58 protein-coding genes and 1 pseudogene (1 of these 59 running past the window's edge) are annotated in these 57,671 nt (G+C 35.6%); 44 read left to right on the top strand and 15 right to left on the bottom strand.

Going from position 1 to position 57,671, the window contains the following annotated elements; genetic code table 11:
* The 11 genes and pseudogenes from ACP5Q2_RS07275 to ACP5Q2_RS07225 all read right to left on the bottom strand — a co-directional run.
* Positions 1-552: pseudogene (locus tag ACP5Q2_RS07275) on the bottom strand (PD-(D/E)XK nuclease domain-containing protein) (its annotated part extends 102 nt beyond the left edge of the window); the annotation flags it as partial.
* A gap of 189 nt (positions 553-741) precedes the next feature.
* Positions 742-969, bottom strand: coding sequence for a NifU family protein (locus ACP5Q2_RS07270; protein WP_013451798.1), 228 nt, complete (start codon positions 967-969; stop codon positions 742-744).
* Between the two features lie 15 nt (positions 970-984).
* Positions 985-1,425: a Fe-S cluster assembly scaffold protein NifU gene (gene nifU, locus ACP5Q2_RS07265; RefSeq protein ID WP_013451797.1), complete on the bottom strand. Its 441-nt coding sequence runs from the start codon at positions 1,423-1,425 to the stop codon at positions 985-987.
* A 19-nt stretch (positions 1,426-1,444) separates the two neighbouring features.
* Entirely contained in the window at positions 1,445-2,626 is a 1,182-nt protein-coding gene (locus ACP5Q2_RS07260; protein WP_428098709.1) for a cysteine desulfurase family protein, read from the bottom strand.
* Between the two features lie 81 nt (positions 2,627-2,707).
* On the bottom strand, positions 2,708-3,580 hold the full coding sequence (locus ACP5Q2_RS07255) for a helix-turn-helix domain-containing protein (RefSeq protein ID WP_428098707.1): 873 nt from the start codon (positions 3,578-3,580) through the stop codon (positions 2,708-2,710).
* Positions 3,577-4,317 (bottom strand): tetratricopeptide repeat protein, encoded by a 741-nt coding sequence (locus ACP5Q2_RS07250; RefSeq protein ID WP_428098704.1) that lies wholly within the window; start codon positions 4,315-4,317, stop codon positions 3,577-3,579. The genes ACP5Q2_RS07255 and ACP5Q2_RS07250 overlap by 4 nt, the downstream gene beginning before the upstream one ends.
* On the bottom strand, positions 4,301-5,071 hold the full coding sequence (locus tag ACP5Q2_RS07245; RefSeq protein ID WP_428098701.1) for a type III pantothenate kinase: 771 nt from the start codon (positions 5,069-5,071) through the stop codon (positions 4,301-4,303). The genes ACP5Q2_RS07250 and ACP5Q2_RS07245 overlap by 17 nt, the downstream gene beginning before the upstream one ends.
* The gene (locus ACP5Q2_RS07240) at positions 5,068-5,814 is read right to left on the bottom strand and encodes a biotin--[acetyl-CoA-carboxylase] ligase (protein ID WP_424605862.1); all 747 of its coding nucleotides are present in this window, start codon (positions 5,812-5,814) and stop codon (positions 5,068-5,070) included. Before ACP5Q2_RS07240 ends, ACP5Q2_RS07245 begins: the two co-directional genes overlap by 4 nt.
* On the bottom strand, positions 5,807-6,160 hold the full coding sequence (locus tag ACP5Q2_RS07235) for a response regulator (RefSeq protein WP_424605861.1): 354 nt from the start codon (positions 6,158-6,160) through the stop codon (positions 5,807-5,809). Before ACP5Q2_RS07235 ends, ACP5Q2_RS07240 begins: the two co-directional genes overlap by 8 nt.
* 12 nt (positions 6,161-6,172) lie before the next feature.
* Positions 6,173-7,549, bottom strand: a complete 1,377-nt coding sequence (locus ACP5Q2_RS07230; protein WP_424605860.1) for an HD-GYP domain-containing protein — start codon at positions 7,547-7,549, stop codon at positions 6,173-6,175.
* A gap of 31 nt (positions 7,550-7,580) precedes the next feature.
* Entirely contained in the window at positions 7,581-8,225 is a 645-nt protein-coding gene (locus ACP5Q2_RS07225) for a lactate utilization protein (protein WP_424605859.1), read from the bottom strand.
* Positions 8,226-8,356: 131 nt separating this feature from the next.
* Here ACP5Q2_RS07225 and hfq point away from each other — a divergent pair, with 131 nt between their 5' ends.
* The 30 genes from hfq to ACP5Q2_RS07075 all read left to right on the top strand — a co-directional run bounded on the left by hfq (position 8,357) and on the right by ACP5Q2_RS07075 (position 35,958).
* Positions 8,357-8,584, top strand: a complete 228-nt coding sequence (gene hfq, locus ACP5Q2_RS07220) for an RNA chaperone Hfq (RefSeq protein WP_013451788.1) — start codon at positions 8,357-8,359, stop codon at positions 8,582-8,584.
* Complete coding sequence (locus ACP5Q2_RS07215) at positions 8,585-9,112, top strand: DUF4416 family protein (RefSeq protein ID WP_424605858.1); 528 nt, start codon at positions 8,585-8,587, stop codon at positions 9,110-9,112.
* A complete protein-coding gene (locus ACP5Q2_RS07210) occupies positions 9,109-10,320 on the top strand; it encodes a diguanylate cyclase (RefSeq protein ID WP_428098695.1) in 1,212 nt (403 codons plus the stop codon). Before ACP5Q2_RS07215 ends, ACP5Q2_RS07210 begins: the two co-directional genes overlap by 4 nt.
* Positions 10,313-11,443, top strand: a complete 1,131-nt coding sequence (locus ACP5Q2_RS07205; RefSeq protein ID WP_424605856.1) for a hypothetical protein — start codon at positions 10,313-10,315, stop codon at positions 11,441-11,443. Before ACP5Q2_RS07210 ends, ACP5Q2_RS07205 begins: the two co-directional genes overlap by 8 nt.
* Position 11,444: 1 nt before the next feature.
* A complete protein-coding gene (locus tag ACP5Q2_RS07200; RefSeq protein WP_428098692.1) occupies positions 11,445-11,750 on the top strand; it encodes an FtsB family cell division protein in 306 nt (101 codons plus the stop codon).
* Positions 11,704-13,056 (top strand): exodeoxyribonuclease VII large subunit, encoded by a 1,353-nt coding sequence (gene xseA / locus ACP5Q2_RS07195; protein ID WP_428098689.1) that lies wholly within the window; start codon positions 11,704-11,706, stop codon positions 13,054-13,056. Before ACP5Q2_RS07200 ends, xseA begins: the two co-directional genes overlap by 47 nt.
* Positions 13,049-13,522 (top strand): transcription elongation factor GreA, encoded by a 474-nt coding sequence (greA, locus tag ACP5Q2_RS07190; RefSeq protein WP_424605853.1) that lies wholly within the window; start codon positions 13,049-13,051, stop codon positions 13,520-13,522. Before xseA ends, greA begins: the two co-directional genes overlap by 8 nt.
* Before the next feature lies 1 nt (position 13,523).
* Positions 13,524-14,864: a sigma-54-dependent transcriptional regulator gene (locus ACP5Q2_RS07185; RefSeq protein ID WP_428098686.1), complete on the top strand. Its 1,341-nt coding sequence runs from the start codon at positions 13,524-13,526 to the stop codon at positions 14,862-14,864.
* Positions 14,865-14,876: 12 nt separating this feature from the next.
* A complete protein-coding gene (gene pgsA, locus ACP5Q2_RS07180) occupies positions 14,877-15,452 on the top strand; it encodes a CDP-diacylglycerol--glycerol-3-phosphate 3-phosphatidyltransferase (RefSeq protein ID WP_428098684.1) in 576 nt (191 codons plus the stop codon).
* Positions 15,452-16,048 carry a glycerol-3-phosphate acyltransferase gene (gene plsY / locus ACP5Q2_RS07175; RefSeq protein ID WP_428098681.1) on the top strand — a complete coding sequence of 199 codons (597 nt, stop codon included), beginning with the start codon at positions 15,452-15,454 and terminating at the stop codon, positions 16,046-16,048. The genes pgsA and plsY overlap by 1 nt, the downstream gene beginning before the upstream one ends.
* Positions 16,041-17,198: a bifunctional diaminohydroxyphosphoribosylaminopyrimidine deaminase/5-amino-6-(5-phosphoribosylamino)uracil reductase RibD gene (gene ribD / locus ACP5Q2_RS07170; RefSeq protein ID WP_424605849.1), complete on the top strand. Its 1,158-nt coding sequence runs from the start codon at positions 16,041-16,043 to the stop codon at positions 17,196-17,198. Before plsY ends, ribD begins: the two co-directional genes overlap by 8 nt.
* Complete coding sequence (locus tag ACP5Q2_RS07165; protein ID WP_424605848.1) at positions 17,183-17,818, top strand: riboflavin synthase; 636 nt, start codon at positions 17,183-17,185, stop codon at positions 17,816-17,818. The genes ribD and ACP5Q2_RS07165 overlap by 16 nt, the downstream gene beginning before the upstream one ends.
* Positions 17,819-17,863: 45 nt before the next feature.
* On the top strand, positions 17,864-19,093 hold the full coding sequence (locus ACP5Q2_RS07160; RefSeq protein WP_424605847.1) for a bifunctional 3,4-dihydroxy-2-butanone-4-phosphate synthase/GTP cyclohydrolase II: 1,230 nt from the start codon (positions 17,864-17,866) through the stop codon (positions 19,091-19,093).
* Between the two features lie 12 nt (positions 19,094-19,105).
* On the top strand, positions 19,106-19,579 hold the full coding sequence (ribH, locus tag ACP5Q2_RS07155; RefSeq protein WP_424605846.1) for a 6,7-dimethyl-8-ribityllumazine synthase: 474 nt from the start codon (positions 19,106-19,108) through the stop codon (positions 19,577-19,579).
* A complete protein-coding gene (locus ACP5Q2_RS07150) occupies positions 19,579-20,004 on the top strand; it encodes a transcription antitermination protein NusB (RefSeq protein ID WP_428098678.1) in 426 nt (141 codons plus the stop codon). Before ribH ends, ACP5Q2_RS07150 begins: the two co-directional genes overlap by 1 nt.
* The gene (locus tag ACP5Q2_RS07145) at positions 19,997-20,389 is read left to right on the top strand and encodes a hypothetical protein (protein ID WP_428098820.1); all 393 of its coding nucleotides are present in this window, start codon (positions 19,997-19,999) and stop codon (positions 20,387-20,389) included. The genes ACP5Q2_RS07150 and ACP5Q2_RS07145 overlap by 8 nt, the downstream gene beginning before the upstream one ends.
* A complete protein-coding gene (locus ACP5Q2_RS07140) occupies positions 20,386-20,637 on the top strand; it encodes a DUF4911 domain-containing protein (protein WP_428098675.1) in 252 nt (83 codons plus the stop codon). The genes ACP5Q2_RS07145 and ACP5Q2_RS07140 overlap by 4 nt, the downstream gene beginning before the upstream one ends.
* 6 nt (positions 20,638-20,643) lie before the next feature.
* Positions 20,644-21,579, top strand: coding sequence for a 3'-5' exoribonuclease YhaM family protein (locus ACP5Q2_RS07135; protein ID WP_428098672.1), 936 nt, complete (start codon positions 20,644-20,646; stop codon positions 21,577-21,579).
* Positions 21,572-22,804, top strand: coding sequence for a uracil-xanthine permease family protein (locus ACP5Q2_RS07130; RefSeq protein ID WP_428098669.1), 1,233 nt, complete (start codon positions 21,572-21,574; stop codon positions 22,802-22,804). Before ACP5Q2_RS07135 ends, ACP5Q2_RS07130 begins: the two co-directional genes overlap by 8 nt.
* A gap of 2 nt (positions 22,805-22,806) precedes the next feature.
* Complete coding sequence (upp, locus tag ACP5Q2_RS07125) at positions 22,807-23,442, top strand: uracil phosphoribosyltransferase (protein WP_424605840.1); 636 nt, start codon at positions 22,807-22,809, stop codon at positions 23,440-23,442.
* Positions 23,417-24,097 (top strand): DUF502 domain-containing protein, encoded by a 681-nt coding sequence (locus ACP5Q2_RS07120; RefSeq protein WP_428098665.1) that lies wholly within the window; start codon positions 23,417-23,419, stop codon positions 24,095-24,097. Before upp ends, ACP5Q2_RS07120 begins: the two co-directional genes overlap by 26 nt.
* Positions 24,090-24,881, top strand: coding sequence for a shikimate dehydrogenase (gene aroE / locus ACP5Q2_RS07115; protein ID WP_428098663.1), 792 nt, complete (start codon positions 24,090-24,092; stop codon positions 24,879-24,881). The genes ACP5Q2_RS07120 and aroE overlap by 8 nt, the downstream gene beginning before the upstream one ends.
* A 9-nt stretch (positions 24,882-24,890) precedes the next feature.
* Positions 24,891-26,591, top strand: a complete 1,701-nt coding sequence (gene pilB / locus ACP5Q2_RS07110; RefSeq protein ID WP_428098660.1) for a type IV-A pilus assembly ATPase PilB — start codon at positions 24,891-24,893, stop codon at positions 26,589-26,591.
* An 18-nt stretch (positions 26,592-26,609) separates the two neighbouring features.
* Positions 26,610-27,722: a type IV pilus twitching motility protein PilT gene (locus tag ACP5Q2_RS07105; RefSeq protein WP_428098657.1), complete on the top strand. Its 1,113-nt coding sequence runs from the start codon at positions 26,610-26,612 to the stop codon at positions 27,720-27,722.
* Positions 27,723-27,747: 25 nt separating this feature from the next.
* The gene (locus ACP5Q2_RS07100) at positions 27,748-28,959 is read left to right on the top strand and encodes a type II secretion system F family protein (protein WP_428098654.1); all 1,212 of its coding nucleotides are present in this window, start codon (positions 27,748-27,750) and stop codon (positions 28,957-28,959) included.
* Entirely contained in the window at positions 28,956-30,443 is a 1,488-nt protein-coding gene (locus tag ACP5Q2_RS07095) for a histidine kinase dimerization/phospho-acceptor domain-containing protein (RefSeq protein ID WP_428098651.1), read from the top strand. Before ACP5Q2_RS07100 ends, ACP5Q2_RS07095 begins: the two co-directional genes overlap by 4 nt.
* A gap of 15 nt (positions 30,444-30,458) precedes the next feature.
* Positions 30,459-32,477: an alpha-amylase/4-alpha-glucanotransferase domain-containing protein gene (locus ACP5Q2_RS07090; RefSeq protein ID WP_428098648.1), complete on the top strand. Its 2,019-nt coding sequence runs from the start codon at positions 30,459-30,461 to the stop codon at positions 32,475-32,477.
* 14 nt (positions 32,478-32,491) lie between these two features.
* Entirely contained in the window at positions 32,492-33,514 is a 1,023-nt protein-coding gene (locus ACP5Q2_RS07085) for a galactose-1-phosphate uridylyltransferase (RefSeq protein WP_428098646.1), read from the top strand.
* A gap of 129 nt (positions 33,515-33,643) precedes the next feature.
* A complete protein-coding gene (locus tag ACP5Q2_RS07080; protein WP_428098642.1) occupies positions 33,644-34,384 on the top strand; it encodes a DUF4912 domain-containing protein in 741 nt (246 codons plus the stop codon).
* 2 nt (positions 34,385-34,386) lie between these two features.
* Positions 34,387-35,958, top strand: coding sequence for a glycoside hydrolase family 57 protein (locus ACP5Q2_RS07075; RefSeq protein WP_428098639.1), 1,572 nt, complete (start codon positions 34,387-34,389; stop codon positions 35,956-35,958).
* Here the strand turns inward: ACP5Q2_RS07075 and trhA are convergent, their stop codons facing one another.
* Entirely contained in the window at positions 35,959-36,594 is a 636-nt protein-coding gene (gene trhA / locus ACP5Q2_RS07070; RefSeq protein WP_424605829.1) for a PAQR family membrane homeostasis protein TrhA, read from the bottom strand.
* 230 nt (positions 36,595-36,824) lie between these two features.
* Between trhA and ACP5Q2_RS07065 the strand changes: the two genes are divergently transcribed.
* Genes ACP5Q2_RS07065 through ACP5Q2_RS07020 form a run of 10 tightly spaced genes read left to right on the top strand, consistent with a single transcriptional unit; the run spans position 36,825 to position 47,455 of the window.
* Positions 36,825-38,234 (top strand): HD domain-containing phosphohydrolase, encoded by a 1,410-nt coding sequence (locus ACP5Q2_RS07065; protein WP_428098635.1) that lies wholly within the window; start codon positions 36,825-36,827, stop codon positions 38,232-38,234.
* Positions 38,231-39,238 carry an aminofutalosine synthase MqnE gene (gene mqnE, locus ACP5Q2_RS07060; protein WP_424605827.1) on the top strand — a complete coding sequence of 336 codons (1,008 nt, stop codon included), beginning with the start codon at positions 38,231-38,233 and terminating at the stop codon, positions 39,236-39,238. The genes ACP5Q2_RS07065 and mqnE overlap by 4 nt, the downstream gene beginning before the upstream one ends.
* Entirely contained in the window at positions 39,219-40,019 is an 801-nt protein-coding gene (locus ACP5Q2_RS07055; protein ID WP_424605826.1) for a hypothetical protein, read from the top strand. The genes mqnE and ACP5Q2_RS07055 overlap by 20 nt, the downstream gene beginning before the upstream one ends.
* On the top strand, positions 40,001-40,798 hold the full coding sequence (amrB, locus tag ACP5Q2_RS07050; RefSeq protein ID WP_428098632.1) for an MEMO1 family protein: 798 nt from the start codon (positions 40,001-40,003) through the stop codon (positions 40,796-40,798). The genes ACP5Q2_RS07055 and amrB overlap by 19 nt, the downstream gene beginning before the upstream one ends.
* 43 nt (positions 40,799-40,841) lie before the next feature.
* Positions 40,842-41,699, top strand: a complete 858-nt coding sequence (gene galU / locus ACP5Q2_RS07045) for a UTP--glucose-1-phosphate uridylyltransferase (protein ID WP_428098630.1) — start codon at positions 40,842-40,844, stop codon at positions 41,697-41,699.
* 7 nt (positions 41,700-41,706) lie between these two features.
* Positions 41,707-42,141 (top strand): Hsp20/alpha crystallin family protein, encoded by a 435-nt coding sequence (locus ACP5Q2_RS07040; RefSeq protein WP_428098627.1) that lies wholly within the window; start codon positions 41,707-41,709, stop codon positions 42,139-42,141.
* Positions 42,141-44,483 (top strand): endopeptidase La, encoded by a 2,343-nt coding sequence (lon, locus tag ACP5Q2_RS07035; protein ID WP_424605822.1) that lies wholly within the window; start codon positions 42,141-42,143, stop codon positions 44,481-44,483. The genes ACP5Q2_RS07040 and lon overlap by 1 nt, the downstream gene beginning before the upstream one ends.
* Positions 44,480-44,911 carry a DUF2062 domain-containing protein gene (locus ACP5Q2_RS07030; RefSeq protein WP_428098624.1) on the top strand — a complete coding sequence of 144 codons (432 nt, stop codon included), beginning with the start codon at positions 44,480-44,482 and terminating at the stop codon, positions 44,909-44,911. The genes lon and ACP5Q2_RS07030 overlap by 4 nt, the downstream gene beginning before the upstream one ends.
* A gap of 3 nt (positions 44,912-44,914) precedes the next feature.
* Positions 44,915-45,796 carry a P-loop NTPase gene (locus ACP5Q2_RS07025; RefSeq protein ID WP_424605820.1) on the top strand — a complete coding sequence of 294 codons (882 nt, stop codon included), beginning with the start codon at positions 44,915-44,917 and terminating at the stop codon, positions 45,794-45,796.
* Between the two features lie 9 nt (positions 45,797-45,805).
* The gene (locus ACP5Q2_RS07020; RefSeq protein ID WP_428098621.1) at positions 45,806-47,455 is read left to right on the top strand and encodes a protein phosphatase CheZ; all 1,650 of its coding nucleotides are present in this window, start codon (positions 45,806-45,808) and stop codon (positions 47,453-47,455) included.
* A gap of 330 nt (positions 47,456-47,785) precedes the next feature.
* On the opposite strand, the gene ACP5Q2_RS07015 is transcribed toward ACP5Q2_RS07020, so the two are convergent.
* The 3 genes from ACP5Q2_RS07015 to ACP5Q2_RS07005 are packed head-to-tail and all read right to left on the bottom strand — an operon-like array spanning position 47,786 to position 50,404.
* On the bottom strand, positions 47,786-48,784 hold the full coding sequence (locus ACP5Q2_RS07015) for a GGDEF domain-containing protein (RefSeq protein ID WP_428098618.1): 999 nt from the start codon (positions 48,782-48,784) through the stop codon (positions 47,786-47,788).
* A 46-nt stretch (positions 48,785-48,830) separates the two neighbouring features.
* Complete coding sequence (locus ACP5Q2_RS07010) at positions 48,831-49,346, bottom strand: hypothetical protein (RefSeq protein WP_428098616.1); 516 nt, start codon at positions 49,344-49,346, stop codon at positions 48,831-48,833.
* A 2-nt stretch (positions 49,347-49,348) separates the two neighbouring features.
* Positions 49,349-50,404 (bottom strand): EAL domain-containing protein, encoded by a 1,056-nt coding sequence (locus tag ACP5Q2_RS07005; protein ID WP_428098614.1) that lies wholly within the window; start codon positions 50,402-50,404, stop codon positions 49,349-49,351.
* 153 nt (positions 50,405-50,557) lie between these two features.
* Between ACP5Q2_RS07005 and ACP5Q2_RS07000 the strand changes: the two genes are divergently transcribed.
* From ACP5Q2_RS07000 to ACP5Q2_RS06985, 4 genes are read left to right on the top strand one after another with little or no spacing between them, the layout of a single operon-like run.
* The gene (locus ACP5Q2_RS07000; protein WP_428098611.1) at positions 50,558-52,330 is read left to right on the top strand and encodes an EAL domain-containing protein; all 1,773 of its coding nucleotides are present in this window, start codon (positions 50,558-50,560) and stop codon (positions 52,328-52,330) included.
* A 15-nt stretch (positions 52,331-52,345) separates the two neighbouring features.
* A complete protein-coding gene (locus tag ACP5Q2_RS06995) occupies positions 52,346-53,707 on the top strand; it encodes a PhoH family protein (RefSeq protein ID WP_428098609.1) in 1,362 nt (453 codons plus the stop codon).
* Positions 53,708-53,759: 52 nt separating this feature from the next.
* A complete protein-coding gene (locus ACP5Q2_RS06990) occupies positions 53,760-56,093 on the top strand; it encodes a glycosyltransferase (protein ID WP_428098606.1) in 2,334 nt (777 codons plus the stop codon).
* Positions 56,094-56,095: 2 nt separating this feature from the next.
* Positions 56,096-57,277 (top strand): radical SAM protein, encoded by a 1,182-nt coding sequence (locus ACP5Q2_RS06985; protein ID WP_428098604.1) that lies wholly within the window; start codon positions 56,096-56,098, stop codon positions 57,275-57,277.
* Positions 57,278-57,671: the final 394 nt, after the last annotated feature.

Here is a 57,671-nt window from a genome sequence, read left to right as displayed (position 1 = left end):
GGCGTAGTTTTTCTGTTTTATCTGTGATAATGCTTCACCTTTCTCACCATCCACTTTAAATTCTATAACGTATATCTTATCTGACACAAATACCGTTAAATCAACCCTACCCTTATTCGTCACATCCTCACCGATTAAATCCACACCAAGGGATGCAAGATAGGAATATACCACACTGGCATAAAAACCTTCGTATAGCTTTAGGTCGTTGTTTGTATAATTGGTGTATGGAATTGAAGCAAATAAAGTCGTCAAAGTATCCTTTAATTCTTCAGGTTTACCGTAATAAAGCGATTTAATCAGTGGATCTTTTATCTTTGTATCCGTCCTAAAAAGATAATTTATGATATAATCATTCAAAGATATCTGCACCTCAATATTGGGTATTTTTAGCTTATACTCTATTGTTTGAAGCAGTTCATTTTGAATCATCTTTTCAATGGTTAAATACCCTGACTGATACAAAAGCACTTCTAAATCTATATTCTCTACGTCAAAGCTGGATAATATCTTATCATCTAGGGTAAGATTTGTGAGGTTTGGTAGAAAATAGTTTCCTTTGTTTTGGTCAGGATGTAGGGTTTGTCGTCATATCGAAAAATTAAATTGTATAATAGGAATGGGATTTGGCATAAAAGAATCGTTATACTTAAATTGAATTTAAAAATTTAAGCTTCAGTCAGAGATTAATTCTTATATCTGACTGAAGCTGATGTTGATTTGTTGCAATATGATATAAATTTAAAAAGAAACTACCTCTTTTATCTCAGGTATTTCATCTTTTAGTCTCATTTCGATTCCATGTTTTAATGTCATTGTACTAAATGGGCAGCTGCCACAAGCACCTGTGAGCTGAACTTTTACTACCCCGTCATCGGTAACTCCCAGAAGCTCCACATCGCCACCATCAGCCTGTAAAGCTGGACGAACTTTTTTTAGAACTTCTTCAACTCTTTCTTTTAAGGTCATTATATCCTCCTTGGTTTAACTTTTTACTCTATTTTTTATTTTTGCCTTCATCTCATCTACTATCGAAGGATCTTTACCAATCCTTTTGTAGTAATCTTTTAGAGCAGCTTCAATTGCTTCTTCAGCCATAACTGAACAGTGAATCTTGGCGGGTGGTAAACCATCCAGAGCTTCCACAATTGCGTTGTTTGTAAGCTCCAATACCTCTTCGACTGTTTTACCCTTTAAAAGCTCGGTAGCCATCGAGCTCGAAGCTATTGCTGCTCCACAACCAAACGTTTTAAATTTAACATCCTGAATTACGCCGTTGTCATCGATTTTGAAAAAGAGCTTCATCACATCTCCGCAGGCAGGGTTTCCCACTTCTCCTACACCGTTTGCATCCTCAATCTCACCCATGTTTCTTGGGTTCATAAAGTGATCCATAACTTTGTCGCTGTATGGTCCTTTTGCCATATTATCCTCCAAATTGACTTTATTTTTTATAGTATGGTGACATTTCACACAATCTATTTACAATTTCCGGTGTCACCTTTATTACTTCATCAATTTCTGATTCTGTGGTGTATTTAGACATTGAAAATGTAATGGAACCAGCACAGATATCATTTGGTACTCCTATTGCAGTCAATACATGGGAAGCTGCTAAATCTTCTTCATCTTCTGCCAGAATATTTGATGAGCATGCGGATCCACTTGCAGCACATATCCCCTTTAATGCATACCATAGTAAAATAGATTCCCCTTCAATGTACTCAATCCAGAAGCTTACATGGCCAGGTAGCCTGTCCTTTTCATCCCCTGTTATGTGTAGAAAACTAAACATACCTTTTAGAGCATTAATGAGTTTATCCCTTAAGTATTTCATGTTCTTTGAATATTGAACCATTTCAAGCTTTGCAATTTTAGCTGCTTCCCCAAGCCCCACTATGCCGGGGACATTTTCAGATCCACTTCTGAATCCATTTTCCTGGTAGCCACCATCAAATAAAGGGCTAATATGGACCCCTTTTTTAATATAAAGGGCTGCTACTCCTCTTGGTCCGTAGAAATTTTGGGCGGAAAGGCTCAAAAGGTCACAGTTAAATTTTTTTACATCCACATCTATATGCCCGGTGGAAGCTATAGCATCCACATGAAAAAGAACACCTTTTTCTTTGCATACTTCACCAATTTCCTGAATGTTTTGTATTACACCTATCTCTGGATTTGCATGCATTATTGAAACTATAAGAGTATCGTCATTGATGGCTTTTTTCAAATCTTCGAGATTTATCTTGCCGTTGTTATCCACTTTTAATTTAGTGGTTTTATAACCCTGGTTGGAGAGCTTTGCTGTGACATTCTGAATGGAAAAATGCTCGATCTCGGAGATTACAATATGTTTTTTCCCTTCATACTTGAAGCTATTAGCCACACCTTTGATTGCAAGATTGTTTGATTCGGTACCACAGGAAGTAAAAATTATTTCATCAGGCTCTGCATTTATCAAGTTTGCCACATTTTCTCTTGCTTCATTTATAGCCTGAAAAGATTCTCTACCCAAAGGGTAAAAGTGAGCGCTCGGATTACCATACTTCTCTGTAAGAAAAGGTAACATCTTTTCTACTACTCTTGGATCAGGCTTTGTACCTGCCACGTTATCAAGATAAATCATTAGTAACTCCACTATTTTAATTTATACCTTTTTTGTCTTATTAATATACACTGTATTTGTCAAAATTCAAGGTTAAATTTGCTACTTTTTTGTATATGTTAGTTTGTCATTATTCAACGTAAAATAAAGATTTTTAATAGATTCTCTTGGTTTACCCAAACCTCCAATAGTTTGATTATTGTAACTTATCGATATGGCTGATGCGTCACCTATGTCTATGATAAAAAAATCTTTGAACGAAAACTCTCTTGTATATCCCGGTTTCGCTATGAAATCCAGCTCTGTTTTGTTATCTATTTTCACATTTACCCAACAGGTATTGTAAAATGATAGTTTTACCTGTTTTAAAACTGTTTTGTTGTCTGCTGAGTTATCTTTTGGTGATGCTGAGTTGTCATACAATTGCTGAAGTATTGCTTTGTTGTCCAATTGGGGATTATTTAAATCTATGTTGTCAGTTGTTTTAGGAGAGTTTTTATCTGAATTATCATTTATGGGTGATACTGATAAGTTTTCAGATGATGATTTTACTGCAGATTCATTATTAACTATTTTAGTTTTTTTTATCGAATAGATATATATAATTGCAATTAGTATAAAAATTATCGATATGGTGGAATATATATATACTCTTTTCTTAATTTGCGACTTGGATACTTCTTTATTTACTTCATCAAATATCTGGGTATTTTCATTTTTTATATTAGGGTTGAATATCGATTTTGGGCATTCCTGGGAGAATAGTTCCATCATCTCCTGTTCGTTTAGGGCCAGATATTTTATGTAGTTTTTCACGAAACCGTAGCAATGGACATAGGAGGGCAAAGATCTGAAGTCACCATTTTCAATTGCCTGTAAATATTTTTGGTTGATTCTTAGCTCTTTTGAGACAGTTTGAATATCTTTGCCGAGTTCTTCCCTGCGATTTTTAAGGATACTACCAAGGTTGCTCATCTTAAGCCTATTTCCTTTAATAGTTCTATAGAATCTTTTGCTTCTTTTGAATTTGGTTCACTCGTAATTATCTCTTTTAACAATGTAATGGCTTTGTCGTTGATATTCTGTAGATAGTATATCCGAGCAAGCTGGTATTTGCCCTGATTGAATGCTGGGTTTATATCCAGTGCCTGTTGTAATATTGTTTCTGCATCTTTGTATCTTTTTTGTTGAATATACAGGTTTGATAGAGTCATATATGTATTAAGAATTCTTGGGTTTGCCTGGATAGATTTTTTGTAGTTAAATTCCGCTTCAGAAAGATTTTCCATTTGCTGATAAGCAGATGCTATGTTAAAGTAAATCACTTCAGGGGTGGGATATTTTGGATCATCAGCAATTTTTTTCCATATATTGATCGCTTTTAAAGTCTCATTTTTTGTGGCATAAATAGTAGCAAGAAGATTGAGATATTCTAACTCGTTAGGTTTTAAAGACAATGCCTGCTTTATATACCTCTCTGCATCTAAAATTCTATTCTTTTTGATATAAAATGTGGCAATTGCGTAATAGATTCTGTCATCATCTGGATTGATGGCGAGTGCTTTTTCAAATTCCACAATGGAAAGGTAATCTGTATCAGAATTAAGATAAGCAAGCCCCATTTTATAATGGGATTCGGCAAGCTCTACATCCTTTGTGGAACAACCGTAAACTAGATATAACAATATCAAGACACTAAGAATTTTTTTCATAGATCACCTTTAGACCATTTAGTGTAAGATTGGGGTCGTATCTTTTAAGATATTTTGATTCCCCCATAAACACAGATCCCAAACCACCTGTGGCGATTATGCAGGGTTCTAATTCTTTAAATTTCTCATTTATGATTTTTTCTATTATTCCATCCACAAGTGATAGGTATCCGAAAAAGATTCCGGATTTTATTGAACTTATGGTGTTGGTGCCTATCACTTTGTCGCACTTTTCTATCTCCACCTCAGGTAATTTGGCAGTTTTTTGATGTAAAATGGTGGCAGATAATTTTACCCCTGGACATATAACCCCACCAATATATTCACCAGCTTCATTAATTACGTCAAAGGTAGTTGCGGTACCAAAATCTACTATGATGGCGGGGTACCTGTAATACTTCAGAACAGCTGCAGCATTTACGATTCTATCGGAGCCCACTTCTTTGGGGTTTTCCAGCTTGATGGGGACACCTGTTTTGATTCCGGGGCCTACCACTAAGGCCTCCCTTGATAGATATTTTTTGGATAATTTTGTAAAAGTATAAACAAGCTGAGGAACAACTGATGAGATAATCACACCTCTTATATTTGAAGGCTCGATGTTGCTATTTTTAAGAAGAAGCATGATTATGGCTGCATATTCATCTGTGGTTTTTTGATAATCAGTGGCTAGCCTTGAGTTGAATATAATCTCGTTTTTATCAAATACACCAATTACTATATTTGTGTTGCCTATGTCTACGGCAAAAATCATAGATATATGTCCCCTAAAACTATTTTTCTTTCATTACCATAGTGATCTATAGCCACAAGCTCACCGCTTTCAGTGATCCCTTTTTCAATGAACTCCATTTTTTTTCCATCAAGATGTATCTTTATTCTTTTACCAAAGTTCATACTATATTTACACCATTTTTCAATAATATCAATACGTTTTTTTAATAAATCTGTATAATTGTTTTCAAAATTATTTAATATTTTAAGTAATATCTCTTCAATTGTATAATGTTGACCTGTGATGATAGCAAGTGAAGTGGCTACATCTTTTATATCATCGCTAAAATCTGACTGATTGACATTTATGCCAATACCTAAAACGATTTTTTCAAGGGTATTTCCTGAAAATTTTGTTTCTATTAGTATTCCACCTAATTTTTTATGATTAGAGACGATGTCATTCGGCCATTTTAGATATACATCTGCATAATTTCTCAATGCATCACATATTGCATACCCTGTGGTGATATTTAAAGGTAAAAGCTGCTCTATAGGTATCGGAGGTAAGACGATACTAAAATAGAGATTACCTTCATTTGATACCCATTTTCTGCCACTTCTTCCTTTACCTGCGTGCTGTTTTTCTGCAATGATTAAAGAATAATGAGGGTAAGTGGCTCTCATTGCTTCGTTGTTTGTGGAATCCAATTCATGAAAAATGAAACAATGTTTTAAGATGGTTTTATTGGCTAAATAGTCTGATGTTTCCTTGCTAAGCATTAAGCATCAACTCTACCTGATTTATTAAATTATCAATATCGGAAGATTTTGTGATTTTTACAGTGTTACCATAGCCAGGAAGATCTGGTAGATCATCTGGATTGGCAGTATATATTATTATGGGAACCTCTTGATTTGTTTTCCTTATAGTTTTTAACACTTCAATCCCATTTACTTTTGGCATTCGAATATCAAGTATCACAATATCAACATATTCTTCATCAAACGATATAAGTGCTTCATCTCCATCAACGGCAGTGATAACATTGTAACCTTTTTCCCATAATTCATCCCTTAGTAGCAGTCTTATGTTTGCATCATCATCAACGATCAGGACAGTTTTCAAAATAATCCTCCATTACTCATAAATTCTTTTATCAATGAAAAAGTTTATAATGTTTATATCAAGTTTGTTTTCCTCACCCTCTTTTTTGATTATGCTTAATGCAGTTTCAACAGGGAGAGCCTTTTTGTAGGGTCTATCTTTTGCCGTAAGGGCATCATATATATCCGCAATGGCCATTATCCTTCCATATGGATGAATTTCATCCCCTTTAAGCCCAAATGGATAACCAGAACCATCCAACTTTTCATGGTGCATACAGGCAATCTTTGGAACATCTTTCAGCTCTTTGGTCCATGGGATTGCAGAAAGGTAGACATAGGTATATAAAACATGTTTTTCCATCTCCTTTCTTTCTTCTTCCGTTAGTGATCCTCTTTTGACAATAAGTGCATTGTATTCGTCGTTATCCAATATTGGAATCTTTTGGCCAGCCGATTCTTCGATATTAAGATGCAGCAGATTGTTGAGCATGTTTGAGATGTCTTCCTCCAAAACCGTCGGCTCATTAGCTTTTTTGATCTTTTCAAATAGATTTTGAGGATCTTCACCAATAAAACCGGCTTTGTGGGCGTAAAGGATTTTGTATTTTATTTTTTCTAGTTTATCTTCAGAGACCTTTTTAGCCTTTTGTAATATATATTCTTTTACCCCTATTTTGCCAAAATCGTGGAGTAAGCAGGCATACTTCAGCATTGTATATTGATCTTTTGTTAAAGTAAAATCGGGGAAGATATCTTTATGTTTTGACATTTCGGATGCTATTTTCAATGTAAGGTTTGTAACCCTTTCGGTATGACCTCTTGTGATGGGATCCCTTGCTTCTATAGCCTGTATGCTTGCTTTTATAAAACCTTCCCACATATTTTCTATTTCGCTGTACAACAGAGAATTTTCAAGTGAAACACCTATTATTCCTGATAATGAGTGGCAGATAATCTCATCCTGTTTGGTGAAATAGTATGGTTCGGTTTTTTTATTTATGAGTTGAACAACCCCTATTAAGTCATTTTTACGATTCAAGAGTGGGATTGTAATCATAGATCTGGTACGATAACCTGAAAATCTGTCAAAGTCTCTATTGAATCTATATGGCTCGGAATCACTTATTTCGTAAGCATCTTTTATATTTAATATCTTTTTATTTACTCCAACATATCCTGCAATACTCTTCTCATCAAGGGGCATAGCAAATTCTTTAAATGGTAAATCTATCGAATCGTTCTGTGTGTATTTGAATATGAGGGTATTGTCCGCATCATTATACAGAAAGATACTACCGGCATCAGCATGCAATATATCCCTTAATTTTTTCAGGGAAATATCCATGAACAGATTTAGATCTTTTATCCCAAAAAGTTCATAAACAATTTCTACAAATTTCTGTTCCATCATGTACCTATTTTATTATAGCATAAAAAAATCAAAAACCAAGATTTTCTCCAATCAATATGATCTCAATATTGGAAGGGATCGGTCTTTTTTCTATGATAGATATTACTCTACAGATTCTCTGGGGGGAATTACAATCGGTACAGTATCCAAGTGTTGCACATGGCGTATTAACCCCCAGCCTTCTGGCATTCATTGGGGAGGCTATTCTTTTTATTCTGTTTATTCCATCATCCACGTTTTTTACTATCTTATTAATACCTGCTACTATAACAGTTTTTTTAGGACCAAAAAGCATCGCATTTACTCTATTTCCTACACCGTCTATATTCACAAGTTTTCCATCTTCTGTTATGGCATTTGAGGATGTAATAAAAAGATCCGAAGTTTGCTGCTTTTTTCTTATCTCATGCTTCTCTTCCGGAGTGATATCCGGTAGGTTGTGATTTAAAATGATCTTATTTTTCATGACCTCTCTTTCCAATAGTTTGAGATCTTTGATGATGGTCATTGATCCACCGATACCTATGACGTTGTATTCGCTTATAATGGTGTCGATATATGTCAGAGCAGTGTTTGAGTTTTCATAGTATGATGCCCTGAACCCATTCTTTAAAAGGCTGTCTATTGTTTTTTCTGCTAATGTGGTATTGTGCCATTTTTTTATCTCCAGCATCATTTCCTCCTAACCTGTATAATATTATAGTATTACATTTTGTACTGATCGTCAAAAGAAATTTTCTCTTGAAATGGTAAATTTTATGAATTATAATGTAAAACAATTCAAAGAAAAAATAGAGGGGTAATATGAGTAAAAAGCTGAATATCCAGGATGTATTTTTGAATTTTGTCAGAAAGAAGAGGATTCCAGTGACCATTTATCTTATAAATGGTGTTAAAATGGAAGGGGTGGTGAAAGGTTTTGATAATTTCGTGGTAGTTTTAAAAGATGATTCCCAAAAAATGATTTATAAGCATGCCATTTCTACAATTTCACCAAACGAGGAAATTGCCGACATCACAACTCTTGAATAGATGGTTTACGGTGGAGGGGTTAGAAGACCCCAAAATGTCATACTCTTTAACGCTGTAATGTTTAATCCTGATGAGCTCGGAGACCCACTGCCGATCCTTGAGAAATATTTTGGAGAGGTTTTCCTCAAGACCTCTCTTTTTGCATTTGAACACACTGATTATTATAATAAAGAATTTGGATCTAATTTATATAAATGTTTCGTGGCACATAGGAAGATCATTCAGCCGGATAGGATTGTGGAAATGAAACTGAAGGCTGTTGAAATTGAGGATATGTACAAAAAAGATGGAAAGAGGAGGCTCAATTTAGATCCAGGTTATGTGGCAATTGAAAAGGTTGTGGCGGCAAGTACCAAGAATTTTACCCATCGGATATATATTGGAAGAGGAATCTATGGAGATCTTCAGTTATCCCGAAGAGGGGATAGATATGAACCGCATCCGTGGACGTTTTTTGACTATAAACTTGATGAAGTTATAATTTTTTTTGATACAGTTAGAAAGAATCTTATGGAAGGTGTTTTATGAATATTAAAAATATTGCAAACTCTGTCGGATCTATCGTTATAGAGGGCTTAAAAGAGATAAGAGGGAAAAGGGTTCCCCTTACCGCCACAACATTGGCAAACTATCTCAAAGAGAATGAGGAGTTTTATAAGATTTTTGAAGGGATTCAGAGTACAGAAGTAATACAGGAATTAAGGTACTTTTTGATCGAAAAGGCCTCTTTCTTTGCTTCTGTTTTAAACGTACAGGATTTTATTCAAATAAAAGATAGTCTGGAAAAGGATCCGGAAGGTGAACATTTAAAAAATGATATAATAACTATTATCTCCCTTGTGGCTGAATATCTTGATAAGGCAATAAACGTACAGAGTAGACTAAAGAGTATTATTGATGAGATAGTAATCAGATTTGATAAGACCTCAAATACGTTAAATAGTATACTTGAAGAAAACAGCAATATTCTTAAAAAGGATATCGAAGAAGATAAAAAGATTGCAAATGAGTTGACGGGTGTTAACCATTTAATAATAAATGAATCTTCAATAGAAGCTCTCAAATCAATGGTGTTAAGCAAGGTGGATGAACTATCAAAAGAGATTTCAAAAAAGATTGATAACAAACACACAGCTTTAAAACATCTAGAGCAGGAAAAAAAGCATGTAAATAAGGAACTTTCTGAATACAAGTTAAAAGAGCAGGAATTGGCCAAGATAAAAAAAGAATTGGAAAAGTATAAAATGGAATCTGTAACAGATCCCTTGACGGGGCTTTTCAATAGAAAGTTTATGATTAAAAAGATTGAAGAGGAGATAGAACGGGGAAAAAGGTATGGATCGAAGTTTTCCATCATCTTTTTAGATATTGATAATTTCAAAAGAATAAATGACGTTTATGGCCACATTGTAGGGGATTTTGTTTTAAAATACCTTGCAAATATAATCAAGTCGGAGCTTAGGAAAGTAGATTATGCTTTTAGATACGGTGGGGAAGAGATGGTGATACTTCTTTCGGAGACAAATCTTGAAAATGCTCTAAAATTTTCAGAGAGATTGTTGGAGATCGTAAGGAATACCATTTTTAAATATAAAACTGAAGATCTTAAAATTACTGTTAGTATTGGTGTGGCTGAATTTAAACCGGGTGAAACTATCGAGCAATTGATAGAAAGGGCGGATATGGCAATGCTCAAGGCAAAACAGGCAGGAAAAGATAGGGTGGTAAGTGGATAGTTTTATTAAATTATTGTCAAAAGACCATCTTACAGATGTCGAGATACAATCAGTTTTACCTTTATTAAAAACAGATTTACGGGATCCTGTTTTAATAGATCAGCTTTTAAAGCATAATATCTTGAATATTATTACGAAAGAACTTTTATTAAAGAAAAGTAGTGAAGAGCAGGTGAAGCTACTTTTATCTGGTTCGGTACCGATTGTTCCAAAGGATATACCTTTGGTGGTTTTTCTGGTGATAAAGTCTTACCCTCAGCTTTTTAAAGAGCTATTCCAGTATTTGATAAAACTTGATGACACGACAAAAAAGAATATCGTAAATAATATCTTATTTGAAGGGGAATATCTATATTTTTTATGCAAACTACTTAAAAATGATCCTATGTTTGTTTCAGAAATAATCGCCAGGTCCAAAGTAGACAGGAATCTGCTGGAGATTTTATCTTCATCCACCGAGCCGGAAGTACTTTTTAGAGTATCAAACTTACGTCCTATACTGGAAAAAGATCACCATCTTATCAAAGCCCTTCTATACAATCCATACACTCCCGATGAATCTGTGGTTTTTCTGAAACAGATTTTGGTGGATATGTCATTAGAAAAACCTGAACAGGAAGTTAAAGAAGAAAAATTTATTGATGAAAAGGGATCTGAAGTAGAGCTTTCCGAAGATGACCTTCCAAAAGAGATAAAAAGAGAGGTGGAAGAAAACCTTTACCAAAAAATATCAAAGATGACAATCCCCCAAAAGATAAAATTAGCTTTGAAGGGGAACAAAAGTGCCAGAATGTATTTGATAAGAGATCCAAATAAGCAGATATCCACATCGGTGCTTTCAAATCCTAAAATAACAGAGGATGAGATCTCTTTTATTGTAAAGAATAAGTCCACCCCAGAGCATATAATCAGAGAGATTGGGAAAAACAATACCTGGATAAACAACTATTCCATTGCTAAGGATATGGTATTTAATCCTAAAACACCTCTGGACATTTCCATGAATCTTTTAGGAAGGCTGTCCATATCCGATATTGAAAAGCTAACTAAATCCAGGGATGTTCCAACTGCATTAAAAAACCAGGCGTTGAGAATATTTCAGGCAAAAATAGGTAAAAAGTGAAATGAGGCATATAATCTTTTTGATTTTGATTGTTGGACTTGTCTTTTATCTTGTTTTTAGTACCAATGGACTTATCCAATACCAGGAACTGATAAAGATCAAGGAGAAGTATAGAAGGGAGTCTATGGAATATGACAAGAGGATCTCCAGGCTTCAGGAGGAGATAGAGCTTTTGAAGAAGGATAGAGACTACCTTGAAATGGTAATTAAGAAAGAGCTGAACTACAAAAAAATGGATGAAGATTTATACATTATATTAAATGGCGATGAAAATTCTAACGGTATCAGAGATAACAAAACTAATTAAAAATCTCATTGAAAATAGTTTCAATGAGGTTATTTCGGTACAGGGGGAGATCTCTAATCTCTCCACATCCCCTTCTGGGCACCTCTATTTTACTTTGAAGGATAGCGGTGCTCAGATAAAGGTTGCTCTCTTTAGAAAATACCTGGTGTTAAACAGAGGTTATAGTCCTAAAAATGGTGATCTTGTCGTGGTGACGGGGGATATAACGGTCTATGAACAGGATGGAGTCTATCAGATTATAGCCAAGAAGATTGAATACAGCGCTGTGGGTTTATTTTATAAAAAATTTGAAGAGACAAAACTTAAGCTGGAGCGGGAGGGGCTATTTGATAGTTTAAGAAAAAAACAGATCCCACTGTTTATCAAGAAGATTGCTGTCCTCACATCACCTTCGGGGGCTGCAATAAAAGACTTTTTGAAGATCTTAAAAGACAATGGGGTATGTCTAAAGATAGATTTATGGCCTGTACAGGTGCAGGGTATTTCTGCCATCAATGAGATTGTGGAAAGTATAAAAAAGGTCTCCTCTTATGCTGATTATGATCTAATGATTCTTATGAGGGGTGGTGGATCCCTTGAGGATCTCGCCATATTTAACGAAGAGGTTATCGCAAGGGCATTGGTGGATTGCCCAATACCTACAATTACGGCGATTGGACATGAGAGGGATGTAACCATTGTAGATTTTGTGGCTGATTTTAGATCACCTACCCCTACAGCAGCTGCAGGTGTAATTGTGGAAAGGTATAGGCAGATCACCGATCTGTTGTTTGATGCGGAAAAATATATTATCAAGGAAATGGAGAATAGACTATACAGAAGTTCCCAGAGGGTTGATAACCTTGCTTTGAAACTTGATAAAAATTCCCCTTTGTCAAAAATCAAAAGGGTTCATACATTTTTGGCTTTATGCGTTGAGACTTTGAAAAATAATATTAATTTAAAAATTAACGAATTAAATGGTAAACTAGACTATATAAAAGCTATGTTAAAAAAGAACACTCCACAGGTAAAGCTTAATCTTGTAAAAAAAGATATATTTAATCTGGAAGAGAGGATGAAAAAGGATTTTAACAAGAGATTATCTTCTTCTTTGGACAGAATTGTTATGTTTGAATCGGTATTGAAAAATATTGATCCGGAAAATTTGCTTAAGAAGGGTTATTGTATTGCTTTTCGGGATAAATCTGTTATTACCGATGTCAGGCAGATATCGCTGGAAGATAACCTTGAAATTAAGATGAAAAACGGATATATTCATACTCTTGTGGTTGGTAAAAAAAATTTGGAGGAACGGAATGGATAGAATACCTATAACACCTGAAGGTTTTGAAAAGCTAAAAAAGGAGCTTGAAAGACTTAAAACTGTGGAAAGGAAAGAGGTCATAGAGGCCATAAAGGAAGCAAGGGCTCATGGTGATTTGAGTGAAAATGCTGAATATGATGCGGCAAAGGAGAGACAGGGTCTCATTGAGGCCAAGATTGCGGAGCTTGAATCGAAGATCGGTAGATTTGAGGTGATAGATCCTTCTAATTTTTCTGGTGATAAAGTGGTTTTTGGTGTTTATGTGGAGATAGAGAATGTGGAAACGGGGGAGAAAAAGAGGTATCGTATTGTGGGCCCTGACGAAGCAGATATTTCAAAAGGTTATATTTCTGTTATATCCCCAATTGCAAAGGCTCTTATGGGTAAAAGTATAGGTGATACAGTACTCGTGAGAGCTCCAGGGGGAGATAAGGAGTACGAGATACTTGATATATCATTAACTTAATATGCCATCAATATTAATTTTAGATGATGAAAAATCGCTGAGGGAGATTCTTGAGATCCTTTTTACAAATGAGGGTTTTTCCGTTTTTTTAGCCAGAAATATTGCGGAAGCAAAAAAAATCATTGATAATTATAAGATAGATATAATACTGTCCGATCTTGTTGTTGGTAAGGAGAATGGTCTTGATTTTATAAGGTATACTTACGAAAATTATCCTGGGATCCCTTCCTTGCTCATTACTGCTTATGCGAGTCCTGATACCGCAATGGAGTCTATAAAATTGGGTGTTGTGGACTATATCTCCAAGCCTTTTGATAATGATGAATTGGTTAAGATGGTAAAAAGTATTATATGTAAAGAGTGTGATAAAAAATATCCTGATGAACTGAATAAGATAATAGGTAAAAGTAGATTCGTAGATGAATTAAAAGATAGAATAATCGATATTGCTGCGGGGGATTCCTCTGTATTGATAACTGGTGAGTCTGGTACCGGAAAGGAACTGGTGGCAAGGGCTATCCATGAATTAAGCGGTCGAAAAAATAAACCTTTTATTCCAATAAATTGTGGTGCAATTCCCAGCGAAATTATAGAGTCTGAACTTTTTGGGTATAAAAAAGGGGCTTTTACCGGGGCATATGCAGATAAAAAAGGGTTATTTGAGATGGCCTCGGGTGGTACTGTGTTTTTAGATGAGATAACAGAGCTTCCTTTTAACCTTCAGGTAAAGCTACTGAGAGTTCTTCAGGAGCGGAAGATTATGAGGGTGGGCTCTACAGATGAGTTTGATGTGGATATAAGGGTAATTTCCGCCACGAATAAAGAGTTGGAAAAAGAGGTTGACGAGGGGAGATTTAGAAGTGATCTGTACTATAGAATAAATGTAGTTAGAATAGAATTGATCCCTCTTCGGGAGAGAGTGGAGGATATAGAACCTCTTGCAAAATTTTTTTTGAAAAAGTTTTCGGATCATATGGGGAAGAATATAAAAGAGATCTCTTATCCTGTAATGGAGCTTTTAAAATCTTACGATTTTAAAGGGAATGTAAGAGAATTACAGAACATCATAGAAAGGGGGGTTGCTCTGGAGAAATCTGATAAGCTACTTCCGGCAAGTATTCTGGGGTATTTTTCAAAAAAGATTGCCGATGATGACGATATTTTGCCAGAGCTTAAGCCGGATTCCCCTATACAACTTGAAAAGGTACTTGAAACTATCGAAAAAAAGTATATAACATCAGCATTAAATCTTACCGGGAATAATCAAAGCAGGGCCGCAAAGCTTTTAGGTATAAGCTTGAGGATTTTAAGGTATAAGGTTGAAAAATATCGTTTGTTATAAGGATGCTTTTTTATGATGTTTGATAAAAGTTTCATGAATCTTCCCAATCAGCTCACAATCCTCAGGGTACTGATAATACCTTTTTTTCTAATTTTTCTCTATATGGATACGGACACCACAAATATTATAGCCACCGTCCTGTTTGTGATAGCATCCATAACAGACTATATAGATGGATATCTGGCAAGAAAATACCAGATTATCACTGATTTTGGAAAGATATTGGATCCTGTGGCGGATAAGATACTTGTGGCTTCAAGTATGATAGTCCTTGTGGAGCTAAATAGGTTGGCTGGTTGGATAGTGATTTTAATGTTATCAAGAGATTTTGTGATAGGAGCTTTGAGAAATTTTGCAGCAAGTAAGGGGGTGGTGATTGCTGCTGGTTTTTCGGGTAAGCTTAAAACAGTTTTACAGATGGTGGCCATTGGTTGTTTGATATTCAAACGTCCTCTTTTTAATCTTGATACATTTTTTATAGGTAAGATACTTATCTATATTGCCCTTTTTGTATCCCTGTATTCGTGTGTTGTTTACTATTTAGACTTTTTTAATAAAAAAGAGGGGTATAAAGAAAAAGAAGTATGATGAAAAATATAATTCTTGCAATTTTTATGTATATTATAGGATCCATCCCCTTTTCCTTTATTCTCGTGAAGGTGGTAAAAGACATTGATATAAGGACTGTGGGTAGTAGAAACGTTGGGGCCACTAATGCCGGTAGGGTTCTTGGATTCTGGGGTTTTTTGGTGGCTTTTTTACTGGACATGGCAAAAAGCTTTGTGCCGCTTTTTATCTTGAAACATTTTTATCTTTATCCTCCCGAAACGTTGTTGATTTTGGGCATAGTGGCTATATTAGGGCATACTTTTACGATATTTTTAAATTTCAAAGGGGGTAAAGGTGTGGCCACCGCCGTCGGAGTATACCTTGCCGTTTGCCCCATCAGTCTTGGGATAGCTTTCGTTGCTTTTATACTTGTTGCTCTTATATTTAGAATGGTGTCTCTGAGCTCCATCATTGCAGCTGTTGTGTTGCTTATATCTGTGTTTTATTTAGAAAATTCCACGTTTCTTAAAATAGCTACATTTTTTGTGGTGGTTTTTGTAATCTATAAACATAAAGATAACATAAAAAGGATATTAAACGGTACAGAAAAAAAGATAGGAGAGAAAATTGGTTAATCCTCTGTTAATTATGGATGAAGCTATACAGCTGGCTTTGATGGGTAAGGGGTATAATTATACAAATCCCATTGTGGGGGCCGTTGTCGTAAAAAATGGGAGAGTTATCGGTAGAGGTTATCACACCGGTTTTGGAATGCCGCATGCGGAGATAGAAGCTTTAAAAGATTGTGAGGAGTCCCCTGAAGGTGGCGATCTTTACGTTACTCTTGAGCCCTGCTCCACTACTGGCAAGACCCCGCCATGCACGGAAGCAATCATAAAAAGTGGTATAAAAAGGGTTTTCATAGGGGTGGTGGATCCAAATCCTAATCACAGCGGTAATGCTATAAAGATCTTAAACGATGCTGGTATAGAAGTGTTTTTGGGATTCAATGAATATGTCTGTGCAGAGATTATAGAAGACTTTACAAAATTTATCCTGAAAAGGCAGCCTTACTTCACATTAAAAGCCGCTTCTTCAATAGATGGTATGATAGCCACATCCACCGGAGATTCAAAATGGATTTCAGGTGAATCCTCAAGGGTATACGTACATTACCTCAGATCTGTCAGTGATGCTATTATTATTGGTATCAATACAGTTAAAAATGATGACCCTTTACTAAACGTGCGTAATTTCAACAGGGAAAAGGAGCCTTTAAAGATAATACTTGATTCTAAACTATCGATTTCTCCAGAATCAAAAGTAGTGAGAGATTTTGGAAAGTATCTCATTGTTGCCACCACTGTAAGCGATGATGCTAAAATGGATCTTTTGAAAAGTTATGGTGTAAGGGTGCTTATATGTAAAGAAAAGAATGGTCTTGTGGATCTGATGGATCTCTCTGATAAATTGGTAGCATTGAATCTACTTAACATATTTGTGGAAGGTGGCGGTAAAGTTTTTGCTTCATTTATCAAAGAGGGTTTGGTGGACAGGTTTTACCACTTCATCTCCCCAAAAGTTATCGGTGGCGATGGTGTGCCACTTTTTGGTGACCTAAACTGTGTAAAAATAGAAGATGCTTATAAATGTAAGCTAACTGATACCAAAAGGTTTGAAGAAGATATTTTACATGTATATAAATTTAACGATTATACAGATCATGTGCTTCAGTTGACAGAAAAATTTAGAAATAGGTGTAAATACGGATGTTCACAGGGATAATCGAAGAGGTAGGTACGGTTAGCAGGGTAATCAGGAAGGGAGAAAATGCTGAGTTGCAAATTAATTGTAGCTTAATACTTGACGATGTGCGGGTGGGTGATTCTATTGCGGTGGATGGTGTATGTCTTACTGTTACTAAAAATAATGAAAATAACTTTATCGCTGATGTTTCCTATGAAACCATCTCTAAAACAACACTTTCCAGTATTAAAAATAATGATAAGGTCAATTTAGAGAGGGCTCTTACTTTAAATAGCAGGCTTGGAGGGCATCTTGTATTGGGGCATGTTGATTGTGTGGGAATCGTAAAACAGATCAGATTTAGAGGGGAGAGCATCGAGCTTAGCATAGGGGGATTCGATCCCATAAAACAGTATATTGCTAAAAAAGGTTCAATTGCGGTAAATGGTATAAGTTTGACGGTGTCAGATCTTGGGGAGGACTATTTTACCGTTGCGGTTATTCCACATACGTTTGAGGTTACAACGCTTAAGTATAAAAAGCCTGGAGATGGTATAAATCTTGAAGTGGATGTTATTGCAAGATATGTAGAAAGATTATTGCAAAATAGGGAAAATAATAATAGATTAGAAAAGATGCTTGTGGATTATGATTGGTAATAAAAAATCTATATGGAAAATTATGAATTTAAAATGGGAGAAAATATGGAAAGTGATGTAAAAATAGGTATAGAAGAGGCGATTGAAGAGCTTAGAAAAGGTAAGATGATCATTTTAGTGGATGATGAAGATAGGGAGAATGAAGGTGACCTTGTAATTGCAGCCGATTTTGTAACGCCTGAGGCCATAAATTTTATGGCAAAGTATGGAAGAGGTCTTATCTGTCTTAGTCTCACAGCCAAAAGGTGTGATGAACTTGGGCTTAACCTTATGGTGAACGAAATGGGTAATACCGCAAGATTTGGCACTGCATTTACAGTTTCCATAGAAGCAAAAGAGGGGGTAACCACCGGGATATCTGCCCATGATAGGGCAAAGACGATAAAAGTAGCCATAGATCCCAAAACTAAGCCTTCAGATCTTGCAAGACCAGGACATGTATTCCCACTGAGGGCAAGGGATGGTGGGGTGCTTGTGAGGGCTGGGCAAACTGAGGGTTCTGTTGACCTATGCCGGATGGCGGGGCTTACCCCAGCAGCGGTGATATGTGAAATTATGAAAGATGATGGTACGATGGCACGTATGCCCGATCTGGAAATTTTTGCCAGGGAACACGGCATAAAGATAGTGACAATTGCGGATCTTATTGCCTACAGATTAAAAACGGAAACAGTAGTGGAGGAGTCTGCCGTTGCGAATCTTCCTACTATCTTTGGTAAGTTTATTATAAAAGGGTTTAAAAATGTTATAGATGGGCAGGAAGCAGTGGCTCTTATTAAAGGTGATATTCAAAAAGATGAACCTGTACTTGTCAGGGTTCACTCCCAGTGTTTGACAGGTGATGTGTTTGGTTCATTGAGGTGCGATTGCAGGTCTCAGCTACATTGCTCTTTGCAGATGATAGAGAAGGCAGGTAAGGGAATTTTGCTTTACATGTTTCAGGAAGGTAGAGGAATTGGCATTTTAAATAAGATTAAAGCTTATCATCTACAGGATGAGGGGTTTGATACAGTGGAAGCCAATCTACACCTGGGGTTTAAGGATGATTTGAGGGACTACGGTTTTGGTGCCCAGATACTCAGGTTTTTAGGGATTAATAAAATGAGATTGATTACAAACAATCCCCGAAAGATCAAGGCTCTGTCGGGATACGGTATAGATATAGTGGAAAGGGTTCCTATAGTATGTGAAGTAACTCCAGAAAATATAAGATATCTTGAAACAAAAGAGGAGAAGCTCGGACACAAGTTGAATATAAAAAAGGTCAAAAAATAATAGGGGTGATCTATGACGGTTAAGGTGTTTGAAGGTAAATATGATGGCAGAGGGTTAAGATTTGCCATAGTGGCATCAAGGTTCAACGACTTTATAGTAAAGAGTCTTGTGGCAGGGGCTGTGGACGCACTTGTGAGACATAATGTGGAGGAAAAAGATATAGAGGTGTTTAAAACACCTGGTGCTTTTGAGATACCACTTATATGCAAAAAGCTTGCAAAATCGAAAAAATATGATGCTGTTATTGCACTTGGGGCTGTTATAAGGGGTTCTACTCCGCATTTTGATTATGTGGCTGCTGAGGTTTCAAAGGGTGTAGCCAAAGCTGGATATGACACGGAAGTGCCTGTCATCTTTGGTGTGCTCACTACCGATACAATAGAGCAGGCTGTTGAAAGAGCTGGTACCAAAGCCGGGAATAAAGGGGCAGAGGCCGCAATGGGGGCACTCGAACTTGTAAATCTTATAAAGGAACAGAATATTTAATGGGTAGTAAGAGACTAACAAAGATAAGAAAATATGCTTTAAATCTTTATTATATGCACCTTCAGAGTGGAGAGATGCTTGAAACTATTGTGGACGGTCTTGTTAAGTATAACGGATTTAATAGAGAGATTCTATTTGAAAGTGTTGGTTTATTAAAAAAAGCTATAGAAAAAACTGTTTTTTCAGATGAGCTTATTGAGAAGTATTTAAAACATGGTTGGAATCTAAATAGATTGCCTATGATGGATCTTCTGATTTTAAGATTGGCTATATTCGAGCTATTTGAAACTGATGACCCTATAAAGGTCATTGATGACTATGTAACCCTTGCAAATAAATACTCTGGACAGAATAGTCCCGGCTATATAAATGGTATTCTTGAAAAAATAAAAAACGATTTTGGTTTGCATACAAAAAATGGTTAAACATATCACGGTGTCATATCCAAGTGTGGAAAAAGATAGAGGGCTGGATATATTTCCAATTTTTTTAGATTTTGATTTCATCAATAGATTACCCAGAGGTGTAACCGCCAGGATAGATTTATTAAACCTTGGGAAAATTTTCGATACTATCAAACAGGTGGATCGTTTGCAAGAGATAGTATACTTTTTGAAGGATGGGTTATGTTTTGAAAGAGGTTTTTTTTTGATGGATTTTAAAAGTTTTTCGGAGAATTTTGAAAGATATATCAGGTTACTGGCAAATTTTGAACAAGATTGTTTTTATTTCGAAAAGAATCTATTTTTGGACTGCAAAATTGTGGCTGAAAAATTGAATAAAATTATTTTTGTGACGGAATTTGTATGACAGAATCGAGTGTAAAAATTAAATTTATTGCAAATCGAGATCAAATTCTATATATAAATAGTATACTGGACTCATATGATGGGATCGGTATAATGAGAACTATAGACCGTGAAAAGGGGCATGTTGCTATCTATTCGACGGAAAGTCAGCATGAAAAGGTGCTCCTTTTGCTAAAGGCCCTAAAAAAAGAGGGGATATATATCAAAGATATCTCTGTTGAAAGGAGTGAAGATGTGGATAGTTGGTGATGAAGTATGGATATGAATCTTAATAAAAAATATATGATTATGGAGATAGCAAAAAGTAACACTAAGGATAATAGGCCTTTCATAAAGGTTGTTCTTATAGATAAAGATGGTGTTCAGATACAGGGGATAATGTTTGATAGCAATAAGCTTAAATTTGATCCCCAGAAGGGTGATGTTGTTGATGTAAGTGGTACTATTCAGAGCTACAATGGTCAGTTTCAGATAAAAATTAATAACATGTCAAAGATGCCGGAGGAGGAATCGAAAGATTTTTTACCAAAGGGGGATTTTGATGAGAATCAGTTGTACGATGAGTTTGTAAGCTTTGTGGAGAGTAATCTGCAAGATAGATTTATAAAAGCCCTCTTTAGAGAGTTTAAAAATGATCAGGATGTCACCACAAAATTTAAAAAAATGCCTGCGGCAAAAAATGTACATCATGCTTACATAGGTGGTTTGCTGGAGCACACCTATTCTGTTGTTAGGCTTGCTGTTATCATGAGCAATTATTATAAAGTAAACAGAGATCTTTTGATGGCAGGGGCTATTTTCCATGATATAGGAAAAGTGTATGAACTGGATATATCAAAAGGTTTTGATTATACGGATAGTGGGAAACTTATAGGTCATTTGCTTCTGGGTATTGAGCTTGTAAATAGCTATTGTGCAAAGATTGATAATTTTCCAGAATTATACAGACACGTAATAAATCATATGATTGCCAGTCACCATGGCCTTTTAGAGTATGGATCCCCTAAAAAACCAAAAACTTTGGAGGCTATTATACTTCACCACATAGACGATATGGATGCAAAAGTTAATACTTTTAAGTCTATATTCATAAAAGATAATATAACAGCTGGTGGCTGGAGCAATTACGATAGGTTGCTTGAAAGGCAGCTATTTAATCATAATATAATGATGGAGGATTCTGATGCATAATTCAATTGGGATAAATAGGATACTGTTGGGTGTCCAATTTTTATTCGTGGCATTTGGTGCCCTTGTTCTGGTGCCACTACTTACAGGTCTTGATCCTTCTATAGCACTTTTCACAGCCGGTGCCGGCACTTTACTTTTCCAGTTTATTACTAAATCTAAAGTTCCTGTATTTCTGGCAAGCTCATTTGCCTTTATTGCTCCTATTCAATATTCAATGAAAAATTTTGGTGTGGGTGAGACATTTGGGGGGCTTGTCGCTTCAGGACTTGCATATCTTCTATTTTCCTTTTTGGTATATAAAGGTGGTGTACGTGCTATAGAAAGATATCTACCTCCGGTGGTTACTGGGCCGGTAATTATGGTTATAGGATTAAATCTCGCACCAGTAGCAATAAAAATGGCAAAAAGCTTTGACGGATCAGGCAACTTTAATGGCAAAGCCATGATAATATCAACAGTTTCTCTTGTCACAGCCATAATAGTGGTAATGTATGGTAGACGGCTTTTGAGTCTGATCCCTATTTTAATGGGTATAATAGTGGGGTATCTTTTTTCTTTGATTATGGGTGTTGTGGATTTAAGCCCAATTGCCAATGCAAAATGGTTTGTTGTGCCATGGCTTGAGGCAATAAAAAATGGTAGTTATGCGTTACCTGTATTTGATCTAAATGCAATTCTTTTTATCTTACCTGTTGCTATTGCACCAGCGATAGAGCATGTGGGGGATATTCTGGCCATCTCTTCTGTAACGGGGAAAAACTATTTAGAAGATCCCGGGTTGCATAAAACATTATTGGGGGATGGATTGGCCACATCTTTTGCGAGTTTACTGGGTGGTCCCCCCAACACCACATATTCTGAGGTAACAGGTGCAGTGGCATTGACGAAAGCCACAGATGTTGTTTATATGAGAATTGCTTCGTTTACTGCTATATTATTGGCTTTTATGGGTAAATTAAACGCAGTATTAAAAACGATTCCTGTGCCAGTTATGGGTGGTATTCTTATATTGCTTTTTGGTATGATTGCTGCAATCGGTGTTGGTACCCTTGTGAGAAATAAAGTGGATATGGCTAAGGCAAGAAATCTTGTGATAGTATCGGTGGTACTGGTTATAGGGATAGGGAATCTCGTTTTGAGTGTGGGTCCTATAACACTTGGTGGAATTGGTCTTGCAGGTCTGGTTGGTGTAATCTTAAATTTCGTACTACCAGAAGGGAGATAACAATGAGACTTGATAATTTTATGCTTGTAAAACATCCATTGATAAGTCATAAATTAACCTTTATTAGAGATGAAAAGACCTCTAAGAAAGAGTTTAAAGAGCTGGTGGATGAAGTGGCGATGCTTATGGCATATGAAATTACGAGGGATTTCCCTCTAGAAGAGGTGACCATTAAAACACCTATTTGTGAAACAAAATCTTACATCCTCTCAGGGAAAAAGGTTGCGCTTGTGCCGATATTGAGGGCTGGGCTTGGAATGGTAGATGGGATTTTAAAACTGATACCATCCGCAAGGGTTGGGCATATAGGGCTTTACAGAGACGAAAAGACTCTGAAGCCGGTGAGCTACTATTTTAAAATTCCTTCCGACACGGACAATCGTGAATTTATTTTGATAGATCCTATGCTTGCCACTGGTGGTTCTGCTTCTGCAGCGGTGGATATGTTAAAAAAAGCAGGGGCAAAAAGTATTAAATTTATGTGTTTAATCGCTGCTCCGGAAGGGGTGGAAAAGCTTTGTTCTGCTCATCATGATGTTAAAGTTTATGCTGCAGCACTTGATGAAAAACTGAATGAAAAAGGGTATATAGTGCCTGGATTGGGGGATGCAGGTGATAGACTCTTCGGAACAAAATAAAAAACAATCCAGTTTTGTTCTGAAATTAAGGAATACTTTTCTGACAGGGCTTTTTGCCCTTTTACCTTTAGTAGTTACTTACTATTTTTTAGCATTCCTGTTGAACAGTATGACCGGTTTTCTCCTACCCTATTTTGATATAATCGATAAAGAATTAGGGTGGGATACGCCAATCTTTCTGAAAAAGATCCTATCTTTTTTTGTTATGATTACTATTGTTCTTATTGCTGGATTATTTACAAAAAATTATTTTGGTAAAAGAGTTATACTAAAACTTGAGAGGCTGGTGGAGAAAATTCCGCTGGTTAAAACAAGCTACAATGCCACTAAACAGATAATAACAACCTTTCAATCCACAAAAACAGATACCTTTAAAAAAGTCGTGCTCGTGGAGTATCCAAGAAAAGGGGTCTATTCAGTTGGATTTGTAACAAATAATAAAAGTATATTACAGGATGGTCATGAAGATAAATATTATACTATCTTTATTGTAACCACCCCAAATCCCACATCTGGTTTTGTTATTATTGTTCCCAAAGATGAGGTGATCATTCTTGATATTACTGTGCAGTCAGCATTTAAGTTTATAATATCTGCTGGGGTGCTATTACCTTCAAAAAAAGGGGAAGAACTGGAAAACAGCAAAGATGTATAAGAACTTTGGACTGATTGGAAAACCTATTTCCCATAGCATCTCTCCTAAAATCCATAATATCTTTCTATATCTCAATAGGTTAAATGGTGGCTACTGTTGCTTTGAGGTGGAGGATTCACAGCTTGCTGATATAATAGATCTTTTTAAAAAGATGCATTTTGCAGGTTTCAACGTTACTTTACCCTACAAAGAGATAATCATCGATTTTTTAGATGACCTGGACAGTGATGCTGAAAAGATTGGAGCCGTTAATACGGTAAAAATCAAGGATGGTAAATTAATTGGCTATAACACAGACATATTTGGGATTAGAGAGACATTTAAATTTTATAATGTTGGACTAGGTGGAAAGGTTATAGTCGTATTAGGTGCAGGGGGAGCTGTTAGAGGATTACTATACGAATTAAAAAATCATGATTATGAGAAGTTGATTATTGTTAATAGAACTGTAGAAAAAGGGTTTTTAATAGCTGAAGAATTCGGTATAAAAAAATATACTGTAATGGATATAAAATCTTTTGATTATTCAAAAAAATATGATATAATTATCAATGGGAGTAGTGCTGGCATATCTGGTGGGGCTGTTTTGTGGGATTTAAAAGCAGATGTGGCTTTTGATATGCAGTACGATTTAGATAAAAAAACTATTTTTTTGGAAAAAGTGGATTGTAAAAAGGGTTTTGATGGAATATTGATGCTTGTGGGGCAGGCTTATAAGGCATTTTGTATCTGGAATGATTTTGATTTTGCGATAGATTATAATGAAGTTATTAAGATGCTTTAGGAGTTTTTGATGATATCTACAAAGATAGGAGCAATATTATTAAGTGAAAACTTAATTACAGAAGAACAGCTTGCTAAAGCCATCGAAGTTCAGAAGAAGGAAGGGGGGCGTTTAGGATCGATACTTGTAAAACTTGGTTTCGTTGACGAAGGAAAGATTGCTGAGTTTTTAAGCCAACAATATGGTGTGCCTTATGTCGATCTGAAGTCCAAACAGATAGACCCTAAAATCCTTTCTCTGATACCTAAGGATCTCTGTAGAAAATATATGGTGGTACCTTTTGATAGGGCTGGTAATGTATTAAGCGTAGCCATAGCAGATCCCTCCAATGCTTATGCCCTTGAGGATCTTAGATTTATTACGGGCTATACGATAAAACCTTACGTTGCAGTGGAGTCGAGTATCAATGCTATTCTTGAAACCGAATCATCCACAGACCTTGCTGTGAGTAACATTATTGAAGAATCATTCGAACTGGATGAACTTGAGATAGAAGAAGTATCAGAAAAAGAGATTTCTGTTGATGCTTTAAGGAAAGAGGTGAATGATACCCCAATTGTTAAATTTGTCAATTATATCCTTCATGAAGCCATAAAACGAGGTGCATCAGATATACATGTGGAGCCTTATGAGAAAGATTTTAGAATAAGATTGAGGGTTGATGGGGTATTATACGACCTTGTCAAACCACCAAGAAATATAAAAGATGCTGTAATTTCGAGGCTTAAGATACTTGCAGAATTAGATATTGCAGAAAAGAGGCTTCCACAGGATGGTAGGATAAAGTTGAAGCTACCGAATAAATCGGTAGACATGAGGGTTTCTACGTTACCTGTTCTTTTTGGTGAAAAAGTAGTTCTCCGTATCCTGGATAAAAGTAATCTCCAGCTTGATCTGGAAAAGTTAGGATTTGAGCCCAGTTCACTTGAAAGATTTATCAATGGTATAGAATCCCCCTATGGTATGGTTTTGGTTACAGGACCCACCGGTAGTGGTAAGTCTACGACGCTATATTCCGCATTGAGCAGACTTAATAAAGTTGATGTGAACATAATGACTGCTGAAGATCCGGTGGAGTATAATATATTTGGTATCAATCAGGTTCAGATAAAGGATGAGATAGGTCTTAATTTTGCATCTGCCTTAAGATCTTTTTTGAGGCAGGACCCAGATATAATCATGGTGGGGGAGATAAGGGATTACGAAACTGCCGAAATTGCAATAAAGGCGGCTTTGACGGGACACCTCGTATTATCCACTTTGCATACAAATGATGCCCCGAGCACAATAAACAGACTTCTTAATATGGGTATAGAGCCTTTTCTTGTGGCTTCCTCCACAGTGGTTATTCTTGCCCAGAGACTTGCCAGGAAGATCTGCTCTAAATGTGCAGAGAAGGTAAAAATACCTGCTGAGGCGCTATTAAGTGTGGGTTTTAGAAAGGATGAGCTTGATAGCTTTGTCCCAATGAAAGGGAAAGGCTGTGATGCCTGCGGTGGAACAGGCTACAAAGGTAGATTGGCTTTGTATGAGGTCATGACTGTGAGTGAAGGGATAAGGGAGCTAATTCTGAGAGGTGCAAATGCCAATGAACTAAAAAAGGCTGCAGTAGAAGAAGGTATGATAACTCTTAGAAGAAGTGGGCTGGAGAAGATTAAGAAAGGTATTACAACCCTTGAAGAGGTTGTAAGAGTTACTTTTGCGGATTAAAAATAAAGGGGGTTAAATATGCCTGAGATGCCTGAAAATCAAGAAACCAGTAAGTATTCCCTGCAGGAGTTGTTGCAAAAAATGATAGAGCTTGATGCCACAGACCTACATCTTACGGTGGGAACTACACCGGTTTATAGGATACACGGAGACCTGGTAAGATTTGGTACAGAGATACTTTTACCAAATGATACCAAAAAGATATGTTATGGTATTATGACTGAGGCGCAGAAAAAAAGGTTTGAAGAGGATCAGGAGTTGGATTGTTCCTTCGGTATAAAAGGGGTTAGTCGATTCAGGGCAAACTTTTTTATGCAAAGGGGTGCTGTGGCGGCTGCGATAAGAAGAATTCCATATCGTGTAATGACTTTTGAAGAGCTTGGATTACCACCTGTTCTTAAAACCCTTTGTGAAAAACCCAGAGGTTTGGTTCTTGTAACAGGTCCCACCGGAAGTGGTAAGTCTACTACCCTTGCAGCTATGATAGACAAAATAAATTCTGAACAAAAAGTACACATAATCACAATAGAAGACCCCATAGAGTATTTGCATCAGCATAAAGAGGCGATGGTAAACCAGAGGGAGGTAAATGCTGACACCAAGTCGTTTGCCAAGGCGTTGAAATATATATTAAGACAGGACCCTGATGTCGTATTAATAGGAGAGATGAGGGATCTTGAGACTATAGAGGCTGCTCTTACAGTTGCAGAAACCGGACACCTCACTTTTGGTACACTTCATACAAACAGTGCTATCCAGACTATAAATAGGATTATAGATGTATTCCCACCACACCAACAGTCACAGGTGAGAGCACAGCTCTCTTTTGTTTTAGAGGGGGTTGTATGCCAACAGTTACTCCAACGAGCTGATGGTAAAGGTAGGGTGATGGTATGTGAGGTTTTAATTCCCAATCCAGGTATTAGAAACCTTATAAGAGAAGATAAATTGCATCAGATCTATTCTATGATGCAATCCGGTCAGTCGGAGCATGGTATGATCACAATGAGTCAATCACTGTTTAATGCCTATGCCAAAGGTTTAATTACTTACGATGAGGCTATAAATAGAGCGGTATATCCGGAAGAAGTTAAACAGATGATAGATAGGTCTGGTATCAGAAGGAGATAATAAAAAGCTACTGCTGGAGGTAGTTGTGGCAAAGTTTAATTATGTGGCAGTTGACGCAACTGGTAACGAAATTAAGGGGGAAATTGAGGGGAAAAATAAAGAAGATGTCATAAAAGCCCTCAAGATGAGGAGAATGACGGTAAAAGAGGTCAAAAGGGATTGGAAAAGTCTTGAGATCTCTTTTGGTGATAAAATAAAAGATGAAGATATTGTTATTATTACCCGACAGCTTTCCACCATGATCAGTGCTGGGCTTCCAATTATGAAGGCCCTTGATATTATTGCAAGTCAGGCCAGTAAAAAATGTGTACGGGAGATGTTTGAAGACATTAAAAGTCAGATTGAGCAGGGGGCACCTTTCAGCAGAGGTCTTGAAAAATACAGAAGTGTTTTTGGTGACCTATACATAAACATGGTAAGGGCAGGAGAAGCAGGAGGATTACTCGATAATGTTCTGGATAGGTTAGCCGGGTATATGGAAAAGGCAATATCCTTGAAGAGAAAAGTAAAAGCAGCAATGATGTATCCTTCTATTGTTTTAACGGTGGCTGTTGTAGTTGTATGGGGGCTTATGGTATTTATTATTCCAAAATTTAAAGAGATGTATGAGGGTTTTGGCGGCACACTTCCAGCTCTAACGCAATTTACCATAAATTTGAGTAATTTTTTGTCAAGCTGGTATGGTGGGGGATTGATTCTGGCTTTCATAGTTATTTCCGTCATTACCATCAGAATCCTTTATAAAAAGAGCGAAAAAGGTAGATACATGATAGATCAATTTCTTTTAAAGATTCCCAAATTCGGTGACCTTTTAAAAAAGGTTGCCATATCAAAATTCTCCAGAACGTTAGGTACTCTTTTGAATAGTGGTGTGCCGATACTTGAAGCGCTTGATATTGTGGCAAAGACAAGTGGCAATAAGGTTATTGAAAAACATCTTATCAAAAGTAAGACAGATATAGAATCTGGAAAAAATATAGTTTATCCTCTTGAAAAAGCTGGTGTTTTCCCTCCTATGGTTACTCAGATGATCTCTGTGGGTGAGGAGACGGGGGCTCTGGATCAAATGTTAACTAAGATAGCAGATTTTTATGATGATGAGGTTGATAGGGCAGTTGAGGGGCTTACAAAATTAGTGGAGCCTATGCTGATGTTATTTGTTGGGGGGGCAGTGGGTTTTGTTATAATTGCCATGTATCTGCCGATATTTAAGATGGGTAGCGTTGTTGGTGGATGATAGATCAGAAAACAAATTATGTTATCATCTCCATCAGACTCTTTATATATGTATTAACATTCTTTTTTAGTAATGTATTAGCAGATATTTTCCGAAGTGAAATAAATACCATTTTATTTATAAATATCGGTTTGATGGTGGTATTTTTTTCACTGATGGTGGTTTTTTTAAGCAAAGTTATAAGTCCAAAGGTGTCCTTTTACATTCAAGCTATTTTTGATTTGATAATTACTTCTTATCTTATTTTGAATACCGGTTATCTGGATAGCCCATATATACTTTTTTTTGCAGTTGTTATCATCTATATGAGTTTTTATGAGGGGTTTAACGGAGGAATTGTAGGTGTTTTAACGGTTATTATAATTTTCTCTTTTTTATTTATTGTTAAAAGTAGTCTTTTTGTCCCTCAATATTACAATTTCAAATATTTTATGCTTTTAAGTGAATATGTGTTGTCATTCTTATTAATTGTTTTTCTCGTAAGCCTGCTCAATAAAAAATATAAAAAGCAGCTTCTGGAGAGTGAAAAATATAAGAGTAGATTAGCTGAGCTTACAAATTTGCACCAGGCTATTATTGAAAATGTTGATTTTGGTGTGATGCTTATCGACAATAATAAATTTATTTTATCAGCAAACAATAGTGCAAGAAAGATATTTGATATTCAAAATCTGGAGGGGATGCGTATTGATGATTTAATTAAGATTGAAGTTTCGGAAGGTATAGTAAAAAATGAAAATAAATTTATAGGGTATAAATTAAGCCCTTTCAAGGATCCTAAAGGGTTAATGGCTGCTAATCTTTTTATATTTCAGGATGTTTCTGAAAAAGAGCAACTCAAATTAAAATTAGAAGAGGAAAGAAGGCTTGCGGATCTTGGAAGGTTTTCCTCCGTCCTGGCCCATGAGATAAAAAATCCTCTTGGGGCTATTAAAGGGGCTTTACAGCTACTTTTGAAAGATGTAAGGGGCGATGACAGACTGGTGCAGATCTTCATGAGGGAGTTGAACAGACTTGATCTTATATTGGGTAATATGCTGATTATTTCAAAGGATAATTTTAAAAAAAGTGATAATATAAAAGTAAAAGATATCCTTGATGATTTCATCTACTATATTAAAAACAGTGGGATTTTTGAAAATCTTGTGATAAAATCAAATTTAGACGATTACTTCAGGTTACCGCTTTCTGACAGTGAATTTAAACAGATAGTATGGAATCTGTTGATCAATTCATATGAGATTAAAAATGATGCAGTTATAGATATTTATAACAATGATAACAAAATGATATACCAGGATAATGGCCCTGGTGTGGATGAGGCAATAATTGAAAATTTTGGTAAACCTTTTTTTACTACGAAAAGTAGTGGTACAGGTCTTGGAATATACACAATTTTTAAGATATGCGAGAAAAATGGGATATCTTTAAAGGTGTTTTCCAATAAAGAGTTTAATGGATTTAAAATAGAATTTATCGTATAAATTATGAGGTGATTTATGAGTTTTTCATTTCTTTTTGGTATACATTGTCATCAACCGGTGGATAATTTTAAACATATCGTTGATGAGGTGACGTTAAAAAGTTATTTACCTTTTATTGAAAGTGCATCTAATTATAAAGAATTTAATTTTGCGGTGCATTTTAGTGGATGGTTGCTGGAGTTTATAAAAAATAATCATCCTGATCTTTTTAAGATGTTTCAAAAGTTATCCAATGAAGGTCAGGTGGAGTTTTTTTCTGGAGGGTTTTATGAGCCTGTACTTTCTGCAATTCCAAAGAGGGACAGAATATGTCAGATAAAAAAGTTAAACCAGTTTATCCACAACAATTTTGGGCAGAAACCCAGGGGATTGTGGCTTACTGAAAGGGTATGGGATCCTTCCATTATTCCTGATCTGGCGGAGTGTGGAATAGAGTATATTGTGGTGGATGATTATCATTTTATATCTATCGGTTTTCATAAAGACTCACTCTACGGTTACTTTGTGACAGAACAGGATGGAGTAAAGATGAATATATTTCCGATAGATCAGAAGCTCAGGTATATCATCCCATTTAAAGAGCCGGAAGATATTTTAAGCTATACTGATGAAATAATGAAGAAAGGTGGGAAATCGGCAATAATTTTTGATGATGGAGAGAAGTTTGGTGTATGGCCAAAGACATACGAGTGGGTATATGAAAAGGGTTGGCTTAAGAGATTTTTTGAGTCATTTATGGAGAGAAAAGATATCTCTTTTAAACATTTTTATCAGTTTGTTGAAGAGAATAAACCTCTGGGACTTGCTTACCTTCCCCTGACTTCTTATAAGGAGATGGGGGAATGGTCTTTATTTGCGGATAAATTTACACAGATGGAGCGGTTTATCTCTTTTGTCAAGAGATCTGAGTTTGCAGATGTGGCTGATATTTTTGTGAAAGGTGCCCACTGGAAAAACTTTTTTGTGAAGTATCCTGAGAGTAACCATATACATAAAAGAATACTCAAAATATCCGAAAAAGCCAAAGAATTGAAAAACGATTATCTGGATGATCTCCTATTTAGAGCTGAGTGCAACGATGTTCTCTGGCATGGGATCTTTGGGGGTATATATCTTCCAAACCTCAGAGATAATGCTTTCAGGTATATTATAAAGGCTGAGAAAGAGGTTGAAAAGATGGAAAAGTCGCCTGATGTGATGGTTGATGATCTTCTACTGGATGGATACGGTACGGCAATGCTTAGAAATGACAAAGTTAATCTTCTTTTTACAGCTAAACATGGAGGTCAACTCAAAAGCTTTGATATTAAAGAATTTGAAATAAACATTCTAAATACCCTCTCCCGAAGATGGGAAGGTTATCATGATGCATTGTTAAATAGCGATAAGGTATCCGACGAGGAGTTGGCTACAGGAATCACGACAATTCATGAGATGAAGGTTTCACTTGATGAAGATATTAAAAAACAGATAGCATTTGACTGGTATGATAGAAATTCATTTGTGGATCATTTTGTGGATGCTTTTACATCTGATGAGATTGCTATGAACCGATATAGGGAATTAGGTGATTTTGCTAATCAGCCTTTTGACATGGAGCTAAAGGAAGGAGTTTTATCTTTTAAAAGGGTTGGTGGTATCTATATGGATAAAAGATATAATACGGTCCTTGAAAAGCAGTTTAGCCTTAAAGAGGATAAACTTCAATTTTCTATATCCATCGATACAGATTACAGCGGAGATTTGTGGTATTTGATGGAGATGAACTTTCATTTTTTTGAATATGAAAATTTGGTTATCAATAAAAAAATCTTTAAAAAGGGGTTTGCCACAACCGCGAAAAGGATCGAAGTGAATGCAGGGAATATTTCATTGAAAATTTTGCTGAATAAGAGTACAGATATGTTTGCTTATAGTGTAGATACTGTTCACCAGAGTGAGCAGGGGGTTGATTTTACCACACAGGGGGTAGCATTTGTATTTCCGTTTAAATTGTCAAAGACGTTGAAAGTAAAAGGAGAAATATATCTTTAATCGGAGTGTAAAATATGCAACTTAGATATGATCCTATAAAAAAGAGATGGATAGTTTTTGCACCGGAAAGGGGTGATCGGGGGGATTATCTGATACTCCAGAAGGAGGTTGAGGATGATCCAGAATACTGCCCATTCTGCCCTGGGCATGAATCGTATACCGGCAGAAGTCTATATGAGGATACCGGAATAGTTGATGGGAAAAAAGTCTGGCTCACCAGGGTCATACCAAATAAATTCCCTCTGTTAAAGGTTGAAGAGACAGATGGTATAAAGCAGTATGGACCTTATGCCTTTTCTTCAAGGCTTGGGGCACATGAGGTAATAATCGATTCGAGAACTCATAACTTAAAAATTTTTGATTATCAAGTGGATGATATTGTCAGATTGTTTAATGCCGTTATTGCAAGAATAACAGATTTAAGGAAGGATGTGAGGTTAAAATATATCACGATGATAAAAAATTGTGGAAAAGTGGCAGGTGCAACCATTTCACATCCACATTCTCAGATTGTGGCATTCCCTTTTTTGCCAAACGAAATAAAGAATATATGGAAGAATCTTTATGAATATTATTACGTGAATAATAGATGTTTAATATGTGATATTCTCAATTTTGAATTGGAAAAAAGAGAAAGAATAGTTGTTAAAAACGATTTTTTTGTGGCCTATTCACCTTATGCCCCAAGACATTCTTTTGAAGTTCACATCGTACCGTTGATTCATACGCATGATTTTATTGGTTTAAAAGATTATGAGAAAGTAAAACTTGCCGAAATCATGATTGATGTTTTAAAGAGATATAATGTGGCGCTGGATGGTGCATCTTTGAATATAAATCTGATAAATGCCGCTTGTAACATAGACATACCTGAACTTGAGTTTTCAAAGTATAAAGAGCGTTTTTTCCATTGGTACATAGAATTGATTCCCAGAATCAACCGTATAGGTGGAATTGAAAAAGGCACCGGTGTTTATGTAAATCCTTTTCTACCGGAGAAATGTACAGAGATCCTGTCAGGTATTAAAAGGTTTTGAAATTGAAATGATTTTTCATGGTAAAAAAAATATAATTTTTTGTAAAAATATGGAAAAAAAAATAAATAGTGATATAATATATATTATTATGATTATCGTTTTCTTCTGGTTTTTTCAGGAGAGTAAAAAGTGTTTAAGGAGAGCTTAAGAATGGTTGTTTTAGAATCACTCAGTAAGAATGAACTGTATGAAATGGCGAAAGCCAAAAATATAAGGGGAAGGTCAAAAATGTCCAGAGATGAACTGATAAGAGCTTTAAAGGATGAGGTAAACTCTGAGATACTCGTGGAAAAGTCGAAATTTGATCCTCTTCCTTCGGATATGGTGGGCTATAGTACAAAGGGAGAGGAGAATGAAATTGCTTCACCAGCAAAGATAGATTATAGGTTACCTGAAACATACAACTACGATATGCTTATGTTTTTGCCTATCGATGCAAAAAGGGCATACGTTTGCTGGGAGGTTACGAAATCGAAATTGACGGAATTTGTAGAAGATACAAATATATTAAACTTTAAGCTGGTTTTAAAACTGGTGACGAATGGTATGGGGGAGATATCCAGGGTGAAAGTTGACCATAGTGGAAACTATTTCTTTTCAAATCCTATGTTGGAGGATCAGGAGGCCTGGGCGGAGATAGGATTAGAGGTGAATGGGCAGTTTAAAACTTTAATGAGATCAAATAGTTTCAAGATGCCTGCCGAAAGAGTTTCAGATAGGGATGATGTTTTGTATATGACTGTAAAGGAAAATGTGGAGAGGATAATACATCTTTCCCTTAAAGGGATGGATGGATATTACAGCAGTATAGAGCTCTATAAGGATGTATTAAAGTCTATAAGTTCTAAAAATAACGTTGAGTGGAGATGAGTATGCATGGATATTGGCTTTTGGTGCTTCATTCCCATCTCCCTTTTGTGAAACATCCGGAGCATGATTATTTTTTGGAAGAACATTGGCTTTTTGAAGCTATTACGGAATGTTATGTTCCTCTGCTTAAATACCTTGGAAAACTAAAATCTGAAGGGGTCGAATTCAAACTTACCATTTCAATGACTCCACCTTTGTGTGAAATGTTGAGGGATGGGGTTTTGATAGATAAATATAAGCTTTATCTTGATAGGATGATTGAGCTTTCGGAAAAAGAGATAAAAAGAACATCCAACGATTTCAACTTTAATAAGCTTGCGATATTTTACAAAGAGTTTTTCAGTTTTACAAAATCATTTATGGAAGACTGCAATTGGGATATTCTATCTGTTTATAAGAGATATAAGGATAGTGAAAACCTTGAAATTATAACCTGCGGTGCCACCCACGGATTTCTTCCATTTATGAGCTACAATGAAAAGGCTGTGAGGGCACAAATTGAGGTGGCTGTAAATAATTATAAAAAACATTTTGGAACCAGCCCAAAAGGGATATGGCTACCGGAGTGTGCCTACTACAAAGGGCTTGAAAAGATACTTGATGAGTATGGAATAAGATATTTTTTCACCGACACACATGGAATTATATTCGGGAAACCGAAGCCAAGGTATGGTGTATATGCCCCCGTTTTTACTGAGTCTGGAGTTGCGGCATTTGCCAGAGATTTCTCCTCTTCCAAACAGGTTTGGAGTTCAAAAGAAGGTTATCCAGGGGATGTGGATTACAGAGATTTTTATAGGGATATAGGCTATGATCTCGATTATGAGTATATCAAGCCTTATATATGTCCTGATGGTACAAGGGTATTTACGGGTATAAAGTATCATAGGGTGACAGGGGCTACTGATTATAAAGAGTATTATGTAAGAGAGCATGCTCTTACGAAAGTGGAGCAGCATGCAAAGCATTTTGTAAAGGAGAGGGAGAAGCAGGTGATGGAGTTGGTTCAGTATATGGATAGAAAACCTGTGATTGTTTCCCCATATGATGCGGAGCTTTTTGGACATTGGTGGTTTGAAGGGCCGGAATTTCTGTACAATGTCTTTAAATATATGAATCACAGTCATGTGGTAAAACCTGTAACCCCTATGGAGTATCTAAATGAATATAATACCAACCAGTTACTGGAAATCAATCCATCTTCATGGGGAGACAAAGGGTACTATGGTGTATGGCTAAACGAAGGGAACGAATGGATATATAAACATTTAAAAATTATTTCAGATAAAATTGTTTACTATGCTTCCATTTATAAGGATACCGTAGATCCATTAAAGGAAAGAGTCTTAAATCAGATGGTGAGGGAGTTGCTGCTTGCCCAGAGCAGCGATTGGGCATTTCTTATTACAACAAAGACCGCTACAGAATATGCCACATTGAGGGAAAAGGAGCATATCTTCAATTTTTTAAAGTTGGAGTCGATGCTGAATGGTGATGTGGATTTTGAATATTTACAGAAGCTTGAAAGTAAAAATAGCATTTTTCAGGAGATAGATTTTAGAATATTTGTTTAATTACGTATAAAGATATATTGCTACAAAGTGACAAAGTGTACCTGCTATTACAAATATGTGCCAGATCTCATGAAAACCGAATAGGTCCGGGAAGGGATCTGGCTTTTTTATTGCATATATGATTGCACCTACTGTGTAAAAGAGCCCACCCATAAGGAGTAGATATATTCCGTAAATATTTAAATTCTTATATAAAGGGTAGATTGCAAAAATAATAATCCAACCCATAGATAGATATATGGTTGTGTAGAGGGACCTTGGGGCGTTGATGAAATATATTTTAAAGAATAATCCAAAGATAGCGATTATCCAAACAGCTGATAAAATAACCGATCCTACATAGCCTTGAAGAGTAATCAAACAGAAAGGTGTATACGTCCCTGCTATGAGGAAAAATATCATAATATGATCAAGCTTTTTTAATATAATTTTTTTATGTGAACCTTTCTGAGTCAGATGATATAAGCCACTCGTAAAATAAAGGGATATCATGGTGATACCAAAGACAGCATAAGAGACGATATGCTTAACACTTTTAAGTTCTACACCTTTTTTTACAGATATGAATGTAAGAAATATTGCTACAAAACCGAAAATTAAATGAGTGAGTGAACTTATAATTTCCCTGCTTTTCATTAAATATATATAACACTAATTTACTCACCAATGTCAATCTAATAATTTTCTGCCGTCATTTAATTTTTACAAATTTAGGAAATTAGTGTAACAAAATTAGTCCCTGTAAGAAACTCTTGTTTAACTACATGCCATAGTTATAACACTGGAAATGATAATATCGGCATAATAAAATATTGATTATTTCTTGATTGTTTTATATAATAAACTAATAAAAAATGGTGGAATGTATGGAAAAAGACATCAATATTTTAGTTGTGGACGATGAAGATTATATTAGAGATAGCATAAAGTTGATTTTTGAAGAGGAAAATTATGGATTTATTGAGGCGGAGAATGGTTTTAAAGCCCTCGATATCCTTGAAAAAAGAAAAGATGAAATCGATATAGTGATGACTGACCTTAAGATGCCAGAAATGGATGGTATTACACTTTTAAAAATCATTAAAGAACGTTACCCTGAAATGACAGTTATTATTATCACTGGGTATCCAAGTCTTGAAACTGCTATTGAAACGTTACAAATAGGTGCAGATGATTATATAACGAAACCTTTTAATGTAAACGATGTCCATTCAAAACTTAGAAAAGCCCTTGAATCAAAAAAATTAAAAAGAGAGGTGGCATTACTCACAGATATCGTTTCGATATATGAGTCTGCAAGATTCCTTTCTTCCACTTTATCACAGGAGGAGATACTTTTAGAGATCACCAAAAAATTGATCGGTGAATTTGGTGTGGATGGTTTTTATGTAAAGCTTTTTAATAGAAAGTTTACCCTACATAATGCCGATGAGGAGATAGTAACATTTCTGGATGATGAGTTTTATGCAAAGAGGGTTTTAATACTTTTTAGCTCCGCCAGAGAATATGAGTTTAAAGCTGTGTGCAATGGTAAAAACTATTCTATAATTATTTTTCCCATGTATTCAAAAGATGGCTTATGGGGGATATTTGCCATATATTACGATTCTAAGAAAAAGTTATCAAACATAAAGAAAGAGATGCTCAATATTTATTCTGGGCAGATCTCTCTTGCTCTTCAAAATTCTTTATCTTTCCACGATCTTTCCGATGGATATATGCAAACAATTATATCTCTTTCCAATGCGGTGGATGCAAAAGATAGTTATACCAGGGGACATTCTGAAAATGTTAAAAAATATAGTAAGATGATTGTGGATGAAATCGGTTTTCCCTCTGAATTTGGGAAATATATGACATATGCCGGATTACTGCATGATATAGGTAAAATAGGTGTTGATACATATATTATTTTAAAGCCAGATCGTTTGAGCCCAGAAGAATTTGTTGAAATGAAAAAACATCCTGTTTATGGTAAGGAGATTTTAGAGCCTATAAAATTCTTAGGTGATGTGCCATACTATGTACTTTTTCACCATGAAAAGGTTGATGGGACAGGTTATCCATATGGGCTTACAGACAAAGAGATCCCGATAGGTGCAAAGATACTTTCTGTGGCAGATTCTTATGATGCTATGACAACAGATAGAAGTTATCGCCCAAGAAGAACTGCAAAAGAAGCAATTGAAGAGCTTGATAGATGTTCGGGTACTCAGTTTGACCGGGAGATAGTTTCTGCTTTTAAAAGTGCATTAAAAAAGGGTAAAATCATATGAAGAGCCTTTTTAAAGAAGATATTATTAACCTTGGAAAGAAGGCTTTTGAAATAAAGCGTTCGTTATGGGGGGATAAGGTATTTTTTGTAAAAAATATACATCTTAATTATACGAATATATGTATAAATGGTTGTAAATTTTGTGCTTTTGCAAAAGATGAATCGGACGCAGATGCCTATGAATACAGTATTAACGATGTTATTGAATATCTGAAACAAAACTGTGCCTACTGTAAAGAAGTTCATATTGTGGGTGGTTTGCATCCTCATTTCAAGTTTGATTACTATCTGAATATGCTTAGAGCCATAAAATCTAATTTCCCGTGTATTGCAGTAAAGGCCTTTAGTGCTGTAGAGATAGACTATTTTACAAAGATATCAGGTTTAAGCACAGAAAAGGTGCTAATTAAATTGAAAGATGCTGGACTTGATATGATGCCGGGTGGTGGAGCGGAGATTTTTGCCGCAGGTACGAGAAATGAGATCTGCCCTGAAAAGATCTCGGCTGAGAGATGGCTTGAAATTATGGAAATTGCCCATAATCATGGGATCAGAACAAATGCTACTATGCTCTATGGACACATAGAGTCTGAAGATGATGTTATCGATCACCTTCTCAAGCTTAGAAAGCTGCAGGAAAAAACAGGTGGGTTCAATGCCTTTATTCCCCTTTCATTTCATCCGGAGAATACCTTTTTGAGCCATCTTTATCCTTCCACTGGTGTTGAGGATATCAAAATTATATCGATATCCAGGATAATTCTTGACAATATACCTCACATCAAGGGATACTGGGTTATGTTGGGGGAAAAGACAGCTCAGGTGGCTTTATATTTTGGAGCGGATGACCTCGATGGGACAATCGTAAAAGAGAAGATCACCCATTCAGCTGGAGCCTCTTCTAAAGAGGGTTTGACTGAATCAGAATTGATATATATGATAAAGTCGGCAGGGTTTATTCCTGTGGAGAGGGATTCTTTTTATAATGAAGTCAAAGTTTACTAAGCAGATAGTATTTCTAAATCCCAGTGTAAATCTGAATAAGCTGGCGGTCTTTCTGGAGAATAATGGTGTAAATGTGGCTCTGTGTAAAAGCCCTGGTGGAGTTAAAGTCAGTGGAAATAAGGTTGTGTGCAAAGATGAAAGTAGGTACGACGTGTTTCGATTTGATATAGCTTCTATTATGTTGCCCGATATTTATTATAAGTTTTCCGACAATTTTCTAAATAGATTTTTTTATAGAAGATTTCTCAAAAAAAATGGTATAAGATCTGCAATTGATTACCTGATAAAAAATAGATTCCCCCTTTCAGAGCCCAAATTGATTGCCTGTGATAATAATGTGGAAATAGGTGGCCTGTTGTCTGAAAAGAATGTGGTAATCACTTCATACCTTACGAGCAAAGATATTGAAGGGGTCAATTTCAATAAAGTGGTGGCTGTATACAAGCTTTCTGACAATATCGACAAATTTTTAGGAAATGACTATGCCATTGTAAAAAGTAATGTTGTAAATATTGAATTTTTTATAAAAGATCAGTATATTTATCTTATAGCTGACAGTATCGATATTATAGAGAAGGTCATCAGCAAGACTTTCTTGAAAAATGTTAATATGGAACTTGTTGAAAAGTTTAAATTACTGCGCAACGATACCACTATGATAAAAAAGATAAAGAAAGACCTTTATCTTGTGAATGATTATAGCTTTTTTAATATTTCACTAAACCCTGGAAAACATTGGTTGGAAACATTGGGGAGATATATATGCGCAGGGAAGCTGTAGTAAAAGAGTACTTTTATCCATCAGATAAAGGAACTTTAAAAAAACTTTTTCAGTCGTGGGGGCAGGTTGGTACTGTAAAAAATGATGCGTTGGTCTCTATTGTGCCGCATGCTGGTTATATCTACTCCGGTGAAGTGGCTTTCAGGGTATTGTCATCTATAAACATAAAAAAACGTGTGATTCTCATGGGGCCTAACCATACCGGTTTTGGTCAAAGGGTGTCCATATATCCAGGTAGTTCATGGGAAACACCTTTTGGGGATATTGATGTGGATGAAGAGTTGGTGGAGAGGTTCGTAAATATAGGATTAAAAACTGATACACTTGCTCATCTTAAGGAACATTCCCTTGAGGTGATACTTCCTATGCTTAAATACTTGAATGAAAACTGTAAAATAGTGCCAATTACCATATCATATTTAAGATATGATGAATGTAAGTTGGTGGCGGAGAAAATACTTGATGTGTTGAAGTATTTTAAAGATGAGGTTATATTTGTAATCAGTTCAGATTTTAACCATTTTGAGGATGAAAAAACGACTCTTGTGAAGGATAAGTATGCCATAGATGCAATATTGAGGCTTGACCCAGAAGGTTTGTATGATGTTGTGAGAGATAAAGATATCTCCATGTGTGGTGTTATACCATCCACCATAGGGCTTATAGTTGCAAAGAATCTTGGGGCCCAAAAGGGAGATCTGATCATGCACACCACAAGTGGGAGAGTAAGTGGGGATTACGATAGGGTTGTGGGGTATGCTGGAATTGTGATCAGTTGATTTGGAATGGTTGCGAAAAAAGGGATAAAAAAAGAGGTGAGTAATGAAGATTAGAAAAGCTGTTTTTCCGGTTGCCGGGTTTGGTACAAGGATGCTTCCGGCTACCAAGGCAATACCTAAGGAGATGATTACGCTTGTTGATAAACCTTTGATTCAATATGCTGTGGAAGAAGCTGTGGAGGCTGGTGTTGATGAGATTATATTTATTACCGGTAGGTTTAAAAGAGCGATAGAGGACCATTTTGATAAATCTATAGAGCTTGAAATTGCACTGAAGGAATCGAAAAAAGAGAAGGAATATGAGATTCTTTCAAGGATAAGTGAGATGTGCGACTTCATTACCGTAAGGCAGAAAGAACAAAAAGGTTTAGGTCATGCAATATACTGTGCCAGAGATGTGTTGGGGAAGGATCCTTTTGTGGTGATACTGCCGGACGATATCATAAGTTACAAAGAATCGGTTACAAGACAGCTTATAAAAAAATTTGAAGTGGTGGGATCACCTGTGCTGGCAATTACAGAGGTTCCTGCTGAAGAAACTTATAAATATGGTATAGTTGATATTGACAAAAAAATTGATGATAGAACTTTCAAGTTAAAAGGGATGGTGGAAAAGCCTAAAAGTAATCCACCTTCTAATTATGCAATAATTGGCCGGTATGTATTGACATATGATGTTTTGAAAGCTATTGAAGAATGTGATGCAAATTTAGGGGAAATTCAGCTTACCGATGCTATACGTAAAGTTACAAAAGAGCAGAGTAGCTATGGTTATCTTTACGATGGTTTAAGATTTGACTGTGGGAATAAGATTGGCTATCTTGATGCCACGATCCATTTTGCGTTGAATAGAGACGATCTGAAAGATGATTTTACAAAGATTTTGAAAAAATATTGCTGAGGTATATATGGATGAGCTATCCTCTTTGGAAAAAATAGTGTTAATTCACGGACTTGGTGGAGAAATTTCCAATATTCTCAACAGGATTGTAAAGGATGTTTATGAACAGGGTCATTTCCCTCCTGTGGATATAAGTCTTAGAAGCGATTCTGTCGTCGTCTGGATTGAGCTTGCCGGAGTAAAACGGGAGAATGTTAAGATTTACCTATATGAGGATCTGCTGGTGATGGAGGGGATTATAAGACCTGCAAAGGCTGACAACTACAATTTTCTAAGGGTTGAAAGAAATTCAAATCCATTCAGGAGAATCGTAAAATTACCTGTTAAGGTGGATGCTAAGAATTTTGATGCAAAATTTGAAAATGGTGTTTTTAGGATAGAATTTAAAAGGATGCCAAAAGAGTTTGTTTTAATCAAATTAACTGAAGATGGAGGACAATAGTGGATCAACAGCTTGAAAATGAATTAACAATACCTGAGATATTACCTTTACTACCTGTTCGTGATATAGTGGTTTTCCCCTATATGGTGGTACCTCTGTTCATCGGCAGGGAATCCAGTATTGCAGCGGTGGATGAAGCATTAAATTCCAAAAGGATGATTTTCCTCTCCACCCAGAAGGATCCGATGATGGAAGATCCTGGTGAGAATGATATATACAAAATTGGTACGGTGGCGATGATTCTAAGGATGTTGAAGCTTCCGGATGGAAGGGTGAAGATCCTCGTACAGGGTTTGAAAAGAGGGGAGATAGAAGAGTTTGTACAAAAGGAGCAATTTTTCAAAGCAAAGATAAAAACATTTGATGAAGATGAAACACCCACAAGCGATTTAAAGGTGGAAGCCCTCATCAGATATGTAAAGGAACAGCTTGCTAAAGCCATAAATCTGGGTAAGCCGATGCTTCCGGATCTGCTTGCGGTTATTGATACTATAAATGTTCCTGGAAAGCTGGCGGATATAATTGCAGCTAATCTGGGGCTTAAAACGGATGAAGCCCAGGAGATTCTTGAAAAACTTGATTATGTTGAAAGGTTAAATAGAGTAAGCCAATTCCTCACGAGGGAAATATCGATATTAGAAGTGCAGAATAAGATTCTCAGCGAGGCAAGGGGGGAGATAGATAAAAGTCAGAGGGAGTACTTCCTCAAAGAGCAGTTGAAAGCCATTAGGAAAGAGCTGGGGGATGAGGATGACCTTTCCAAAGAGGTGGAGGAGTTTGAAGAAAAACTGAAAAAGCTTAAGATGCCCAAAGAGGTTAAGGAGGAGGCCACAAAACAGCTAAAAAGACTTTCCAGAATGCATTCTGATTCCGCAGAAGCAACCGTGGTGCGGACATTTCTCGAGTGGATTGTGGAACTCCCCTGGGGTAAATTTACAAAAGACAATCTTGATATAGAGAATGCCAAAAAAGTGCTTGAGGAAGATCATTACGGTTTAGAAGAGGTAAAAGATCGTATACTTGATTTTCTCGCCGTGAGAAAACTGAATTCAAAAATGAAAAGTCCTATAATCTGTTTTGTGGGGCCACCGGGAGTTGGTAAGACCTCACTTGGTAAATCTATAGCAAGGGCTATGGGGAGAAAGTTTGTCAGAATTTCGTTAGGTGGATTAAGGGATGAGGCTGAAATTAGAGGTCATAGGCGTACATACATCGGTGCATTACCCGGTAAGATTATTCAGGGGCTGAGGAATGCCGGTAGCAGTAATCCCGTCTTTATGCTTGATGAAATAGATAAATTGGGGAGCGATTTCAGAGGTGATCCATCATCTGCTTTACTGGAGGTGTTGGATCCGGAGCAGAACAATGCATTTGTGGATCATTATCTTGGTGTCCCCTATGATCTTTCAAAGGTGATGTTTATAACAACTGCCAATTATCTTGATCCAATTCCACCTGCTTTGAAGGATAGGATGGAGATCATTCACATACCAGGTTATATCGAAGAGGAAAAGATACAGATTGCTAAAAAGTATCTTGTCCCAAGGCAGATTGTTGAAAATGGATTAAAACCAGATCAACTTTTTATATCAGATAAAATACTTTCATTCATAATCTCTGGGTATACGAGAGAGTCAGGTTTGCGAAATCTTGAGCGGTTGGTGGGAACAATTTGTAGAAAAGTAGCCCGCAGAGTTGCTACAGGTGAAGATAAGGTTTTTCAAATTACAAAAAATAATGTGATAAAATATCTGGGACCTGTTAAATACTATGAAGAGGATGAGTTGAAGGAGAACGAGGTGGGGATAGTTACAGGTCTTGCCTGGACTCCGTATGGTGGCGATGTATTATTCATAGAGTCTGCAAAGTATAAAGGTAAAGGGAATCTCGTGCTGACGGGGCAGTTGGGTGATGTGATGAAGGAATCTGCAAGGGCTGCTCTAACATTTGTACGATCCATTTCTGAAAGATACGGTATAGAACCTAAACTGTTTGAAGAGCATGATATACATCTTCATGTTCCCGCTGGTGCAATACCAAAAGATGGACCATCTGCAGGTATCACAATGGCAACCGCAATATTCTCATTGTTCAGCGGTAAAAAGGTAAGAAAGGACGTTGCCATGACTGGAGAGATTACAATTACCGGAAAAGTGCTACCTATTGGAGGATTGAAAGAGAAGCTGCTTGCCGCAAAGAGGCTGGGTATCAAAACAGTGGTAATCCCCAAGAAGAATGAAAATGATCTGATAAAACTTTCAAAAGATCTTAAAAAGGGGATTAATGTGATACCGGTGGAAAGATTCGAGGAAGTTTTAAGGATAGCTATTGAAGATCTATGATTGAAAGATTTGTAAATGCTATCAAACATATTGTAAATATTGATGCTCCCGCAAATAAGATAGCGTTAAGCAGTGGGTTGGGAATGGTGATAGGTTTCAGTCCATATTTAGGGTTTCATACTATCTTAGCCACCATTTTTAGTGTGGGGCTAAGATTACCGATATATCCTCTTATGATAGGTGCTTATATCACAAATCCCATCACAATCCCTCCCATTTATGCATTTTTGTATAAAGTCGGTGTTGTTTTGACCGATAGTAGTAAAAAGGATATAAAGTGGGATATTCACAATTTCAGTGAACTTATGGTGCTTGCAAAGAGTATACTCTGGCCACTTTTTGTAGGTTGTCATGTGTTTGGTTTACTGACAGGTTTGGTTACATATTTTGTAGTAAAATATCTTTTGATAAAGTATAGAGGTTACTGATGTATGGCTGAGATTATTGCTGTGGCAAGTGGAAAAGGTGGCGTTGGGAAGAGTTTTTTTTCTGCTAATCTGGCGATGTCGATGAAAAAACTGGATGATGCAATTTTGCTGGTTGATGGTGACCTGGGTGGGGCAAATCTCCACAGCTTTGTGGGATTGAAGGCCCAGGGTAAAGGGATATATAATTTCCTCAAGGAGAATTTTAGAATAGAAGATGTTATTTTGCAAACCCCTGCTCAAGTGGACTTTATTGGTGGTTCCAGCGATATATTGGGAATGGCACATATAAATAATTTTGAGAAATTAAAAATTTTAAACCATTTAAAAAGGGCAAATTATAGATATGTTGTAATGGATCTCGGAGCCGGTACGAGCTACAACATGATAGATTTTTTTAATTTTTCTGATAAAAAAGTCTTGATTATGAACAGTGAGCCCACTTCCATTGAAAATTCATATGGTTTTTTGAAGATTGCTCTATACCGCAAGATTGAAAGACATCTCTTTAAGGATCCAAGATTGGAAAATATATGTAGTAAGTTAAGAAGTAGGAGTATGAATTATCAAAGAGTTGACGATATCCTGGAGGAGTTAGACCGAATAGATAGCAAAATTTCAGAAGATGTTCTGGAAATTGTAAGAGGATATAAGGTGGGACTTGTATTAAATATGTTGAAATTTAAAAAAGAGCTCAATATCTTTTACGGTTTTGAGAATGTATCCAAAAAATATCTGAGAATTTCTGTTGAAAAATTAGGATTTTTACCTTATGATTTGTATGTAAGTGAGAGTTTGAAAAAGCTTGAACCATACTATTTTAATACCACTGATAGCAATAGAGAATTTTTTGATGAAATAAGAGATATAATTTTGAAAAAATTGTAGGGGTGTTTTATGGAATCTCAACAGCTATACATCGAAGATCTGAACGAAGTAAAAGATGAGGATATGCTCCAGCTTGTGGGGTTTAAATTGGGGGATGAAGAGTATGCCATAGATGTATTAAAGATACAGGAGATAATAAGGCTTGTTGAGATTACTTCAGTTCCGAGGACTGATAATTATATCATGGGTGTTATGAACCTCAGGGGTAAGGTTATCCCTGTGGTGGATTTGAGGGTGAGGTTTAATTTAGAGAAGTCGGATTTTGATAAAAAGACAAGGATTATAGTTGTTAGATTTGAAAAGGAAAATATAGGTTTTGTGGTTGATGAAGTTACTCAGGTGATTCGTATAAATAAATCTATGATAGAACCCACACCACCCCTTGTGGGATCCATAGGGCAGGAGTATATTTTAGGTATATGTAAATACAATGATAGATTGATAATTTTACTCGATATAGACACTCTTATATATGAGGATAAGGGGCATGAGAGTGAATTAAAGAAGAAGTTTAGGCCCTCTAAAGGGGGTTCATCCTCAGGAGGCAACACCGGTGATGTGGAAGTCCAGTCTCCATTAAAAGAGGAGGATGAGATTCAGGAGGAAGAGGAATCAACTACCATCCATGAATCGTTACAGCAGGATCATGTTCAGGATGTTCAGGAAGAGTTGCCAAAAGAGGAAGAGAAACATGAAGCTTCCGGTGGTATGGATGACATAGATGCTCTTATAGCTATGGAGCTAGCCAAAAGGGAAAAAGAGACGGCAGAATTAATCAAGAAAAAGAAATCTACTCCAGTTCAGGAGAGTATTGAAGATATATTAAATGATGCGGTAAAACAGGCAGAAGAGAAGATAAATCATGATGCAGTCCACGTAGATCAGAGTGATCTGGATGCTCTTATTGCCATGGAGCTTGCTAAGAGGGAAAAAGAAACCGAAGAGATGATAAAAAGAAAAAAGGAGCAGGAAAAAAAAAATGATATAGATAATTTATCTTTTGAAAGTACTGCTGATACTGAAGGTAATGTTGAAACATTACAGGAAGGTGGTTCGAGTAAGAAAGAAAATTTAGAGATTGAAGTAGATTCCATTGCTGAGATCAAAGAGTTGGCCAGAAAGATAATTCATGGGGAGTCAAAAGAGATTTCGATAGATGTTAAGGGGGAGATTGGGGAGATTGTTAAGCTTATTATGAACACAAAAGAGAAATTGGATAATATTGAGGATTCGACGGAAAAAGTCCCTACCGTTGCTAAAAATTTGGAATTTATAAATGATACCACAGAAAAAGCAACAAGCAACCTTTTGCAGCATTCAGACGAACTTTCAAATATTTATAATGAGCTATCTGATGGTTTCAGAGATATAGAAAGGTATGTTGAGTCGAGGGATATTAAGTCGGCTTTAAAAAGGATAGAAGAGCTGGAAAAAACTATAGAGAAAGCAGAATCTCTTGGATTTGAAATTTTACAGGCGCTTGAATTTCAGGATATCACTGAGCAGAAGATCAACAAGGTTATAAGAAATATAGAAGAGATTGGGGCAAGACTTGGTTCCATTCTGGGGTTTGTGGTAAGTAGTGCTTCTGATGAATCATCAAAAGTAGCATCTCAGGATGAGATTGACAAGCTTTTGAGCGATTTTGGATTAAATTGAGTGTTTTCTAAGATACTTTTATAACTAAATTGTAACACTCATTTTAGACATACTGAACAGTTAAATTATATTTAGTAAAAGTTATTTTTATTCCAATGGTGTTTGTTGAAAAAATGTTGAAAACTTTTTTTGTTTTAATTTTTTATAACAGCATATAGATTGATTTTTATGAAAATACGTTTATTTACCAATTGTTTTATATTTTGCTGCGGATAATTCTACAAAAAGCTGTCAAGTCTTTTTTTATCAACATATTTTGTTGAAAAAGTGTTGATTTTTCTTTTTGTGTCAGATTTAATATCTGAAAAACTATAATGTTATACAAAGTGATTAATTTTTAAGCAGAAAGGATGTTTTATTTTTTCCAGAGTTTTTGGACTGGTACATGGCTTTATCTGCCAACTCGATAACATCCATAAGGGAGTCGCCACTTTTGGGATAATTGCTTACACCGATACTAAGGGTTATTGTAAATTTTTTTTCATCTTTTGTGAAAAAAGATTTAAGCTCAAATTGTTTTCTTATTCTTTCTGCCACTTCTATGGCTCCATCCAGATCGGTTTCCACTAGGCAAAGGATAAACTCATCTCCACCATACCTTGCAGCAAAATCGGTTCTTCTTATGTTTGTTTTAATAACTTCGGCAATCGATTTTATTACCATACTGCCGTATTTGTGTCCATAAGTGTCATTAATCAATTTAAGGTTATCTGAGTCTATCATCAAAACTGAAAATGTTTTTTGATACCTCTGGGATCTATAAAACTCCTCTTCGATCTTTTTCATAAAACCGCTTTGATTTAGCAATCCTGTCATTTCATCTGTTATGGAGAGCTCTGTGATGAGATTTCTTAATATTATGTATATCTTATTGAAGTTTAGAGATGTTATAAAAATAAAAGGTAATGAGATGAGGAATAAAAAGACTTCTTTTGGATCAAATTTTGTAAAATAAACATACGTTAGGACACCTGTAACTACAATATGCACCATTAGATACTTTTTGTCATATAAAATAACTGAAAATAATAAAAGCCCAATCATCGACATAAAGATTAAAATGTCATAAGCGCTACTATTAATATATGCGATGAAGATATTTTGGGATTGAAAAAGTAGGTAATAGCTTAATATTTTGCTGGAAAAAAAGTTATCATCGATTGAGAACTTGAGTATAATGAATATGAGAAAAAAAATAATAATTGCATAGTTAGCTTTATTGTTTGTGGATTCTAAAAATTTTATTGAGGCAATGATAATGGTAAATGTGAAAAGATATAAAACCTCTGCAATTTTGTACTGAAAATGCCTTATTTTATGGTCTATCATTCTTTAATTATATTTAAATTTGGGATAATAGCAATAAAATATTAATCTATTTTCTTTCGTATTCTTCTATCTCCTTTATCAGTCCAGTATAACAATCTGGGCAGATCCCATGACTGAATTTTGGTAAAAAATTATATTCTAAAAGTTTCATTTTATTTACAGCATCTTCCAATTCGATGAAGATATCCCTATATTTTATCTTATTACACCATGCACACATCGTGAAAATGATATCTGAATTGGATGAAAAATGTAGTTTTGTTGCTCTTTTGGTGGTATTTACGAGTTCATGTTTCAGTTTAAGGATATTGTTTATCATCGGTGTTATTTCCAGATCATACAACCTAAGCTCATCTTCATTATCGCATCTATAGGATGTTTTGAAAGGGGACCCTTTTTTTCTCACAGAATCGAAAATTCTTGATAGGATTATTTTTAACATTTCATCATTTATGAAATCAAAATAGTTTTTGCCTATATTTTGTTTTGCTAAAATTTCACTGGTATTGAGTATTACGTTATTTTCATCTAAGTAATAGATTAATGTGTTATTTTCTGCCATAATTAGCAGAATATTATTTTATCTAATGGTTCAGGGGAGGGTTTACCAAAAAGGTATCCCTGCATAAGATCCACCCCAAGATTTTTCAGCATTTCCATCTCACCATGTGTTTCGATCCCTTCCGCAAGTGAAAGGGAACCTATCTCTTTGCATATCCCCACGAGGGATGAAACGATAGCTTTTTTGGCAATATCCTTATCTATGTCTCTTACCAGTTCAATGTCGATTTTCACAATGTTAGGCTTTAATGATGCAAGTAAATTTAATGATGAGTATCCGGAACCAACATCATCAAGAGCTACTTTAAACCCCATATTGTTGTAAAAATCTAAAATATTTTTGAGGTGAACGAAATTTTCTACTTTATCACTTTCGACTACTTCAAAAACTATTTTACTGAAATCGAAGTTTAGCTCTGTAGCTGTCTTTACTGTATCCCTCAGACAGAATTCTGGGTTGTAGATGGATGTGGGGGTGAAGTTTATAAAGATCATTTTATCTATCTCTTTTGCTTTAGAATTTTTAATTGCGGAGATTCTGCACTGTCTATCAAGATTGAATATCATCTCGGTTTTTCTGGCGGAATGGAACATAAGATTGGGGGGCATTATGCTCCCATCCATTTTTATGCCTCTGGAGAGGCATTCGTAGCCTACTATCTGATTTGAACGTATATCAATTATCGGTTGAAAATAGGTAATTATCGATTCATTATCAAGAATCCATTTTAAATCTTTTGAAAGGTATAGATTTATCCAATATGTAAGGGGTTTGGCATTTTTATAAGCTCCAAATGTTAGTGAAGATGTTGGGTCAATGAGTAATACGGTGATATTTTCCAGCTCAATTTCGGTGAAATCTTTTGATGAGCTAACTATTTCTATAAATTCGTTAAATTTATAGTTTAGGACGAGGTAATCGTTTTCGTTTAATATCTCGAATCGACTTTTGAAAATTGTAAAAAACTTACCTAAAATATACTCATGGGATGCAAAAATAACTATCCTTTTGCAGTCTTCTGGTAATGTTTTGGTTGTGGTACATTTTTCACAGCTCATTGTAATCCTCCCTTGTTTCCTAGAAAACATTATACTAATATTATTATACCATAGCTAGCAGAAAAATACCATAAAAATCAGTATGCCCGGAATTTTCATTTTTTTTACATTTGTATAAAACTTTTATAATCTTTTTTCTCTATAAACCTTATTATGAAACATATCTTTTTTGAAAAATGGGAAAAAAAGCTTGAAAAGATCGATTATGCAGTCCAACCTATTGTTTCCACCTTATCGGGTAAATTATTTGGGGTTGAATTCCTTATTAGAGGAGTTGAGGAGATTGGGTTTAAATCTATAAGTAGTTTTTTTGATGAAGCTTACGAAGATCAGGTTCTTGTCCCTCTTGAAAAGACTTTGAGAAAAAAGGTGGCTGAAAAGGCTTCTAAAATAAAAAATTATAGAAATATCAACATATTCTACAATTATGATCACAGGATTATGGAAATGCCGGATTATACTTTTGGCTTCACCGAACAAGTATTGGGAGAGTATAAAATCCCTCCGAGTAATTGGTGTCTGGAGCTAAACGAAGGGTTAAATCACAGTTTTACCGCCATATACAACAAAGTCCTTTTGAGGGCTAAGGCATCAGGATTCAAGTTGGCGATAGATGATTTTGGAACCGGTTTTTCTAATTTTGAACTTCTCTACCATTCCGAAGCAGATTATATAAAACTTGATAAGTTTTTGATTAGAGAAATTCATAAAGATAATCGGAAGATGTCTCTTGTGTCAGCAATAAAGGATATTGCAAGATCTCTTGGGATCACTTTGATTGCAGAAGGGGTGGAGACGGAAGAAGAGTATTATTGTCTTAAAAATTTTAATATAGAATTCATTCAGGGATATTTTATACAGAAGCCCACAACAGATCCTTACTCCATTAAATTAAAGTATGAGAATATAGAGTCTCTTTATAATTCAGATAGAAGAAAAAGTACTGGTTTTAATAGCCGCATAAAAGAGGCTATGGTTTTTATCCCGCCTCTAAAGATCGATAGCAGTATAGAGGATCTTTTTACAAGATTCCAAAATTCAAACTACGATTTTATCCCATTGGTGGACACCAATTTTGCCCCGGTGGGGGTGGTTTTTGAAACGGATCTTAGGGAGTACATATACTCCCCTTTTGGTAGGGAGCTTTTGACAAGCAAGCTACATAAAAAAACGATAAAAGACTTTATGAAGAAGATGCCGAAGGTTGATATAAGAACTAAAATAGATGACGTATTGAAACTGATAGTAACGTTTGATTCTCAGGGTATATTTGTTACAAATGATAATGAGTATGTGGGATTTTTACCTAATAATGCTGTACTTAAAATATTAAATGAGATTAGAATGCAGGAGGCTCTGGAAACGAATCCCCTCACCGGGTTACCTGGTAATGCAGCCATAGCTGCCAATATAAATAAAATTTTGAAAGATGAGGATAATGTAAATTACGTTGTTTATTTCGACTTTGATAATTTCAAGCCTTTCAACGACAAATTTGGCTTCCGGGTTGGTGATAGGGCAATAAAAGGTTTTGGGGAGATATTAAAGGATTTGAAAAGGAGGGAAGATAAGGAGATTTTTATAGGGCATATCGGTGGGGATGACTTTTTTATGTCGATCAGTTTTAAAGAATATGAAACTGAAGCAGTAATTAAGATGATATTGAATATTATCGATGAATTTCAAAAATTGAGTACCTCATTTTATTCTTTTGAGGAGGTTGTGAATAAATCATATCAATCTGTAGACCGAAGTGGTAATTTGAAAAATTTCCCTCTGTTAGGGATAAGTGCTGCTATAATAGAATTGCCAAAAATTAGCATAGAGATAACCGATCAGGATTTTTCTAAATTGATAGCGGTTCTTAAAAAAAATGCAAAGTCTAATGGTTCAAAGATTTCCATTTCCACTCTCCTAAATAGATGAAGTATGGAGTATGCTATGAAAAAAAAGTTTTTCATTCTTGATACAAACGTATTGCTTCACTCCCCCAATTGTCTTGATACTTTCCAGGATAATGACATCATAATACCCGCCATCTGCCTTGAAGAGCTGGATAGGTTTAAAAGTTTTTACGATTTAAAAGGGTTTTATGCAAGGGAATTTATAAGAAATTTCGAAAAAATAAGAGGTTATGGGGATCTTATTTCCGGAATCGATCTGGAGTCAGGAGGTAGGATTTATGTAAGATATCTAAGCAAAGATGTTACTTTACCGGTGGAGTTTGAAAATAATAAAGCCGACAATATTATTTTAAAGATGGTTCTTCAGTGTATGGGGGAGTTTGGGGATAATGTAATATTGGTGAGTAAAGACATAAGTTTAAGAATTAAAGCAAGTTTATTGGGTATAAAATCTGAGGATTATTATCATGATAAGAGCAATTATAGTTTGATGATAAATAATGATATTCTGTATGTGGAGGATCATCTATTAGACACTATATTTGAAAATGGTTTTGTGAAAAGGGACGAACTAAGTGGATACATGCAGAAAAACGATACAACTATGGGCGGTAGGTATATTCTCTTAAAGTCAAATATTTACGACCGAAAAAGTGCTCTGGTGAAATATAATTTCAGGGATGATACTTATGTTAGATTTGACATTCTGGATTATCCCATAGGGGTAATTCCTACCAATTATCAACAGAAAATCTTTCTAGATGCACTGATGGATTACGATATCAAGATAATATTTGCAATAGGTATAGCCGGTACTGGTAAAACTCTATTATCAATAGCAGCGGGGCTTACACAGGTTTTAAATAAAAGATACAAAAAACTCGTCATCAGCCGTTCACCGGTTCCAATGGGGAGAGATCTGGGCTATCTACCTGGTGATATCCAGAATAAGCTGGATCCATGGTTGAAGCCTATTTATGACAATTTAGATCTTGTACTATCAAATTCATCTATTAAAGATGGTAACGGCAGTAAACAGGATAAATTCTGGTCGGATATTACCCTTGATTATCTCAAAAGTACGAGCATAATCGAGGTGGAAGGGCTTACTTATATCAGGGGGAGAACATTTCATAATTCTTACATTATAATTGATGAGTCCCAAAATCTCACCCCCCACGAAGTAAAGACAATCATAACCAGAGTGGGTAAAAACTCAAAGATCGTCCTGACAGGTGATATATATCAGATAGACAATCCTTTTGTGGATGAAAAGGATAATGGACTTGTGTATGCCAGCGAGCGTTTCCAAAAGGCAAAAAGTGAACTGGCTGTGACGATTACCATGACTAAATGTGAAAGAAGTGAGGTATCGAAAATTGCAGCTGATATTTTATAGCTGTTGGGAATGTTGGATTTATTCATATAAATTAAAATTGAGGTGTTTTTAAATGATAAAAGCAGATCTTCACGTACATTCTAAATATTCCCGTAAGCCATCGGAATGGTTTTTAAGAAAAATTGGAGCTGCAGAATCTTACACCGAACCGGAAACGCTATATAGTAAGCTAAAGGATAAGGGGATGGATTTAGTGACCATTACGGATCACAATACCATAAAAGGGTGTTTGAAATTAAAAGAAAAGTCTGACTTAGATACTTTTATATCGGTGGAATCAACCGCTCATTTTCCTGAGGATGACTGTAAAATACATATCCTGATCTACGATATAACTGAATCGGAGTTTGAGGAAATACAGAGGTTACGGTACAATATTTATGAGCTGAGGGAGTTTATCTACGAAAAAGGGATTGCCCATTCAGTGGCACACCCCATATATTCTGTAAATGATAAATTAACCCTTGATCATATCGAAAAGCTCATACTGATGTTTGATAATTTTGAAACCGTCAATGGTTGTCGGGGGGAGATATACAACAAGACGATCACCGATATCCTTTTAAGTATTACCAGGAAAAGATTCGATGATCTTTTGAACAAACATAATCTAAAGTTAACAAAATACAACTGGGAAAAGGGGTTTACAGGTGGTTCAGATGATCATGCGGGACTTCTTATGGGAAAAGCTTATACATGTTCGGATTTTGCAAATAACAGAGAAACATTTATTCAGGCTCTCAAAGATAGGAAAACTTTAGGATTGGGTACCTCAGCAGATTTTTACACCCTTGCGTTTAATATATACAAAATCTCGTACGATTATTCCCAAAAAAGTAATTTGATTCAGATGACTGGTGGTCTAATGGGTGATATAATATCCAGCATTGCCACCAGAAAAAAAGATTCTTTTTTAAAGAAGCTTAAACTCAGAAAGCTAAAGAATAAGAGTGAGATAAATAAGATAGTTATAGATATGCTTGATAATCTTAAGAGAATGCCTGAAGATGAAATGGAGCGAAAAATAAACTATACCTATGAGAAGGCATCAGAGTTGATAGATGAATACTTAAAGTTACTTCTAAAAAAATTTAAAAAAGACTCAAAAATTTCCTTCGATTATCTCTATAAGTCCATTATGGGATCTCTTCCGGGGCTTTTTGTAAGTGTGCCTTTCTTCTCTTCCCTTAAGCAAGCTTATAAAGATCATAAAATTGCATTGGAATTAAGAAGGAAGTTTATAAATGGAAATGATAATGTATACAAAAGGGTGGCATGGTTTTCAGATACAATAAACGATTTAAATGGTGTTTCTGTCACACTTAAAAATATAGGTTTTAAGGCCATTGAATTTGATATGCCGCTTGCCATCTTTGGTTCTCTCCACAGTGATGACGTAAAAGATCTACCGAAAAATTTTGTCAATTGTAAAAGTATCTTTGATTTTACCTTGCCGTATTATAAAAAAATCAAATTACACATCCCTTCTTTCATGGATATAATGTCAAAACTCTATAAATTCTCACCCGATGAGATTATTGTATCAACCCCGGGGCCTGTGGGTGTTATGGGACTAATTATTGGAAAGTTGATGGGGGTAAAAACAACCGGCGTTTACCACACAGATTTCAGCAGTGAGATATATGAGATTAAAAAAGATGATTCTCTATCTGCTATAGTTGATAAGTATGTGAACTATTTTTATAATCAATTCGATGAGATTAAGGTTCCATCAAAAGGTTATATCGATATTCTAAACAACAGAGGGCTTTATAACCCTCGAATATCGATTTTTAAAAGGGGGATCGACACTAATAAGTATTTTCCTATATACAGATTGAGCGAGATTAATTCAATTAATCTGATGTTTGCTGGTAGAGTTTCAAAAGATAAAAATATAGACTTTCTTTTGAAGGTTTTCTATGAGATCAGACACAGATTTAGGGAACTGAAGATTAAGTTGTTTATCGTTGGGGATGGCCCATACCTTGAAAAATTGACCAAGGAGCACAGGGATAAAGATATTATTTTTACAGGTAGGGTAAAAGAGAGTGAGATGCCAAAATACTACTCTTTGGGAGATATATTCCTTTTCCCAAGTACGACAGATACCTTTGGGATGGCTGTTTTGGAGGCCCAGGCTTGTGGTTTACCTGCTGTAGTTTCAGATGTGGGGGGACCAAAAGAGATAATTATTGATGGTGTTACTGGGATTGTGGCAAAATCTGGTGATCTGGATGAATGGGTTATAAAAATATCAGAACTAATAGAAAAAAGAGTATCCGGAGAAGATATCATAAACAATATGAAATTTGAGGCTGTAAAAAATGTAAAACATAGGTTTGAGTGGAAGACTGTCCTCGAAGATCTATTTTTATGGAGATAATCATGAAATATAGTGAATTAATGGAGATTTTAAATCTGGTATTTCGAAAAGAGCTCCCAAAACAGATGATCATTCAGATGACAGATATATGTAATGCCGGGTGTCCTCAGTGTGGAATGAATGTATCAAAAGACTATATTAGAAATAAGTTGGATTTATCCAGGTTAAAATTGGTCATAGATAAAGCTGTTGATATGGGGATAAAATCGTTATCCATTACTGGAGGTGAGCCACTTTTAATGAAAAATGATCTTTTTGAAGCGATATCATATGCTTCAAAAAATGGGATTAAGTATACACGAACTGGCACAAATGGTTTTCTATTTATGAATCATGATAAACAAGATTTTGAAAAGAGGGTTTCAAAACTTGCGGAGGCTATACTTGAATCGAATCTATATACCTTCTGGATAAGTATTGATAGCTGGGACAGAGAAAAACATGAAAAAAACAGGGGCTTGATGGGAGTGGTTGAGGGGATCGAAAAGGGTCTCAGAATTTTTGAAAATTACAAGCTACATCCTTCTGTAAATTTAGGGATAAATCGTTTGATTGAGGTGGATGATCCCACCTATAAGTTAAACGGACATTTTTATCCAGATGCATTCTATGATAACTATTACAATGGACTGTCAAAATTTTTCGATTTTGCAATTTCTCTTGGATTTAAAATTGCAAATTTATGCTATCCTATGAGTTTTGAGGGGGCTGTGTATAAGGCGGAGTCTTCAGAATATATTGTTAGATATTCAGAAAAAGAGAAAAAGATCCTTTATAAAGTCATTTTTGACGTGGTAAGAAAATATAGAAAAAAAATAAAGATTTTTACACCACTTGTCTCCATTAAAAATCTTATGGATCAGTACGATGATAAGGAGAGTATTGGATGTCTTGGTGGTAAAAGTTTCTTTTTTGTGGACACACTTGGGAACCTGTATCCCTGCGGATTTAAGAGTGAATTTTCTTTCGGAGATTTCTTAAGTCTTAATGGTGGGATTGGTATAAAAGCCGATTGTAGTGAGTGCGATTGGGAGTGTTTTAGGGATCCATCAGCCATGTTTATACCTATAAAAAATATAACCAATCCTTTTTTCATAGCTAAAAATATCGATAAATACTACTATCTCCTCAATGATATACTTTATTATTCAAAAGCCAATTTTTTCAATATCAGAGTAAGTTGAAAGTTAGACCCTGATTTGGTATTTACTGAAGTTGGAAAAGTTAATTCAACATAGGACACCTAAAGATGCATAGAAAAAAATAGTTAAGTGTTCAAATATGTAAAATAAAAAGCTTTGTGATTCTCTTTACCCTTTGTGGGTAAAAAAAACTTAAGTCAAGCTTTTAAACGATATGCAAAAATGAGGTGATGCCATCATTATTGTTTTATATTTACACAAATAGCCTGTTAATGTATAATTATCTAAAAAATAAGAAGGGAAAAGCTTTATGAAAAAACTGCTAATATTTATTCAAAGTTTTGCAAAGATCAGGTCTTATGATTACTATGTAGATAAAACCGGGTTTGTTAAAAAATTAGAAGTTGGGGGAGCAACTGTTATCAAACCTTGATAT

The organism is Calditerrivibrio sp. (assembly GCF_049968475.1).
Classification (GTDB): Bacteria; Chrysiogenota; Deferribacteres; order Deferribacterales; family Calditerrivibrionaceae; genus Calditerrivibrio; species Calditerrivibrio nitroreducens_A.
The sequence above is the reverse complement of the archived record's forward strand: the minus strand, read 5'-3'. Positions and strand labels throughout refer to the sequence as shown.

Excerpts from the sequence above, each read along its gene's own strand:
- greA (WP_424605853.1), top strand. The coding sequence starts at position 13,049 with ATGGATAGAATACCTATAACACCTGAAGGTTTTGAAAAGCTAAAAAAG.
- amrB (WP_428098632.1), top strand. The coding sequence starts at position 40,001 with ATGCGCAGGGAAGCTGTAGTAAAAGAGTACTTTTATCCATCAGATAAA.
- hfq (WP_013451788.1), top strand. The coding sequence starts at position 8,357 with ATGAGTAAAAAGCTGAATATCCAGGATGTATTTTTGAATTTTGTCAGA.
- nifU (WP_013451797.1), bottom strand. The coding sequence starts at position 1,425 with ATGGCAAAAGGACCATACAGCGACAAAGTTATGGATCACTTTATGAAC.
- ACP5Q2_RS07000 (WP_428098611.1), top strand. The coding sequence starts at position 50,558 with ATGAAACATATCTTTTTTGAAAAATGGGAAAAAAAGCTTGAAAAGATC.
- ACP5Q2_RS07015 (WP_428098618.1), bottom strand. The coding sequence starts at position 48,784 with ATGATAGACCATAAAATAAGGCATTTTCAGTACAAAATTGCAGAGGTT.
- ACP5Q2_RS07055 (WP_424605826.1), top strand. The coding sequence starts at position 39,219 with ATGAAGTCAAAGTTTACTAAGCAGATAGTATTTCTAAATCCCAGTGTA.
- ACP5Q2_RS07040 (WP_428098627.1), top strand. The coding sequence starts at position 41,707 with ATGGATGAGCTATCCTCTTTGGAAAAAATAGTGTTAATTCACGGACTT.
- ACP5Q2_RS07225 (WP_424605859.1), bottom strand. The coding sequence starts at position 8,225 with ATGCTGGAGATAAAAAAATGGCACAATACCACATTAGCAGAAAAAACA.
- ACP5Q2_RS07075 (WP_428098639.1), top strand. The coding sequence starts at position 34,387 with ATGCATGGATATTGGCTTTTGGTGCTTCATTCCCATCTCCCTTTTGTG.
- ACP5Q2_RS07090 (WP_428098648.1), top strand. The coding sequence starts at position 30,459 with ATGAGTTTTTCATTTCTTTTTGGTATACATTGTCATCAACCGGTGGAT.
- ACP5Q2_RS07185 (WP_428098686.1), top strand. The coding sequence starts at position 13,524 with ATGCCATCAATATTAATTTTAGATGATGAAAAATCGCTGAGGGAGATT.
- ACP5Q2_RS07030 (WP_428098624.1), top strand. The coding sequence starts at position 44,480 with ATGATTGAAAGATTTGTAAATGCTATCAAACATATTGTAAATATTGAT.
- upp (WP_424605840.1), top strand. The coding sequence starts at position 22,807 with ATGAGACTTGATAATTTTATGCTTGTAAAACATCCATTGATAAGTCAT.
- ACP5Q2_RS07020 (WP_428098621.1), top strand. The coding sequence starts at position 45,806 with ATGGAATCTCAACAGCTATACATCGAAGATCTGAACGAAGTAAAAGAT.
- ribH (WP_424605846.1), top strand. The coding sequence starts at position 19,106 with ATGACGGTTAAGGTGTTTGAAGGTAAATATGATGGCAGAGGGTTAAGA.
- ACP5Q2_RS07160 (WP_424605847.1), top strand. The coding sequence starts at position 17,864 with ATGGAAAGTGATGTAAAAATAGGTATAGAAGAGGCGATTGAAGAGCTT.
- ACP5Q2_RS07200 (WP_428098692.1), top strand. The coding sequence starts at position 11,445 with ATGAGGCATATAATCTTTTTGATTTTGATTGTTGGACTTGTCTTTTAT.
- galU (WP_428098630.1), top strand. The coding sequence starts at position 40,842 with ATGAAGATTAGAAAAGCTGTTTTTCCGGTTGCCGGGTTTGGTACAAGG.
- ACP5Q2_RS07250 (WP_428098704.1), bottom strand. The coding sequence starts at position 4,317 with ATGAAAAAAATTCTTAGTGTCTTGATATTGTTATATCTAGTTTACGGT.
- ACP5Q2_RS07025 (WP_424605820.1), top strand. The coding sequence starts at position 44,915 with ATGGCTGAGATTATTGCTGTGGCAAGTGGAAAAGGTGGCGTTGGGAAG.
- ACP5Q2_RS07210 (WP_428098695.1), top strand. The coding sequence starts at position 9,109 with ATGAATATTAAAAATATTGCAAACTCTGTCGGATCTATCGTTATAGAG.
- ACP5Q2_RS07165 (WP_424605848.1), top strand. The coding sequence starts at position 17,183 with ATGTTCACAGGGATAATCGAAGAGGTAGGTACGGTTAGCAGGGTAATC.
- ACP5Q2_RS07270 (WP_013451798.1), bottom strand. The coding sequence starts at position 969 with ATGACCTTAAAAGAAAGAGTTGAAGAAGTTCTAAAAAAAGTTCGTCCA.
- ACP5Q2_RS06995 (WP_428098609.1), top strand. The coding sequence starts at position 52,346 with ATGAAAAAAAAGTTTTTCATTCTTGATACAAACGTATTGCTTCACTCC.
- ACP5Q2_RS07260 (WP_428098709.1), bottom strand. The coding sequence starts at position 2,626 with ATGATTTATCTTGATAACGTGGCAGGTACAAAGCCTGATCCAAGAGTA.
- plsY (WP_428098681.1), top strand. The coding sequence starts at position 15,452 with ATGAAAAATATAATTCTTGCAATTTTTATGTATATTATAGGATCCATC.
- ACP5Q2_RS07105 (WP_428098657.1), top strand. The coding sequence starts at position 26,610 with ATGCCTGAGATGCCTGAAAATCAAGAAACCAGTAAGTATTCCCTGCAG.
- aroE (WP_428098663.1), top strand. The coding sequence starts at position 24,090 with ATGTATAAGAACTTTGGACTGATTGGAAAACCTATTTCCCATAGCATC.
- ACP5Q2_RS07230 (WP_424605860.1), bottom strand. The coding sequence starts at position 7,549 with ATGGAACAGAAATTTGTAGAAATTGTTTATGAACTTTTTGGGATAAAA.
- pgsA (WP_428098684.1), top strand. The coding sequence starts at position 14,877 with ATGATGTTTGATAAAAGTTTCATGAATCTTCCCAATCAGCTCACAATC.
- ACP5Q2_RS06985 (WP_428098604.1), top strand. The coding sequence starts at position 56,096 with ATGAAATATAGTGAATTAATGGAGATTTTAAATCTGGTATTTCGAAAA.
- ACP5Q2_RS07085 (WP_428098646.1), top strand. The coding sequence starts at position 32,492 with ATGCAACTTAGATATGATCCTATAAAAAAGAGATGGATAGTTTTTGCA.
- ACP5Q2_RS07095 (WP_428098651.1), top strand. The coding sequence starts at position 28,956 with ATGATAGATCAGAAAACAAATTATGTTATCATCTCCATCAGACTCTTT.
- ACP5Q2_RS07065 (WP_428098635.1), top strand. The coding sequence starts at position 36,825 with ATGGAAAAAGACATCAATATTTTAGTTGTGGACGATGAAGATTATATT.
- ACP5Q2_RS07150 (WP_428098678.1), top strand. The coding sequence starts at position 19,579 with ATGGGTAGTAAGAGACTAACAAAGATAAGAAAATATGCTTTAAATCTT.
- trhA (WP_424605829.1), bottom strand. The coding sequence starts at position 36,594 with ATGAAAAGCAGGGAAATTATAAGTTCACTCACTCATTTAATTTTCGGT.
- ACP5Q2_RS07245 (WP_428098701.1), bottom strand. The coding sequence starts at position 5,071 with ATGATTTTTGCCGTAGACATAGGCAACACAAATATAGTAATTGGTGTA.
- ACP5Q2_RS07145 (WP_428098820.1), top strand. The coding sequence starts at position 19,997 with ATGGTTAAACATATCACGGTGTCATATCCAAGTGTGGAAAAAGATAGA.
- ACP5Q2_RS07240 (WP_424605862.1), bottom strand. The coding sequence starts at position 5,814 with ATGCTTAGCAAGGAAACATCAGACTATTTAGCCAATAAAACCATCTTA.
- xseA (WP_428098689.1), top strand. The coding sequence starts at position 11,704 with ATGGCGATGAAAATTCTAACGGTATCAGAGATAACAAAACTAATTAAA.
- ACP5Q2_RS07010 (WP_428098616.1), bottom strand. The coding sequence starts at position 49,346 with ATGGCAGAAAATAACACATTAATCTATTACTTAGATGAAAATAACGTA.
- pilB (WP_428098660.1), top strand. The coding sequence starts at position 24,891 with ATGATATCTACAAAGATAGGAGCAATATTATTAAGTGAAAACTTAATT.
- mqnE (WP_424605827.1), top strand. The coding sequence starts at position 38,231 with ATGAAGAGCCTTTTTAAAGAAGATATTATTAACCTTGGAAAGAAGGCT.
- ACP5Q2_RS06990 (WP_428098606.1), top strand. The coding sequence starts at position 53,760 with ATGATAAAAGCAGATCTTCACGTACATTCTAAATATTCCCGTAAGCCA.
- ACP5Q2_RS07130 (WP_428098669.1), top strand. The coding sequence starts at position 21,572 with ATGCATAATTCAATTGGGATAAATAGGATACTGTTGGGTGTCCAATTT.
- ACP5Q2_RS07255 (WP_428098707.1), bottom strand. The coding sequence starts at position 3,580 with ATGAGCAACCTTGGTAGTATCCTTAAAAATCGCAGGGAAGAACTCGGC.
- ACP5Q2_RS07135 (WP_428098672.1), top strand. The coding sequence starts at position 20,644 with ATGGATATGAATCTTAATAAAAAATATATGATTATGGAGATAGCAAAA.
- ACP5Q2_RS07005 (WP_428098614.1), bottom strand. The coding sequence starts at position 50,404 with ATGAGCTGTGAAAAATGTACCACAACCAAAACATTACCAGAAGACTGC.
- ACP5Q2_RS07140 (WP_428098675.1), top strand. The coding sequence starts at position 20,386 with ATGACAGAATCGAGTGTAAAAATTAAATTTATTGCAAATCGAGATCAA.
- ACP5Q2_RS07215 (WP_424605858.1), top strand. The coding sequence starts at position 8,585 with ATGGTTTACGGTGGAGGGGTTAGAAGACCCCAAAATGTCATACTCTTT.